At 38.4% G+C, this 55764-nt stretch carries 72 protein-coding genes and 1 pseudogene (1 of these 73 cut by a window edge); 60 read left to right on the top strand and 13 right to left on the bottom strand.

The annotated features are described in order from the left end of the window. Positions 1–1433, bottom strand: the 5' portion of a protein-coding gene (locus AS888_RS13300; RefSeq protein WP_061142633.1) for a molybdopterin oxidoreductase family protein. It extends 613 nt beyond the left edge of the window; the window shows 1433 of its 2046 coding nt (coding positions 1–1433); its start codon is at positions 1431–1433; the stop codon falls past the left edge of the window. Between the two features lie 319 nt (positions 1434–1752). Here AS888_RS13300 and AS888_RS13295 point away from each other — a divergent pair, with 319 nt between their 5' ends. Continuing rightward, positions 1753–3078 (top strand): ATP-binding protein, encoded by a 1326-nt coding sequence (locus AS888_RS13295; RefSeq protein ID WP_061142632.1) that lies wholly within the window; start codon positions 1753–1755, stop codon positions 3076–3078. A gap of 47 nt (positions 3079–3125) precedes the next feature. Further along, on the top strand, positions 3126–4262 hold the full coding sequence (locus AS888_RS13290; RefSeq protein WP_061142631.1) for a DEAD/DEAH box helicase: 1137 nt from the start codon (positions 3126–3128) through the stop codon (positions 4260–4262). Positions 4263–4321: 59 nt separating this feature from the next. On the opposite strand, the gene AS888_RS13285 is transcribed toward AS888_RS13290, so the two are convergent. Next, positions 4322–4774, bottom strand: a complete 453-nt coding sequence (locus AS888_RS13285; RefSeq protein ID WP_061142630.1) for a MarR family winged helix-turn-helix transcriptional regulator — start codon at positions 4772–4774, stop codon at positions 4322–4324. Positions 4775–4899: 125 nt separating this feature from the next. Between AS888_RS13285 and AS888_RS13280 the strand changes: the two genes are divergently transcribed. From AS888_RS13280 to megL, 3 genes are all read left to right on the top strand, one after another. Further along, entirely contained in the window at positions 4900–5340 is a 441-nt protein-coding gene (locus AS888_RS13280) for a GNAT family N-acetyltransferase (protein ID WP_061142629.1), read from the top strand. 11 nt (positions 5341–5351) lie between these two features. After that, entirely contained in the window at positions 5352–5993 is a 642-nt protein-coding gene (locus tag AS888_RS13275; RefSeq protein ID WP_464684208.1) for a YczE/YyaS/YitT family protein, read from the top strand. A gap of 163 nt (positions 5994–6156) precedes the next feature. Then, a complete protein-coding gene (gene megL, locus AS888_RS13270; RefSeq protein WP_061142628.1) occupies positions 6157–7332 on the top strand; it encodes a methionine gamma-lyase in 1176 nt (391 codons plus the stop codon). A gap of 15 nt (positions 7333–7347) precedes the next feature. Here the strand turns inward: megL and AS888_RS13265 are convergent, their stop codons facing one another. The 3 genes from AS888_RS13265 to AS888_RS13255 all read right to left on the bottom strand — a co-directional run bounded on the left by AS888_RS13265 (position 7348) and on the right by AS888_RS13255 (position 9993). Then, complete coding sequence (locus AS888_RS13265) at positions 7348–8079, bottom strand: tryptophan-rich sensory protein (protein ID WP_061142627.1); 732 nt, start codon at positions 8077–8079, stop codon at positions 7348–7350. A 363-nt stretch (positions 8080–8442) separates the two neighbouring features. Then, entirely contained in the window at positions 8443–9558 is a 1116-nt protein-coding gene (locus AS888_RS13260) for a tyrosine-type recombinase/integrase (protein ID WP_061142626.1), read from the bottom strand. Between the two features lie 255 nt (positions 9559–9813). Next, complete coding sequence (locus tag AS888_RS13255) at positions 9814–9993, bottom strand: YjzC family protein (protein ID WP_061142625.1); 180 nt, start codon at positions 9991–9993, stop codon at positions 9814–9816. Between the two features lie 94 nt (positions 9994–10087). Between AS888_RS13255 and AS888_RS13250 the strand changes: the two genes are divergently transcribed. Together AS888_RS13250 and AS888_RS13245 are read left to right on the top strand one after the other, a co-directional pair. Further along, entirely contained in the window at positions 10088–10423 is a 336-nt protein-coding gene (locus tag AS888_RS13250) for a hypothetical protein (protein WP_061142624.1), read from the top strand. Positions 10424–10793: 370 nt separating this feature from the next. Then, complete coding sequence (locus AS888_RS13245) at positions 10794–10985, top strand: hypothetical protein (RefSeq protein ID WP_061142623.1); 192 nt, start codon at positions 10794–10796, stop codon at positions 10983–10985. A gap of 68 nt (positions 10986–11053) precedes the next feature. On the opposite strand, the gene AS888_RS13240 is transcribed toward AS888_RS13245, so the two are convergent. Both AS888_RS13240 and AS888_RS26460 read right to left on the bottom strand, forming a co-directional pair. Continuing rightward, the gene (locus tag AS888_RS13240; RefSeq protein WP_061142622.1) at positions 11054–11311 is read right to left on the bottom strand and encodes a ribbon-helix-helix domain-containing protein; all 258 of its coding nucleotides are present in this window, start codon (positions 11309–11311) and stop codon (positions 11054–11056) included. A 135-nt stretch (positions 11312–11446) separates the two neighbouring features. Continuing rightward, positions 11447–11623, bottom strand: coding sequence for a hypothetical protein (locus AS888_RS26460; RefSeq protein ID WP_260320200.1), 177 nt, complete (start codon positions 11621–11623; stop codon positions 11447–11449). Between the two features lie 435 nt (positions 11624–12058). Between AS888_RS26460 and AS888_RS13235 the strand changes: the two genes are divergently transcribed. The 26 genes from AS888_RS13235 (at position 12059) to hag (ending at position 37745) form a co-directional block, all read left to right on the top strand. Continuing rightward, entirely contained in the window at positions 12059–12400 is a 342-nt protein-coding gene (locus AS888_RS13235) for an HNH endonuclease (RefSeq protein WP_260320199.1), read from the top strand. 2 nt (positions 12401–12402) lie between these two features. After that, positions 12403–12714: a hypothetical protein gene (locus AS888_RS13230; RefSeq protein WP_061142621.1), complete on the top strand. Its 312-nt coding sequence runs from the start codon at positions 12403–12405 to the stop codon at positions 12712–12714. A gap of 73 nt (positions 12715–12787) precedes the next feature. Next, the gene (locus AS888_RS13225; RefSeq protein ID WP_061142620.1) at positions 12788–13171 is read left to right on the top strand and encodes a P27 family phage terminase small subunit; all 384 of its coding nucleotides are present in this window, start codon (positions 12788–12790) and stop codon (positions 13169–13171) included. Next, positions 13122–14840 carry a terminase large subunit gene (locus tag AS888_RS13220; RefSeq protein ID WP_260320202.1) on the top strand — a complete coding sequence of 573 codons (1719 nt, stop codon included), beginning with the start codon at positions 13122–13124 and terminating at the stop codon, positions 14838–14840. The genes AS888_RS13225 and AS888_RS13220 overlap by 50 nt, the downstream gene beginning before the upstream one ends. 42 nt (positions 14841–14882) lie before the next feature. Further along, complete coding sequence (locus tag AS888_RS13215; RefSeq protein WP_185113087.1) at positions 14883–16070, top strand: phage portal protein; 1188 nt, start codon at positions 14883–14885, stop codon at positions 16068–16070. Beyond that, the gene (locus AS888_RS13210) at positions 16051–16818 is read left to right on the top strand and encodes a head maturation protease, ClpP-related (protein ID WP_081092439.1); all 768 of its coding nucleotides are present in this window, start codon (positions 16051–16053) and stop codon (positions 16816–16818) included. The genes AS888_RS13215 and AS888_RS13210 overlap by 20 nt, the downstream gene beginning before the upstream one ends. A gap of 31 nt (positions 16819–16849) precedes the next feature. After that, positions 16850–18064 (top strand): phage major capsid protein, encoded by a 1215-nt coding sequence (locus tag AS888_RS13205; protein WP_061142646.1) that lies wholly within the window; start codon positions 16850–16852, stop codon positions 18062–18064. Positions 18065–18079: 15 nt separating this feature from the next. Next, entirely contained in the window at positions 18080–18334 is a 255-nt protein-coding gene (locus tag AS888_RS13200) for a head-tail connector protein (RefSeq protein WP_061142617.1), read from the top strand. Between the two features lie 12 nt (positions 18335–18346). Next, the gene (locus tag AS888_RS13195; RefSeq protein WP_061142616.1) at positions 18347–18670 is read left to right on the top strand and encodes a hypothetical protein; all 324 of its coding nucleotides are present in this window, start codon (positions 18347–18349) and stop codon (positions 18668–18670) included. Next, positions 18651–18971 (top strand): phage head closure protein, encoded by a 321-nt coding sequence (locus tag AS888_RS13190; protein WP_061142615.1) that lies wholly within the window; start codon positions 18651–18653, stop codon positions 18969–18971. Before AS888_RS13195 ends, AS888_RS13190 begins: the two co-directional genes overlap by 20 nt. Then, positions 18971–19360, top strand: a complete 390-nt coding sequence (locus AS888_RS13185; RefSeq protein ID WP_061142614.1) for an HK97-gp10 family putative phage morphogenesis protein — start codon at positions 18971–18973, stop codon at positions 19358–19360. The genes AS888_RS13190 and AS888_RS13185 overlap by 1 nt, the downstream gene beginning before the upstream one ends. Beyond that, complete coding sequence (locus AS888_RS13180) at positions 19357–19722, top strand: hypothetical protein (protein WP_061142613.1); 366 nt, start codon at positions 19357–19359, stop codon at positions 19720–19722. The genes AS888_RS13185 and AS888_RS13180 overlap by 4 nt, the downstream gene beginning before the upstream one ends. Before the next feature lie 4 nt (positions 19723–19726). Then, positions 19727–20305 carry a major tail protein gene (locus AS888_RS13175; RefSeq protein WP_034305771.1) on the top strand — a complete coding sequence of 193 codons (579 nt, stop codon included), beginning with the start codon at positions 19727–19729 and terminating at the stop codon, positions 20303–20305. A gap of 57 nt (positions 20306–20362) precedes the next feature. Then, the gene (gene gpG, locus AS888_RS13170; protein WP_061142612.1) at positions 20363–20719 is read left to right on the top strand and encodes a phage tail assembly chaperone G; all 357 of its coding nucleotides are present in this window, start codon (positions 20363–20365) and stop codon (positions 20717–20719) included. 220 nt (positions 20720–20939) lie between these two features. After that, a complete protein-coding gene (locus AS888_RS13165; protein ID WP_061142611.1) occupies positions 20940–25073 on the top strand; it encodes a phage tail tape measure protein in 4134 nt (1377 codons plus the stop codon). Further along, positions 25073–25900 carry a phage tail family protein gene (locus AS888_RS13160; protein ID WP_061142610.1) on the top strand — a complete coding sequence of 276 codons (828 nt, stop codon included), beginning with the start codon at positions 25073–25075 and terminating at the stop codon, positions 25898–25900. The genes AS888_RS13165 and AS888_RS13160 overlap by 1 nt, the downstream gene beginning before the upstream one ends. 8 nt (positions 25901–25908) lie before the next feature. Next, the gene (locus AS888_RS13155) at positions 25909–27981 is read left to right on the top strand and encodes a phage tail spike protein (RefSeq protein ID WP_061142609.1); all 2073 of its coding nucleotides are present in this window, start codon (positions 25909–25911) and stop codon (positions 27979–27981) included. A 12-nt stretch (positions 27982–27993) separates the two neighbouring features. Further along, positions 27994–29931: a tail fiber domain-containing protein gene (locus tag AS888_RS13150; RefSeq protein WP_061142608.1), complete on the top strand. Its 1938-nt coding sequence runs from the start codon at positions 27994–27996 to the stop codon at positions 29929–29931. 17 nt (positions 29932–29948) lie between these two features. After that, positions 29949–32348 carry a BppU family phage baseplate upper protein gene (locus tag AS888_RS13145; RefSeq protein ID WP_061142607.1) on the top strand — a complete coding sequence of 800 codons (2400 nt, stop codon included), beginning with the start codon at positions 29949–29951 and terminating at the stop codon, positions 32346–32348. 105 nt (positions 32349–32453) lie between these two features. Further along, a complete protein-coding gene (locus AS888_RS13140) occupies positions 32454–33662 on the top strand; it encodes a hypothetical protein (protein WP_061142606.1) in 1209 nt (402 codons plus the stop codon). A gap of 449 nt (positions 33663–34111) precedes the next feature. Next, on the top strand, positions 34112–34498 hold the full coding sequence (locus AS888_RS13135) for a hypothetical protein (RefSeq protein ID WP_061142605.1): 387 nt from the start codon (positions 34112–34114) through the stop codon (positions 34496–34498). Beyond that, positions 34491–34898: a hypothetical protein gene (locus AS888_RS13130; RefSeq protein WP_061142604.1), complete on the top strand. Its 408-nt coding sequence runs from the start codon at positions 34491–34493 to the stop codon at positions 34896–34898. Before AS888_RS13135 ends, AS888_RS13130 begins: the two co-directional genes overlap by 8 nt. A 16-nt stretch (positions 34899–34914) precedes the next feature. Then, positions 34915–35181 carry a phage holin gene (locus tag AS888_RS13125; RefSeq protein ID WP_061142645.1) on the top strand — a complete coding sequence of 89 codons (267 nt, stop codon included), beginning with the start codon at positions 34915–34917 and terminating at the stop codon, positions 35179–35181. 53 nt (positions 35182–35234) lie between these two features. After that, complete coding sequence (locus tag AS888_RS13120) at positions 35235–36386, top strand: peptidoglycan-binding protein (protein ID WP_061142603.1); 1152 nt, start codon at positions 35235–35237, stop codon at positions 36384–36386. Between the two features lie 198 nt (positions 36387–36584). Continuing rightward, on the top strand, positions 36585–36758 hold the full coding sequence (locus tag AS888_RS25095; RefSeq protein WP_081092436.1) for a carbon storage regulator: 174 nt from the start codon (positions 36585–36587) through the stop codon (positions 36756–36758). Positions 36759–36815: 57 nt separating this feature from the next. After that, positions 36816–37745, top strand: coding sequence for a flagellin Hag (hag, locus tag AS888_RS13115; protein WP_061142602.1), 930 nt, complete (start codon positions 36816–36818; stop codon positions 37743–37745). A 218-nt stretch (positions 37746–37963) separates the two neighbouring features. On the opposite strand, the gene AS888_RS13110 is transcribed toward hag, so the two are convergent. The 4 genes from AS888_RS13110 to AS888_RS13095 form a co-directional block, all read right to left on the bottom strand. After that, a complete protein-coding gene (locus AS888_RS13110) occupies positions 37964–38482 on the bottom strand; it encodes a hypothetical protein (protein WP_061142601.1) in 519 nt (172 codons plus the stop codon). A gap of 184 nt (positions 38483–38666) precedes the next feature. Continuing rightward, on the bottom strand, positions 38667–38915 hold the full coding sequence (locus AS888_RS13105; protein WP_155645483.1) for a hypothetical protein: 249 nt from the start codon (positions 38913–38915) through the stop codon (positions 38667–38669). Positions 38916–38918: 3 nt separating this feature from the next. Next, the gene (locus AS888_RS13100; RefSeq protein WP_061142599.1) at positions 38919–39272 is read right to left on the bottom strand and encodes a DUF4064 domain-containing protein; all 354 of its coding nucleotides are present in this window, start codon (positions 39270–39272) and stop codon (positions 38919–38921) included. A 60-nt stretch (positions 39273–39332) separates the two neighbouring features. Further along, positions 39333–39530, bottom strand: coding sequence for a helix-turn-helix transcriptional regulator (locus AS888_RS13095; RefSeq protein WP_061142598.1), 198 nt, complete (start codon positions 39528–39530; stop codon positions 39333–39335). 151 nt (positions 39531–39681) lie between these two features. Between AS888_RS13095 and AS888_RS13090 the strand changes: the two genes are divergently transcribed. From AS888_RS13090 to AS888_RS13065, 6 genes are all read left to right on the top strand, one after another. Beyond that, entirely contained in the window at positions 39682–39864 is a 183-nt protein-coding gene (locus AS888_RS13090; protein WP_061142597.1) for a hypothetical protein, read from the top strand. A gap of 237 nt (positions 39865–40101) precedes the next feature. Continuing rightward, the gene (locus tag AS888_RS13085) at positions 40102–40464 is read left to right on the top strand and encodes a hypothetical protein (protein WP_061142596.1); all 363 of its coding nucleotides are present in this window, start codon (positions 40102–40104) and stop codon (positions 40462–40464) included. A 63-nt stretch (positions 40465–40527) separates the two neighbouring features. Next, on the top strand, positions 40528–40758 hold the full coding sequence (locus AS888_RS13080) for a hypothetical protein (protein ID WP_061142595.1): 231 nt from the start codon (positions 40528–40530) through the stop codon (positions 40756–40758). Then, positions 40758–41015, top strand: coding sequence for a DUF7678 domain-containing protein (locus AS888_RS13075; protein ID WP_061142594.1), 258 nt, complete (start codon positions 40758–40760; stop codon positions 41013–41015). Before AS888_RS13080 ends, AS888_RS13075 begins: the two co-directional genes overlap by 1 nt. After that, positions 41015–42208 (top strand): FtsK/SpoIIIE domain-containing protein, encoded by a 1194-nt coding sequence (locus AS888_RS13070; RefSeq protein WP_061142593.1) that lies wholly within the window; start codon positions 41015–41017, stop codon positions 42206–42208. The genes AS888_RS13075 and AS888_RS13070 overlap by 1 nt, the downstream gene beginning before the upstream one ends. Continuing rightward, on the top strand, positions 42174–42758 hold the full coding sequence (locus AS888_RS13065) for a hypothetical protein (RefSeq protein WP_061142592.1): 585 nt from the start codon (positions 42174–42176) through the stop codon (positions 42756–42758). Before AS888_RS13070 ends, AS888_RS13065 begins: the two co-directional genes overlap by 35 nt. Positions 42759–42934: 176 nt before the next feature. Here the strand turns inward: AS888_RS13065 and AS888_RS13060 are convergent. Further along, positions 42935–43204, bottom strand: a pseudogene (locus AS888_RS13060) (helix-turn-helix domain-containing protein); the annotation flags it as partial. A gap of 246 nt (positions 43205–43450) precedes the next feature. Continuing rightward, entirely contained in the window at positions 43451–43909 is a 459-nt protein-coding gene (locus AS888_RS13055) for a helix-turn-helix domain-containing protein (RefSeq protein WP_061142590.1), read from the bottom strand. A gap of 278 nt (positions 43910–44187) precedes the next feature. Here AS888_RS13055 and AS888_RS13050 point away from each other — a divergent pair, with 278 nt between their 5' ends. The 21 genes from AS888_RS13050 (at position 44188) to AS888_RS12955 (ending at position 55556) form a co-directional block, all read left to right on the top strand. Then, positions 44188–44451 (top strand): hypothetical protein, encoded by a 264-nt coding sequence (locus AS888_RS13050; protein WP_061142589.1) that lies wholly within the window; start codon positions 44188–44190, stop codon positions 44449–44451. Positions 44452–44571: 120 nt separating this feature from the next. Next, on the top strand, positions 44572–44754 hold the full coding sequence (locus tag AS888_RS13045) for a hypothetical protein (RefSeq protein WP_061142588.1): 183 nt from the start codon (positions 44572–44574) through the stop codon (positions 44752–44754). A 97-nt stretch (positions 44755–44851) separates the two neighbouring features. Beyond that, positions 44852–45076: a hypothetical protein gene (locus tag AS888_RS13040; RefSeq protein ID WP_061142587.1), complete on the top strand. Its 225-nt coding sequence runs from the start codon at positions 44852–44854 to the stop codon at positions 45074–45076. 21 nt (positions 45077–45097) lie between these two features. After that, entirely contained in the window at positions 45098–46591 is a 1494-nt protein-coding gene (locus tag AS888_RS13035; protein ID WP_260320198.1) for an AAA family ATPase, read from the top strand. Then, a complete protein-coding gene (locus AS888_RS26155) occupies positions 46588–46746 on the top strand; it encodes a DUF6906 family protein (RefSeq protein ID WP_185113086.1) in 159 nt (52 codons plus the stop codon). Before AS888_RS13035 ends, AS888_RS26155 begins: the two co-directional genes overlap by 4 nt. Then, entirely contained in the window at positions 46739–46960 is a 222-nt protein-coding gene (locus AS888_RS13030; RefSeq protein ID WP_061142585.1) for a YqaI family protein, read from the top strand. Before AS888_RS26155 ends, AS888_RS13030 begins: the two co-directional genes overlap by 8 nt. Before the next feature lie 28 nt (positions 46961–46988). Next, entirely contained in the window at positions 46989–47441 is a 453-nt protein-coding gene (locus AS888_RS13025; protein WP_061142584.1) for a YopX family protein, read from the top strand. Next, entirely contained in the window at positions 47434–48375 is a 942-nt protein-coding gene (locus tag AS888_RS13020) for a RecT family recombinase (protein WP_155645481.1), read from the top strand. The genes AS888_RS13025 and AS888_RS13020 overlap by 8 nt, the downstream gene beginning before the upstream one ends. A 9-nt stretch (positions 48376–48384) precedes the next feature. Further along, positions 48385–49122, top strand: a complete 738-nt coding sequence (locus tag AS888_RS13015) for an MBL fold metallo-hydrolase (protein WP_061142582.1) — start codon at positions 48385–48387, stop codon at positions 49120–49122. Positions 49123–49155: 33 nt separating this feature from the next. Then, the gene (locus AS888_RS25090; RefSeq protein ID WP_081092434.1) at positions 49156–49926 is read left to right on the top strand and encodes a replication protein; all 771 of its coding nucleotides are present in this window, start codon (positions 49156–49158) and stop codon (positions 49924–49926) included. Continuing rightward, on the top strand, positions 49907–51205 hold the full coding sequence (locus tag AS888_RS13005) for a replicative DNA helicase (RefSeq protein ID WP_061142581.1): 1299 nt from the start codon (positions 49907–49909) through the stop codon (positions 51203–51205). Before AS888_RS25090 ends, AS888_RS13005 begins: the two co-directional genes overlap by 20 nt. Positions 51206–51223: 18 nt before the next feature. Continuing rightward, positions 51224–51550 carry a hypothetical protein gene (locus tag AS888_RS13000; protein WP_061142580.1) on the top strand — a complete coding sequence of 109 codons (327 nt, stop codon included), beginning with the start codon at positions 51224–51226 and terminating at the stop codon, positions 51548–51550. A 330-nt stretch (positions 51551–51880) separates the two neighbouring features. Beyond that, positions 51881–52462, top strand: a complete 582-nt coding sequence (locus AS888_RS12990; RefSeq protein WP_061142578.1) for a RuvC family protein — start codon at positions 51881–51883, stop codon at positions 52460–52462. Beyond that, a complete protein-coding gene (locus AS888_RS25750; RefSeq protein WP_155645480.1) occupies positions 52459–52581 on the top strand; it encodes a DUF3983 domain-containing protein in 123 nt (40 codons plus the stop codon). The genes AS888_RS12990 and AS888_RS25750 overlap by 4 nt, the downstream gene beginning before the upstream one ends. A gap of 6 nt (positions 52582–52587) precedes the next feature. Beyond that, on the top strand, positions 52588–52896 hold the full coding sequence (locus AS888_RS12985; RefSeq protein WP_081092433.1) for a DUF3310 domain-containing protein: 309 nt from the start codon (positions 52588–52590) through the stop codon (positions 52894–52896). Continuing rightward, positions 52874–53401, top strand: coding sequence for a dUTP diphosphatase (locus tag AS888_RS12980; protein WP_061142577.1), 528 nt, complete (start codon positions 52874–52876; stop codon positions 53399–53401). The genes AS888_RS12985 and AS888_RS12980 overlap by 23 nt, the downstream gene beginning before the upstream one ends. Beyond that, positions 53401–53562 (top strand): hypothetical protein, encoded by a 162-nt coding sequence (locus AS888_RS25745; protein ID WP_155645479.1) that lies wholly within the window; start codon positions 53401–53403, stop codon positions 53560–53562. The genes AS888_RS12980 and AS888_RS25745 overlap by 1 nt, the downstream gene beginning before the upstream one ends. Before the next feature lie 327 nt (positions 53563–53889). Beyond that, positions 53890–54198 (top strand): hypothetical protein, encoded by a 309-nt coding sequence (locus AS888_RS12970; protein ID WP_061142575.1) that lies wholly within the window; start codon positions 53890–53892, stop codon positions 54196–54198. Between the two features lie 118 nt (positions 54199–54316). Further along, positions 54317–54850, top strand: coding sequence for a hypothetical protein (locus AS888_RS12965; RefSeq protein WP_311316480.1), 534 nt, complete (start codon positions 54317–54319; stop codon positions 54848–54850). A 56-nt stretch (positions 54851–54906) separates the two neighbouring features. Further along, complete coding sequence (locus AS888_RS12960) at positions 54907–55359, top strand: ArpU family phage packaging/lysis transcriptional regulator (RefSeq protein ID WP_061142574.1); 453 nt, start codon at positions 54907–54909, stop codon at positions 55357–55359. A gap of 2 nt (positions 55360–55361) precedes the next feature. Next, positions 55362–55556: a helix-turn-helix domain-containing protein gene (locus AS888_RS12955; protein ID WP_260320197.1), complete on the top strand. Its 195-nt coding sequence runs from the start codon at positions 55362–55364 to the stop codon at positions 55554–55556. Positions 55557–55764: the final 208 nt, after the last annotated feature.

The raw sequence follows: 55764 nt of genomic DNA, 5'->3' as shown, positions 1-55764 counted from the left end.
TGAAAGCCCATCCCAACAGCCAACAGCTTGAACAATTCAACATTCGATTTCGAATTGCCGTATTTTTTGACTATAGGTTTTTGAATTTGAATGTAATTATGCCAATAGGAATTATAAAAATCCTCCGTTTCATAGGAAGAAGTGGCAGGGAGGACAATATCAGCATACATGGCCGTTTCGGTTAAAAATAAATCATGGACCACTGTGAAAAGATCTTCGCGCTTAAGGCCTTCCTGTACCTTATTGGCATTCGGGGCGACTAGCGCCGGGTTGGAGCCATATACAAACATGGAGCGAATCGGGTTTTCTTTTTCCAAAAGGGCCTGGCCGATTTGGTTCATATTAATCGTCCGCGTCGTTTTATCCTGTAATAAGTCAGGGCGTCTTAAGGCATTTGTATTGAATGCCAGGTATCCTGAATTGCCTTTGGTCGCGCCGCCGCCTTTTTCCATCCATTGGCCGGTAAGTGCAGGAAGGCAGGCGATGGTACGTACTGCCATGCCGCCATTGTCATGGTGCTGCAGGCCATTGCCGATTCGGACGAATGAAGGGGCGGTCGTTCCGTACATCCTCGCTAATTCATATAGATCCTCAATGGGCACACCTGTGATACCCGATACGGTCGCCGGGTCGTATTGACGGACATGTTCGCGCAATTGTTCGGCACCCACTGTATATGCATCGAGAAAAGGCTGGTCGATTAAATTCTCTTCATATAGGATGTGCATTAAACCGAGGGCGAGGGCACTGTCGGTACCAGGGAGGATGGGGATGAACCAGTCAGCCCATTTACCTGTTTGGTTTTTGTGTACATCAATGACGACTATTTTGGCTCCGTTTTTCCTGGCTTGCTGGGCAAGCGTAACTTGGTGCATATTGGTGCTCACCGCATTAATGCCCCACATGATGAAAAGCTTGGTATGGATCGTTTCTTCAGGGTCTATGCCGAAAGATCCGCCCATTGTATAGCTGTAGCCGACGGAACCGGCCGCGTTACATATGGAGCGCTCAAGCATGCTGGAGCCGAGCTTATGGAAAAAACGGCGATCCATCCCCTCGGCGCTGAGGTTCCCCATATTTCCGTAAAAGCTGTAAGGAAGGATGCTTTCGGGACCGTGTTTTTTGATCAATTCCTTCCAATTGGCAGTGATGGTGTCAATCGCTTCTTCCCAGCTGATGGGTGCGAAGTGACCTTCCCCTTTTGGGCCGATGCGCTTTAGTGGCTGCTTTAATCGTTTTGGATCGTATAGGCGCTCGGTCATATTCCTTACTTTATTGCAAATATTCCCTTTCGTGACGGGATGGTCCGGGTCGCCTTGAACCTTGATGATTTTCCCGTCTTTCTTGTGCAGCAATAAACCGCATTGATCCGGACAATCAAGAGAGCAAACTGAGGGAAAGATTCCATCAGGCTGATTGATATAGGATTGCATGGGCAAATACCTCCTAATAATCTAATCTCGTTTCTTCGATTTCAATTCATATCAATCGGAGCATGTTGGTGAAACATCCATACATGCACGAAAGCTGTGTTCGTTGACTTCATTCTAGTACCAGCCAACACAATTGTAAATATTGGTGTTTGGGATCTGCCTACCTTTTTTCAATATGAGCGGTCGTTGCTTTCAGTCGTTCCAAAGCAAGAGAATCTCATGAATAGTTATTTGATTTTTGATGAGATATTCAAAATGTTTACAAAAAATATGGTACAATATCAAAAGGGTCCTTATGTTTAAAACATGAGGGCTTTTTTTGAGCAAAATTGGGAATGATAAACCAAAAACATACAAAGGAAAAGATATGAACCAAACTCATAAAATTGCAGGTAAAGTAGCCCTTATATATATAATCATTGGGGTCTTATGGATTTTTGTCTCGGATTATTTCTCGATGACACAGGCAAAGTCAGATGTTCAGATATATGCGATGTTTCAACACTCCAAAGGATGGGCCTTCATTTTCATAACCGGGATATTCTTATATTTCTTAATCCGGTATTGGACGGGGAAAATGTTAAGGTCGCAGCAGGAATTCAATCTTAAGGATGAACAGTATCAGTCGCTTTTCAAGCATAACCCCGATTGTGTCATTGAATTGAACCTTGAAGGAAATGTCGTTTCCATCAACCCTGAAGCGGAAAAGCTGTTAGGGCAGCATAATGACAGCTTGATGGGGAAGAATTGCAATCACCTCATTAATTGGAATGAAGCGGAAAAGATATCTGCTTTTTTTACACAGTCCCTTCAAGGCGAAGCTGTGAAATTCGAAACGACCTTCCAAAACATGAGAAATGAAAAGCGGATCATCCGTGTCACCTTTTTACCGATCATCGTTCAATCGGAAATGCTAGGTGTATATGCAATCGTCAGGGATATTACCGAAGTGCGGCGAGAAGAAGAATTGATGGTCTTGTCCGAAAAGCTATCGGTCATTGGACATCTGGCAGCTGCCGTCGCCCATGAGATTCGGAATCCACTGACCTCATTAAAAGGGTTCGTCCAATTAATGGATATCACGAAGGAGGTCAATCCCCTGCATTCCGATATCATGTTGAAGGAAATCGACCGTATCAATATCATCTCCAGTGAATTGCTTATTCTTGGAAAGAAACAGGATGTTGCTTTTCGAAGGATCGATCTCGCAGACAGTGTACAGCAGGTGTTCACTTTGATGAACGCGGAAACGAACTTAAACAATATCGAGATGATGCTTAGGATTAAAACCGCTGAGCCGATTTCAATCATGGCCGATTCAATAGAACTCAAACAGCTTTTCATCAATATTGTGAAGAACAGCATTGAAGCGATTGACGAAAATGGCGAAATTGATATATCCTTGCAAATCATCAATGATAACGCTGTGATCAGCATCAGTGATAATGGCAGCGGTATGGAGCCGGAACGCCTTGAACGGATCGGTGAGCCTTTTTATTCGACGAAAGAGAAGGGCACGGGGATCGGCCTGGCAATTTGCCGCAAGATCGTACACCGGCTGGACGGGGAGCTGGATTTTGAAAGTGAGGTCAACAAAGGGACGACCGTTACAATTCGGATTCCGTTGGCTACTGGACAAGAATAAATGGTACTATGGAAGTTAGGAAAAGTTTTTTATTAAAGGAGAACGATATGAGCGAATTACCTGCATTATTGAACGATAGAAAACCATATATCCAAGAGGTATGGAAAAAGTCTGGATTCGGGCAGCTTACACCGATCCAAACGAAAGCGATTCCCGTAATCGTCGAAGGAAAAGACATCATGGCTGAATCACCGACTGGAACAGGAAAAACATTAGCGTATTTATTGCCATTGCTAGAAAAAATAGATCCTGAAAAAAAATCCCCCCAAGCTTTGATTTTGGCATCATCCCGTGAACTGGTCATGCAAATCAATGAAGAAGTGCGGATTTGGTCAGAGGGAAGCGGTATAACCGGCGCAGCATTCATCGGCGGCGCTAACGTAAAAAGGCAGTTGGACAAACTGAAGAAACATCCACAGGTCATTGCCGGGACACCAGGACGGATCTTTGAATTGATTGCCCAAAAGAAATTGAAGATGCATGAAGTTAAGACGATTGTGCTTGATGAGGGCGACCAATTGATTACTGCTGAGCACATGGGCACGATCCAAAATATTATTAAGGCGACGCTAAAGGACCGGCAAATCTTGGTGTTTTCAGCAACATTGCCAGCGGAAACGGAACAAGCGGCTCGTAAATTCATGAATGAACCTGAACTGATAAAGGTCGATAAGCATGAAAAAATGGAATCGAAGGTGGACCATCTTTACTTTGTTGTAGAGAGAAGGGAAAAATCCAAGATTCTTGAAAAAATCACGAGGATCAAAGATGTGAAGGCCCTTGCCTTCCTTAACGATATAGCTGAGCTGAGCGTTTTACATGAAAAGCTGAGTTACAAAGGAATCGAGATGGGAGTCCTTCACGGAGAATCCAATAAAGTCGATCGGGAAAAAGCGTTGCGCAAGCTCCGTTCAGGCAAATCACCTATGCTTATTGCGACGGATGTAGCGGCAAGAGGGCTTGATATTAAAGGTCTGACTGCAGTCGTTCATATTGATATGGCCGATAATATCGACCAATATATCCATAGATCAGGGAGAACCGGACGTGCCGGTGCTGATGGCACCGTCATTTCCATCGTGACGGAAAGGGAGGAGCGCGAGTTGAAAAAAATGGCTCGTGAACTGGATATCCCCCTATCGAGAGTAACCTTCTATGGTGGTAATATCGTGGACGACGAATAGATCTTCGAACAAGCGACGGCCGTTATGGCTGTCGCTTGTTAATTGAACTGAATGGAAGATCAATACTCTCTTTTGTTTCCTTTCTTCACATATTCCCAATCGACCTCAATATTCTTTCTGACCTTGTGAAGAAGATGAAACATCGTTTCAATTTCTTTAGGAGAAAAACCGGCCAAGGCGACCTTGTCGGTATACTCGCCTTCTTTCTTTAAATATACATAAACCCTATCACCCTTATCAGTAGGATATAATTTTTTGATTTTTTTGTTGTGATCATCATTTTTCTTTACAATGAAACCTTGATTCTCGAGCTTTTTGATGGCACGAGCTGCTGTCGTGCGGTCAACCTTTATCATTTCTGCTACCTTTTCTTGAATGATCCCAGGATTTTCACAGATTCGGACAAGATATAAATACTGACCCTTCGTCAGGTCAAAATCTTTGAATTCTATATTGCTTATCGAGTCCAATGCTCTTGCAATCATTCCTATTTCACGAAGTATTTCCTTCATTCGAAAATCCCCATTTCTTTTTTTGTTGTATTTACAACAAAATGAATTTCATTTATACTATTACAAGGTTATGAATGTATTATGACTTGTCTAATGGAATAAATCTAGAAAGGTGATGAAGTTCAGTGGATTCAAAAAAAATAACGATGGCTGACGAATTGGATTTAGCTTTTGCAATCAGAAAAGAAGTATTTGTTGAGGAACAAGGTTTCGGATTGGAAGATGAATTTGACGAATTCGATACACTCGATGGTCAAGCTGACCATATTTTAGTTTTTTATAATGATCAGCCTGTCGGAACTGGGCGGCTAAGGGTCGTCGATGAGTTAGGAAAATTGGAAAGGATCTGTATCCTGGAGGCTTATCGGAAGTTCGGCCTAGGAAAAACGATCATAAAAACATTGGAAGAAATCGCAAGGGAGAAGGGGATAGCGCAGGTTAAATTACATGGGCAAACTCAAGCCGAGGGCTTTTATCAAAAGCTTGGCTACCGGACTTCTTCAGATGTTTTCATGGAAGACGGCGGTCCCCATATTCTCATGATAAAAGAATTGATTAATGAATAAGGCTGTTTAACGTGGGTAAAACGAAGTTCATCCACTATGTAACGGGGATCATGATTTTAACACTAGGCTGTTCCTTGACGATACAATCGGATCTAGGAACATCGCCATTCGATGCCCTTTTGGTCGGACTCTCCATACAAGTCGGCCTGACGGTTGGAAGCTGGGAATTCATCATAGCGGCCATCATGATATTGTTTAATGCCTTATTAAACAGGAAAAGGCCGGAAGTGTTAGGGTTAATAACAGCTTTTATAACAGGCATTGGGATTGATCTATGGCTCTATTTACTGCAAACCTTGATACAACCGGAACATATGCTCACTAAACTTATTTGTGTACTAGTCGGATTAACAGTCATCGGGTTAGGAACGGCTATTTATTTACATGCCAACTTTGCCCCTATTCCTGTAGATCGTTTGATGTTCATCATTCAGGATTTAACTGGCATGAATATATTATTCTCAAAAACATTCATTTATCTTTTCTTCTTGGGAATGGCACTCGCTTTCAACGGGCCGATCGGTATTGGAACGCTCTTAACCGTTTGCTTGGGAGGTCCGGTTCTTAATTACTTTACCCCGCTGATTCGTAATAGATTAAGTTCCTTTAGCTCAACCGCAAATAGTGATAAAGGAAAAAACCATTCGCTGTAGGATGGTTTTTTCGTTCTGTTGCATGAATAAGATGACCGGAAGTTATCAGCAAGGGTGGGACCATATTAGGACGTGAAAATGATGTACACACTTAATGAAAACGCTTCCAATAACATGATTTCTGGCATAAAATAGGAAGAGACATAGGTTGGGAGGAGTCAATATGGCAGATAAGCATAAACAATTCGAAACGTCAGTCATCCATGAAGGATATGACTCGAAGGAGCATTTAGGGAGCTTGACTGCACCCTTATTCCAGACCTCTACTTTCACTTTCGATACGGCGGAGCAAGGGGAACGGCGTTTTGCAGGTTTGGAAGATGGATATATATATTCTCGTCTTGGAAATCCAACGGTACAGGTGCTGGAAGCAAAAATCGCCGCCTTGGAGGGAGCTGAAGTGGGGCTTGCCTTCGGTTCGGGGATGGCTGCGGTCTCGGCTGTGCTATTGGCTTTGACTAAAACGGATGACCACATCCTTTGTTCACAGGGATTATATGGCTGCACGTTCGGTCTTTTGCAGTTAATGAAAAATAAATATCGCATCGATCATGATTTTTGTGCAATGGATACAGAGGAGCAGGTGAGGAGGATGATCCGTCCGCAAACGACCTGCATTTATGTGGAAACCCCGATAAATCCGACGATGAAAATGATTGATTTACAGATGGTGGTGAGAGTTGCGAAGGAGTGCAATGTGACAGTGGTTGTCGATAATACCTTTTCCACCCCCTACTTACAGAGACCGCTTGAATATGGCTGTGACATCGTCCTTCACAGCGCAACGAAATATCTATGCGGACATGGGGACGTCGTTGCCGGGCTTGTCGTAGGCAGCAAAGACTTCATGAATCACGTAGCGGGAACGACACAAAAAGATATTGGCGGGATCATTTCCCCATTCGATGCCTGGTTACTATTGCGGGGATTGAAGACTTTGCCTGTGAGGATGGATCGGCACTCTGCCAATGCAATGGAAATCTTCCGCGAGCTGAAGAAGCATCCAAAGGTGAAACGGGTCTACTATCCAGGGGATGAAACGCATGAGGACCATTATATTATGGAAAAGCAGATGAAACATGGGGGAGGTCTTATTTCTTTTGAATTGCAGGGTACAAAAGAGGATGCCCAGGGATTTCTCAATAAACTGCAATTAATCAAAATTGCCGTCAGCCTAGGGGATGCCGAAACCTTGATCCAGCATCCCGCTACCATGACGCACTCGGCCGTCCCTGAAGATTCGCGCCGGCAAATGGGCATCAGCGATCAGCTCATCCGATTATCGGTTGGACTGGAAGCTTGGCAAGACATCTGGGACGATCTGCAACAAGCCTTTTGAGGCACTTGTATCTATTTATATATTCCTTCGATTCCTGATGAAGATGGTCACGGATATGACCAAGATGACAGCGGCAAGGATATAGGAAATGGTCGTAATGACTGGGTAGTTGGCATCATTGCGGACCCCGATGCCGATGAACGCCCAAACGAATACGAGCGGATAGCCCCAATCCCGGTTTTTGCTTGAAAAGGCAAAAGCCAGGATTGTTGCTACAATCAGCATAGTGATCGTCCAGGTGACCTTTGAAATCCCAAAACCGTCCCATTCAATATAAGTGAGGTAATAAGAAATATCAGCTATGGTCGCAACGCTTACCCAACCTGAATAAATGGAAAATGGAAATAGGTCGAAGCCAGTGTGCGCAACCTTTTTAATACGTGTATAAATGACCAAAAGCGTAGTTAAAAGCGCAAGGATGATGAAAACGGATAACAAAAAGTGTTCGTAATGCCAAGCCAAGAGCCAGGCCCCATTCAGCACACAGCTTAAAGCGAACCACGGGAATGATGCCTCGGCAGCAGGACTGTTCCTGTGCTCACCTGCAAACTGCCTGAATACCCAGATGGCGAGTAGAAGGTAAATGAACCCCCATATGGAAAATACATAACCGGCAGGGGTGAAAAGTACATCCAGTTTATCGGAGACCTCTCCGGATGTTTGGCCGTTGAATGGCAGAAAATTGGCCAAAAAATTCATGGTGACGACGAATAAATAAAAAATCAAGTTAAAGATGACAATAAGCATGGGATTCCTCCTTGAATGTAGTGTGGCTTCTATATCTTATTCCACCATTTTTGCTTGAATAACCTTTTTGGAGCACATCGAACGTTTTTTGAAAAGCCTTAACGGTTCAATTGACAAGGGAGGCCATTTCTGTAACAAATGAACCATTTCCAATCAGATATTTTACATCCGTACTTTAAGGTGATAAACTGTTGAAAGATTCATATTATTAGTCCTTCGGGGTCGTAAGAGATCATATAAAATTAAAAAACCGCCTAAACCTTAATGAATAAGGATTTTAGGCGGTTTTTTCTTATCGTTTTTTTTCGTTTGGTAGGGAGTTTGGTAGGAAATCTGAAATAACAGCAAAATACTAGAAAGGATTTAAGAGTAATTGTTCAGCATTTTTTCAAGAACCTTTGCTGCATCAGCCTGCATGTTTGGCATCATATGAGAATAGGTATCTAAGGTAATTTTGATAGAGGAATGCCCTAATTGTTCCTGGACGATCTTAGGGTGAACATTTGCACTGAATAGCAAGGATGCGCATGTATGCCGCAAATCATGAAAACGGATCTTTCTCATTTCCGTTCGTTCCAACACCCTTTTCCAATCCCTGTCGAAAGTTCCTAAAGCACGCGGGCGGCCATCCACTTGGCAAACCACTAAGTCATAATCTTCATAATCCTCACAGGCTAACTTCTCTTTAAGAACCATCGTCCTGTGCTTCTTAAGCTCGTTTATAACGGTCGGTGCGACAGTAATAGACCTGTAGCCTGAATCTGTCTTAACGCCTTTAATTAGGCCTTGTCGAGCCTTTAATGACTGACTGATTCGTATTTGGGAAGTTTCAAAGTTGATATCCTTCCAACGTAAGCCCAAAAGCTCGCCGCGGCGCATGCCTGTATAAATCGCCAAGATAAACAATATACGGTAACGGCCGTCTATCTTGTCGAGAAATTGCTTTACCTCTTCAGTTGTCCAGTAATCAATTTTAGGTTTACTGGTCCGAGGTTTAGAACCTTTATCTAAAAGATCAAACGGGTTCTTAATGATCAATTCCTTTTTTACTGCTGTTTTAAAGCAAGTATGAATCAAATTGTATATTTTACGGACAGTACCATCAGCCAGTTCTTTATCCTGTAAAGCCTTGATAAGGCGCTCAATGTGAGTCACGCTGACCTTTTGTAAAGGGATGTGACCAAGCTCAGGGATAATATGATTGGATAGGTGGCCGTTGTTTGTATGTCTTGTTTCAGGGGAGATATCTTGTTTATTATCTAACCACTCTTGAATGTATTCACCGAAGGTAATCTTAGAGGGATCTATATAACTGCCTTTTAACCATTCTGTCCGGGCAGCTGCTTCTGCATCTCTTGCTTCTTTCTTTCCAGTGAAACCGCGCTTCTTAATCGTTTTACGTTTGCCTGTTGTGTCCTTCACTTCAAAGGCATAATAGTAGGCAGTTTTCCCATTCTTCTCATACTCATAGATTGGCATGGGTAACCTTCCTCTCACAATATATGTAATTGAATTATAAAATCTAGTAAAAATATTAGCAAATAAAGTACGAGGGAATTAGGGAAAACATTAGAAAAAACTATTGATAATTTGAGGGTACAATGTGTGTTGTTAGGAGAAATACGTGTTAAATTTATATTATCGAGAATAAAGAAAACAGGGCGGCACTCAGATGGTGTCGTCGTTTTTGTAAAAAAAAGATATCAGTCCAGGAAACTGATATCCACAGCATAATTATTTTTTATGTTTAGTTGGATCGACCATTCTGTATCGTTCATTAGGATTTTGTGTAGGAGGAAGCCTGTCTCCCTTAACCGAAGTAATTTCTCGGTTTTTCGATCCGCCTCTTGGACCTACGACTTCATATTGGCCCGACTTTTGTGACTTTTCACCTGGCTTTAGGTATTTACTCATGAATATATCACCTCCTTTTTTTACATTTATTCGTCGATTAAAAAGGAATATCCTGCAAATTGTCGAAATATATAGGACAGAAGGAGTGAGGCGAATGTTAGAAGTTTTTTTAGATGAACACAGGAAATATAAAGAAGAACTACTGGAAGAAATTATTAAGTTAGAAAATGAAGAATCAGATTTAAAGATTAGATATAGAGGGTTGGATATAAGGCAAAGTATTTTAGGTAGTACCAAAGCTTCGATGAATGAGGAAATTTCTGATGAAGACAGGAAGTCTTTCGACTTTCTTTACATTGATAAGATTCAAAGAGAATTAATTGACGTCATACCAGCTATGACAGAAGAAACTCAGTATAAAGAATTTAAAATAAAATATAACAGAAAAATCATTGAACACATTGACCAGGTATTAGAAAAGTTAAAATGATAAATTCAAGCAACCAATAATCTGGTTGCTTTTTTTATTGCTTCAATAAAGCAGCTAATGTCCCAGCCGGAAGGGAGTCGTGCAAAGGGGAACACCTGATAAGTGTTTCTGTCTATGCACCTTTAGCTGTTTTGTTGTGCCAATAATTATACAAACGAATGTTCCGTACTCGGATTGCAGTACGGTGTTCAGCGTACTCTAATTGCAGTACGCCAGAGTACTCGGATTGCAGTACGCTAGAGTACTCGAATCGCAGTACTCTGAAATTTTTTCCTTCATTAGAGCAGAAATCCTAAAGAAAATCTTTAAAGAAAATATATAAAGAAAACCCTCTGAACTGTCTTTTATTAATTTAAGAAGGATGATTAAGATGAAGTTTGCTGACCATTTATCTAAATCGGATATTCAGAAGTTCAATCAACTTAGAAAAGGCAGCAAGCAGAGGAAATCTGAATCCAAGCCTAAGAGGAAAAAGGAATTAAGTTTCAAAGATGTTGAGGAGTTAATGGGCATGAATCGCGATACTTACAGAAGAGTTGGTGGATCTGTCAGGAGGAAATGAATTATGAAACCTGTTGATAATGAAATTGAAAAGAGCACTCTACCTTCAATGGCAAGTGCTTCTTTTATTTAAGGTTCGATTATTTTATCAATAAATTCTCTACCTTTTTTAATGATTTCATTATTTTTTTTAATCGCAAAATCATTGTTCTCCTTGACATGTTCATTAAGAGTATCATGGCTCTCCATATACTCAAGTATTAGCTCTACAGCCTTATCCAAAAGATTTTCAATGGGTATATTTCTTTTATCAGCTAAGTGATGGAGTCTATTATTCAAATCAGGATTGAGCGTAGTATTTATGGGCGTTCTTATTTCAAAATTCATATGCCATTCCTCCTTTGATTTTTATTCTAATTATATGTTAATTAATAAACCTAAACAAAGGCATAAGGACTTAATAAGATTATTACCAAGGAGAAGAGGAAGAGTGAGGGAAATAAAAAATGACCCATCACAGGGTCAGATACTTTTCTTCATGCCACAATTGCGACACTCACGAATATAGACAAAGTCCTTAACGGAACTTTTAAACTGTGCCATATCACAATTGTCACATCGACCACTTTTAATGTCAGGATGTTCATTGTAGTCGTAAATAACGGTTGTGTCATAGCCATTGTATTTTTCTTCAGTCAATGCTGATCACCTTCATAAATGGATTTAACTTTATTATGATACCAGATTAATTAGGAAGAAGGAGATAAGGGTGAAGATTAAAAGCAATAGTTAATAATTTTATTTATAACTCTCATCAAAGTGATACTAAAAGAAAATGTATCAAAATAAAAGAAGAGTGAGATAAAAGAACCGTGTTCTTCGGGATGTAATTGGAAAACACGAATAGAAAAAGCCACTAACTTATAATTTTATTTGTTTTTCGCTTTAGGACAACGCTGTTTCCAGCATTGCCTCCTTCTTTTATCAAAAAAGGAAATGAATCAAAGCGATTACAAAAAGAAGCTCTTGAAAAGTAAGCTTCACAATTATAAGCATGGTGGCCACCTCCGATATTTAGTTGTTTTTAAGATATGCATACAAAGTATAAAAGATACTATCCGAATGAGGGATAATATGAATTCTCAAAAGCACTACAATAAATACAAGCGTGATAAAGAAGCCAAGAAGTTCTATAACTCTGCTGCCTGGAAGAAGTGCCGCGCTATTGTATTGGCAAGAGACAATCATCTTTGCCAGGAATGTTTAAGAAAGAAACGGATCACACCTGCAGACATGGTCCATCACATCATTGAATACAAAGCAGATCAGAGCAAGGCCTTGGACATTGATAACCTGGAGAGTCTTTGCAACCCATGTCATAACGGGGAGCATCCGGACAGAGGGAGTAAGAAGGCAGTCAAGGTCAGCAAGAGGATCAGGGTTGTGACAAGTAAAGCGAATGAGGAGATGTGGTAGGGATGGATAGCCAGTGCGACAGCTGTAAGCTCACCTTCGTGGTTGATCTGCAAGAGAAGAACCATGGCAAAGGGATAAGGGAATCTTTCTTCACTTGTACTCATTGTCAAACAAAGTTTTTTGCATTCATTACGGATGATTACATTAGGCAGCATCAAAATAAATTAAAGAAGATTTACAAAAAGGGCACTGTGAATCATATCGATGATTTTAATCGGATAATTGATGATATTAAAAGGAAAATCGAAACGAGGATGACGGAGCTAAGGGGAAAGTATTCGGATAGCCCCCCTACCCCTGAAATCATTAATTAAAGCAGGAAAAGAACGACGATGGTCCTTCGTTTGCACCGAAACTGGAATTTTTATATATGAGGGGGGGGTGTAGATGTACAAACCTAAGTCAGGAATTACACGACAATTAGCAAAAGACCTATTTAAAACGCTTATTGATGAATTGCGGATTGATAACAATTTGAGTAAAAGAACAATAATCTTGGTTGATAACATGGTCCTGCTCGAACAAATGAAACAAGATTCGATTGCTGATGTGAAAAAGCGGGGGACAGTTGAGCTCTTCAAAAATGGAAGTCAAGAAATGTACCGAGATAATAAATCGGTGGATAAAATCTTAAAAATTATTGAGCAGCAGCGTAAACTTCAGGCAGAGTTAAAGCTCACCCCTGCCTCAGATAGAAAAGTTTCAGATGTGATACCAATTGATGGAGGAGAAGCGGAAGACAGCAAGGGTGATGATTTTGAGCGATTCTAAATTATTAACAACAGAATATGCCAAAGGGGTAACTTCTCATATCATCACAACTTCCAAAAAGGTTTTTCAAGCTTGTCAAAGGCACTTGAAGGACTTGGAAAGACAAGGGACGAAGAAGTTCCCTTATGTTTTCGATGAAGAAAAGGGCCATCGTCCAGTTGAGTACATTCAAAGATTCTGTAAACCATCCCAGGGCGATTACGATCGATTAGAATTGCAACCCTGGCAGCATTTTATTGTAGGGTCGTTGTATGGGTGGGTTCATAAAGATTCGGGTGTAAGGCGCTTCAAGGAGGGCCTTATTTTTGTTGGAAGGAAAAATGGTAAATCAACACTTGTATCTGGTTTATCGCTCTATAGTTCATCAAAGGATGGAGAAAATGGAGCGCGGGTTTATCAGTTGGCCAACTCAAAAGAACAAGCGAAAGAGGTGTTCGATGAGTGTGTGGCCATGGTTAAATCTTCACCAATCTTAAATCGTCATTTTGATCCTACTAATAAAGAGATACGGTTTGGTCGGACCATGTCCAAGATTATTCCTTTGGCAACTGACAGTAAAAAGATGGACGGTAAAAACTGTAGCTTTGGTGTATTTGATGAAATCCATGAGTATAAAAATTACAAGCTAATCAATGTAATCAAGAACAGTACAGGGGCGCGGAAACAACCACTCCTTTTGTATATAACGACTGCAGGGTATCAATTAGACGGTCCACTTGTGGATTATTATGATAAAGCTGCGGACGTTTTAGATGGCGTGATTGATGATGAACGTTGTTTTTATTTTTTAGCGGAATTGGATGAAAAGGATGACCTTGATAATCCGGAAAACTGGATTAAGGCAAATCCTAACTTGGGGACAACTCTTAAATTGGAAACACTTATTGAAGAATGGGAAAGCCGAAAGCACATCCCGGCAGAACGAAGTGACTTTATAACGAAACGTTTGAATCTTTTTGTTAAATCAGATGAGCAATCATTCCTGGACTATTCCGTAATCAAACGCAATGACAAGGTTATTAATATTGAAACATTGAAAAATCGTAATTGCATAGGTTCTTTTGACCTTTCCGAATCCGAGGATTTCACAAGCGCTTGTCTTGAATTCCCTCTTGATACCGGAGAGGTATTTGTTTTGTCTCACTCTTGGATACCAAGAAAAAAGGTGCTGGCAGATAATGAAAAAATACCATATCTAGAGTTCGCTAAAGACGGACTTTTAACAATCGTGGATGAGGATTATATCAAATTGGAACAGGTCTACGATTGGTTTGTTGCGAAGTCGAAAATTTATACGATTGAAAAGATTGCTTATGATCCAGCCAAAGCTTACAGGCTGGTAAAAGATCTTGAAAGTTATGGATTCGTTACCGAAATTGTAAGGCAGGGACCATTAACTTTAACACCTGGTCTTCGTGATTTAGAAACGATGTTCATGGATGGGAAAGTTATTTTTAATAAGAACAGGTTGTTAAGGTGGTATATCAACAACGTGAAGTTAAAGAAAAATGAAAACGGCAGTTGGCTTCCACAAAAACAAAATCGTTATCGTAAAATCGATGGCTTTGCTGCCATGTTGAACTCTCATATTAAAACAATGGAGATATTAACGACACCTCAGGGAAATGGAGATATTGAATTTGTGTCTGTTAGTGATCTATTTGGATAATTGAAAGGTGGTGAGAATTTGAAATGGCCTAATAAATTGAAAATGGCTCTAAAAGGTGCAGCAGCTGGTTGGAAAGGGGCAGGATATGATTTTTCATCCTGGTTTGGACGTAAATTCTGGGGCATAGACAACAGTAAATTAGCTTCAAATGAAACAATTTTCAGCGTCGTGAGCAGATTGGCTAATACTCTTTCATCATTGCCCTTGAAGCTATATAAGGACTACGACACCCTTACAAACAATGTGGCTGACATGATCATAAACAGTCCCAATCAAAACATGACTGGCTTTGATTGGATTAACAAAATGGAAGTTTCGAGAAATGAAACAGGTAACGGATATTCAGCAATTATCAGAGATATCCGAATGCAACCCGAAGCGTTAATACCGATTGATTCAAGCTATGTGACCCCATTCCTCAATACAGATGACAATAGTTTATGGTATGAGGTTCGTGGTGTTAATGGCACGTACTATATTCATAATATGAATATTCTCCATGTTAAACATATTACTGGAGTTTCAAGGTGGCAAGGTATCAGTCCAATAGATGTTCTTAAAAATACATTGGAATACGATAAATCCGTTCAAGAATTTAGCCTGTCTGAAATGCAGAAAAAAGAAAGTTTTATTTTAGAGTATGGGGCTAATGTTGACTTTGATAAACGACAACGTATTATCGATGACTTTAAACGGTTTTATCAAGAAAATGGCGGGATCCTTTTTCAAGAACCAGGTGTTTCCGTTAAAGACATGGAACGTAAATATTTTGCTGCTGACACATTGGCATCTGAAAAAGTTACTCGTTCTCGTGTTGCCAATGTATTTAATGTACCGACATCATTCTTGAATGATATCGAGGGTCTGAATTTTTCTTCAAATGAACAGATGATGATTCAATTTGTGCAGATGACTCTTACTCCTATAGTTAGACAATATGAACAGGAATTTAATAGAAAGTTACTTAATGTAGCGGAAAGAAAGAGCGGATTGTACTTTAAATTCACGCTCGGCGGATTGCTTCGTGGTGACACAGCAGCTAGGACCCAGCTATATCAGGTAATGCTGAGAAGTGGCGGAATGAAGCCGGATGAAGTAAGGCGGCTTGAAGATTACCCACCAATTGGCGGAAAAGCTGATGAACTTTGGATTTCTGGAGACATGTATCCGTTAGAAATGGACCCAAGTCAACGAAAGGGGGTGAAGACAAGTGGAAAAGAAGCTGAATAAATATTGGGAAATGAAAGCATCAGCAGACGAAAAGTCAGCTGATCTTTTTATTTATGGAGCAATTATTAGTGGTTATAAGTGGAATGACGCAGATGTAACGCTCTCGGAATTCAAAGAATCGTTAGAAGCATTACCTATGACTGTAAAAACACTTAACATGTACGTCAATTCCCCAGGTGGTTCTGTTTTTACAACAATAGCAATGATGAACCAGCTCGAGAGAATGAAAAGCAGAATGGTTTTAAATGCATATGTGGATGGGATTGCTGCTAGTGCTGCTTCCATATTAATCATGAAGGCTGACAATATTTATATGTACGAAAATACATTTTTAATGATCCATAAACCTATGATCTCACTTTGGGGTGCGAATGCGGTCGATTGCAGAGAACAGGCTGATTGGTTAGACAAAACGGAAGCAAAAACATGCATTCCTGCTTATTTATCAAAGGGAACCGACACGTTAACTGATGAAAAAGTAAAAGAATTGCTTAATGGAAAAGATAATTGGCTGGATGCAAATGAAGCTGCTGAGTTTTTTGATATCACTGTTTTAGAAGAAACGAAGGATGCCATTGCATGTGCCGATATTGAATTATTAAATCGTTATAAAGATGTTCCTGGTGAATTATTTATAGTTGAACAAAAGAATACAATTTCAGCTGAAGAAATGACATATAGAAAACAAATTGTAGAACAATCAGTAGCTAATCAAGCTTATTTAACAACAATTTTAGGGGGACTTTAGAATGAAAAATGTGAAAAACGCAAACTTACAAATGAATTGGTTTAAACCGGTAACAAGTCTATTAAAACTTGACCTTCAGCACTTCGGCGGCAGCACTCTTTTTGAGCTAAAACAAAACATGGCTACTCTTGGGCAACAACTCCAAAAATATGAAGGAGAACTTTCTCAAAAGGCGATTGACCCAACTGCTACCTTGGAGGATATTAAAGCCCTCCAAAAATCAAAAGAGGACATTAAAGCTCGTTTTGATGTAATTAAAGAGCAACACGATGTATTGGAAGCGGAGCAAAAAGCTAGATTCGCAGAAAACCAAAACATTCAAAATCTTGGAATTGCTGCAGAAAATGACCCGAAGCAAAAAGTCATTAAAGCTAAAGCTGAATTAATTCGTGCGACTATTCGTAATCAGGCTGTGTCAAAGGATGTTATGGCCGTTCTTGGTGATCGTAATAATACCGGAGGAGAGAAATTGTTACCAACAACCATGTCTGATGAAATCCTTATGGAACCATTGGTCAAAAATCCATTACGTAACATTTCCACTTTCACAAATTTAATGAACCTTGAAGTGCCTAAAATCTCGTTTACTTTAGATGACGATGATTTCATCGCGGATACAGAAACTGCAAAAGAATTAAAGGTCACTGGTGATGTAGTTAAATTCACTCGAAATAAATTCAAGGTGTTTGCTCCTGTTTCTGAGACAGTTCTCCGAGGTAGTAACGTAAATCTTGTACAAAGTGTGGAACGTGCCCTTGAGTCCGGTCTTGCTGCCAAAGAAAAGAAAATAGCTTTCGCTAAAACACCAAAAGCTGGAGAAGAGCACATGTCATTCTACCAAACTGGTGCGACAGCCATTAAAACTGTAAACGGTGCTGATATTTACGAAGCTGTTGTAAATGCTCTTGCTGATTTACATGAGGATTACCGTGAGAATGCAAAGGTTGTTATGAACTATGCAGATTATACAAAAGTGGTTAAATTCTTAAATAACGGAAATTCCACTTATTTTGCTGCTCCTCCTGAATCTATTTGGGGGAAAGGTGTTGAGTTTATTGATGCAGCCTCTGAACCGATTGTAGGAGATTTTTCATATTCTCACTTCAACTATGATTTAGATGTATTGTATGAGCGCGACAAAAATGTTCGTACAGGTATTGAAGATTTTGTTTTGACTGCCTATGTGGATCATCAAATTAAGCTTAAATCTGCATTCCGTATCGCTAAAGTTGTCCCGCAAGTTTAATAAGGAGGGCTGTATATGCCCGAATTGAGTGAAGTAAAAGAATATCTACGGATTGATGGTAATGAAGATGATGTTCTTATTAGTTTGCTAATGGAAGCCGCAAAAGAATACTTAACCAATGCAGGGGTGACAGAGCAGAACAGTGCCTTATATAAGGTGGCTGTTATGCTTTATGTTACCCTTCAATATGAAAATCGTGATCCTAGTCAAAAAATAGAGAAGTTTAATATAGCCTTTCAGTCTATTATTCTGCAATTAAAAACATACTAAGAGGTGATTATTATGAAATATGAAGTCGAATCAGCATTTATAGATAAAAATACAAAAGAAGCATACGCCGTTGGTAGCCATTTTGAGACGGATAGCGAAGATCGAGCAGAATTCCTTCAAAAGAAAGGGTTTCTTGGGAGTGAAATTGATTCCGCCGTAGAAACAATCCTTGATAAAAAAGCAACCGACATTATAAAGGAAATTTCCACAGAGACTTCAAAAGAAGAGCTGGAGTCTTTACTTAATCAGGAAGTTTCAGGGAAAAATCGTGTAACTGTTAAAGAACACATTGAAAAACTTTTAAATGGTGAGGACCATGAATCCAGCGAAGCTTGATTGCCGCATTGAAATCGGCCAAAACAAGTCGATTAAAAATCCAGAAACCAAACTGAATGAAATGGTATGGGTTCCCTTTCACAGTTGCTGGGCGGAGCGTTATGAACCCACAGGACGTGCATTATTTGAGGCTGCTGTATCTCATTTGGAAAATGAAGTGTTTTTTAATATCCGACCTAAAGATGGAATAACACCAGGGATGCTTTTGAAATACAAAGGCGAAGAATACACAATTGGTCCTGTGCGATATGGAACACGTAAGAAAAACCTGACCTCATTACAATGTAGGAGGGTTGATTAGTGGTTAAAACTTCTCTAGAAGTCGATGGAATGGAAGAAATCCGGAAAAGAATCATTGAATTGGGCCGTAAAGGGTCAAGGATTCAAAATGCTGCCATAAAGCAAGGCGGCAAGATTCTCGCAGATACAATGTATAAAGAAGTATCTATTTCGGACATTAACCATACTCATATTAGGGATGACATTGTGGTAAGTGAAGTTAAGCGAATTAAAGGGATTCCTCACGTTCAAGTTGGACCGAGTAAGGAAACAGCATGGCGAGCCCATTTCCTTGAATTCGGTACGATTTATATGCCACCTGATCCATTTATGCTTCGTTCTGTACGATTATCAAAAGATAATGTACAAGCAAAACTAAAAAGTGAGCTTAAAAAGGGGCTGGGACTATGATTGATATGGAGGTTCCAGTCATTTCAGTTTTAGAAAATGGTTTATTAGATTCGGTCGGGAATAAAGTTTTTCGTTGGTTTGTACCGAAAGAGAATTCCAATGATTACCCTTATATTCGTGTCGCAGAACTGGATAATACTGATGAAGATTACCGGGATAACAAAGCTGTAGCTTCGGACATTGCCATTCAAGTTGACCTATGGACTAAAGGTGACCCAGACATATTACAAAACAGAATAGATCAAATAATGAAGACACTCCAATTCAAACGAATAGGGGTGACTTCTTTTTATGAAGAAAACACTGGTGCGATGAGAAAAGCACTGCGGTATACATCAAAAGTGAGATTAGAGGAGGAATAAATACATGGCGATTGTAGGTTTACGTAATCTTGTGTATGCACCATTATTAACTGATCCTTCAGAAGGAAAAGCAACATACGGTGCTGTAAAACCATTTGCACCAGCCATAACAGCTGGAGTAGAAACGGCACAAGAATCTGCAACTCAATACGCAGATAATGGTCCAATTGATGTTATGACCCAAATTGGCGAAACAACATTGAGTTTGACTGTGGATGAAATTCCAATGGAAGTATTGGCTGAGATTCTTGGTCAGGAAATTAAAAAAGGAGTCATTGCATATAAACAAAGCGCTGTTGGTCCTTATCTTGCTTTAGGGTTTGCCGGCAATAAGTCAGATGGGAATGAACGTGTTGTTTGGCTAACAAAAGGCCGTTTTTCTATCCCTTCTGATGAGTGGAATACAAAAACTGACTCACCAGAATTCCAAAACCAAGAAATCGAGGGTACATTTATCCGTCGTGATGCAGATGAGGTATTTAAAATTGTTGGAGACACTGCTGTTGCAGAGTTCGCTCCTTATCGAGAAGAATTTTTTGAAGAAGTTTTTGATTATACAAAATTAGATACACCAATCGTGTAATGGTAAGCACTACTTCGGTAGTGCTTTATTTTTGTTTATTAGGAGGAGAAGAATGATATGGAAATCACTTTGATGATAGAAGGACAAGAAAAAACATTCACGCAATCATTTGTATCAGCAAAATATTACCGTAAGTCATTAAAGTTGCTTAAAAATTTAGAAGAGGGTGAATCAGATCAGGAAGCAACTTTGACCGAGCAGTATGAACTTATTGTAGATATTTTTGAAAAACAATTTACAGCTGATCAATTAGAGAATGGATTGGATGCACGAAAAGTTGATGAGGTTCTTTGGGACATTATTCGAAAAGATATCTTAGGTTGGAAGCCTTATTCAAAAATGAAACAAGATATGGAACAGGCGGAAAATAGTTTTTTAGCGGAAGCCCTAGAGAACCTAGGGAAAGCCAAATAAAACAAATTTATAACGATTTACTTAATACTTATGATCACCTTGTAAACAAAAGAGGGTGGCCGTTAAAAGATGTGGATGACATGGATATTCACTTTTATTATGAACTGTTAAATCACTCATTAACAAAGATTAAGGACAGTGGACCTGCCAAAAGAAAAAGAAATAGGTTCAAAGATCAAAAAGTGGTTCCTATTGACGCCGTATTCTAGGAGGTGGAAGTATGGCTGAAGAGATTGGCTCCATGATTGTTCGTGTCGGTCTGGATGGAGCAAATTTTGACAAAGGACAGAAAAACCTTTTACAAAAAATGAATCTCGTAAAAAGTGAAATGAAGGCTTCCCAATCCCAGTTCGGCAAATATGGGAATTCACTTGATGCTCTAAAAAGCAAACAAGTCATATTAGGGAAGCAGTATGCATTACAAGGTCAACAGGTTCAGGCATTAAAGAAAAAGTATGATGAATTAGCGAAGGCACACGGTGCTGAAAGTGAAGCAGCTTTAAAAGCAGGATCTAACTTGAATCGGGCAACTGCTTATTATAATACCCTCGGTCGCAATTTGAATGAAACATCTAAGAAAGTTGATACATTGAATTCTAAATGGCACAAAGCAAGCCAGGGGATGTCCACCTTTTCAAACAATATGTCAAGCACAGGAAATAAAATGGGCGAGTTTGGCAGGACAATGGCTTTGTCCGTTACTGCTCCTATTGCAGGTTTGGCTACAGTAGCTGTAAAAACAGGAATGAAATTTGATAAGGAAATGAGCAAGATTCAGGCCGTTTCGGGAGCTACAGGCGATCAGTTAGGGGCAATGAGGGACCAAGCTATTAAATTAGGCGCAAGTACTACAAAGTCTGCCTCAGAGGTTGCAACGGGCATGTTAGAGATGTCCAAATCTGGTTATGATGCGAATCAGGTGATGGGAGCAATGCCGGGTATTATCGCGGCAAGTGAGGCATCTGGATCCGATATGGCTCAAACTGCTGAAGTCATGTCTTCAGCCTTAAATATTTTCAGTTTAAAGGCGGAGAAAGCATCTGAAGTAGCTGATATTTTAGCGGAAACAGCAAACGCTTCAGCCGCGGATATAACAGACATGCAATATGCGTTGAAATATGCCGGACCTCCTGCTGCAGCACTTGGTGTCAGTTTAGAAGAACTTTCTGGATCTATCGGTATAATGACGAACGCTGGTATGAAAGGTGAACAAGCCGGAACCACTTTACGTTCTGCTTTGCTTTCGCTGTTAAATCCATCAGAAGCAAACAGCAAAATGATGGATACGATGGGGATTGCTATTACAGACGCTGAAGGAAATTTCGTAGGACTTTCAAAACTTGTGGAAAACCTTTCGGATTCTATGGAGGGTCAAACAGAGACCCAGAAAGCAGCAACACTTGCAAGCCTTGTGGGAAAAGAAGCGGTATCTGGAATGCTTTCACTAATGAAAGCTGGTCCTAAAGAAATTGACAAAATGACGGAATCACTTGAAAACTCAAGTGGTGCGTCTGCTAAAGCTTCTAAAATTATGAATGATAATTTCGCTGGAGCAATGGAAGCGTTAATGGGGACGATGGAATCCATTGGTATTCAAGTTTCAGATGTATTGACCCCGAGTGTTCGAGATCTAGCTGAATGGCTAGGTAAAATGGGGGACAAATTCTCTGACTTGAGTCCAGAAGCCAAAAAGACAGTGATTATTCTTGGATTGGTTGCCGCCGGAATAGCACCTATAACACTCGGTATGGCTGCCCTGTTCAAATCCATAGGAATTGTATCGGGTGGATTGGCTACTGGCATAGGTTGGTTAGGAAAGTACCGAACTCAAACAATTCTTACGAGTTCTTCCGTAAATACACTAGGCAACTCTGCAGTTGTAGCTTCCACCAAGATGAATACAGCCAATGCCGCAATGGCGAAATCCACAAAGGGAATGGGTGCAGTACGCGGAGGAGCAACAGCTGCTGGAAGTGCCATGACTATGTTTGGCGGTAAGTGGGGAATGGTTGCAGGAATCGCGACAATGTTCCTGCCGGAAATATTAAAAGGTGGAAAAAGCCTTTTAGGGTACGGTAAAACCGCAATAACAAGCGGAGGTAGTGTTGCAAGCATGGGAGCTAAGGTTTTTGGAGCTGCAAAAACCTTTAAGAACTTGGGTTCCATGTTAGTGCTTGCAAGGGGCGGATTAGCTGCTTTTGGTGGTCCAGTTGGTTTAGCTATTACCGGCGTTACTTTACTTGCCCAAGGTGGATACAAGCTATATAAGCATCTTAAAGAAGAACAGATTCCTACGTTAACTGAGTTTGGTAAGAAGGTTTCTGATTCAACGGCTAAAGCAGTATTAGGATACAAAAAGCTGAATGACGATGCTACTGTTCAATTAAACCTCTTAGCTTATTCAGGAAAAGCAGTATCACAACAGATGGCAGATGATTTGGTAGGTACATTCAGTAAAATGGGCGGCATAATTTCAGCCAACTTAAAAAAGGATTTTGAAGACAGTACTAAACACATTCAAGGTTTATTTCAAGAAAGTAGCTGGCTTAGCAATAGTTACGAACAAGAATTGCTTGGGAAAATGGAAACAACTAACCAAGAGAAACTAGATAAAATTCAAAAGTATGAAGCGAGAGTTAAGGAAATCACGGATAGAGCTGTTGAGCAAAAACGAGAAACATCTCAATTAGAAAAGGCAGAAATTGCAGCAATCAAACAACAAATGATGGATATGGCAGTTAAAACGTTGTCTGAAGGTGAAGTAGAACAATTAGCTATCACGGAAAGATTAAGACTACAATCTGGATCTATTTCAGCAAGGACGGCTGCCAAAACTGTAGCTGAAAGTAAGAAAGCGAAAGATGGGACAATTAAAGAAGCGAATGATAAGTATAACAAAATAGTAGCTGCAGCTATTCGGGAACGTGATGAGACAGGTTCACTTTCTGCTGAAGAAGCAGATGCAATAATCAGGGAAGCAGAACGCAAAAGAGACGAGGCAGTTGGTAAAGCCAAAAGTATGCATAAGGGTGTCGTTAAAGCTTCCAAGGCACAAGCAAAAGATCATATTAGCGATGTGAATTGGGAGACAGGCGAGGTTCTTAATGGTTGGGATAAAATGGTCGGCGGAATTAAAAAAGCTGTTGATTGGATTAAGGGGATATTTGGTGGCGGCAAAACGAAAGCGACTCCAACTTTAAAACCCCATGTACCTAAGAAAAAAACTACTTCTGAATATGCAAAAGGAACCCCTTCAGGAGGGCACCCTGCTGACGGAATGGCCATTGTTTCTGAGAAAGGCCGTGAATTAATCCATGACCCTAAAGTTGGTACGTATCTTTCTGGTTCCAGCGGCCCAGAGTTAAGACACCTATCTAAAGGAACTAGCGTTTTACCAAATAAGAAAACCGAAATGCTTCTAAAAAGTCATGGGTTCAATGGATATGAAAAAGGAACCGGTGATTACTTTGATTGGATGTTCAAAGGGCCCAAACACTTTTTAGGAAAAACATTTGAAAAATTCAATTTGAAAGACTCAGTGATTCCTAGCTGGATGAACAAGTTAACCGGAAACCCAATTAGCTCCATGATGAATATGGGTTCAAATTGGATGAAAGGGCTACTGGGTCAATTCACATTTGGCGGCGGCGGTGAAGGTCCAAATATTTCAGGCGGTGCATCAGCTTGGAGAGGGCAAATCATGAAAGCGGCTGTAGCTATGAAAGAAAGCATAAATAGCTCTGAATTAAATGGTATCATCGCTCAAATTCAAAGGGAATCAGGTGGCAATCAAAAAATTACTCAAAGCTCTGCGGTACGTGATATCAACACCTTGAATGGAAATCCGGCTCGTGGGTTACTTCAGTACATTCCGCAAACGTTCCGTGCTTATTCAATGAGAGGACACAATAATATTTATTCTGGTTACGATCAACTCTTGGCTTTTTTTAATAACAGTACATGGCGAAGAGACTTACCTTATGGCAAGCGAGGATGGGGACCTAGAGGTGCAAGAAAATATGCAACAGGTGGAGAAATTAATCATCACCAATTGGCAGAGTTAGGTGAGAATGGGTGGAAAGAGTGGGTTCTTACTTCTGAACCAAAATATCGAAAAAACAACTTAGGAATGTGGGCAGAGGCAGGTCGGGCTTTGGGAGTACAGCCTCCACAAGGCAATGACAATGACAATGGTTCAATTATTTCCTTTCTAGCTGAACAAGTAAATTTATTAAGGGAAATTGTTAATAAAAACACAGATATCTATTTAGAAAAAAATCTAATAGGTACAGTATTGGATGATCGTGGAACCAAGAAATTAAGCACGAAATCCTTCAATAGGGGGATAAGGTAATGAGGTATGATTTAAAACTTGATTTCGGCGATGGGGAGCAGAGCCTTAATGATTTGCTCCCTAAAGTGCGTTTGTCATCATTTAGTCCAGAAGCTCCAATTGTGGACAGGAAAAGTTTGGCTCTTCCAGGTCGGAATGGTATTATATTGACCAACCAAAGAAAGACGGTTTACAAAGAACGAAAAATCGTCGTAAAGCTCCTTATAAACAGTAGAATTCCAGAGCAGTTCTACTTATGGAGGCATGAAGTATACAAGCTGTTGGTGCGCGATGAACCTTACTATATTTCTAATGAATTTGAGCCCTATAAACGATGGCTAGTTATCTGTGATGGTAACTTTAATATTGATAAAGACTCAAGCAAGAACTTTAAGGAATTCGATGTGGAATTCACTTGTATAACTGGGTTTGCTGAATCTAAATTTATGGCCAGTGAATTCTATAATCTCGGCGGAGAAATGTATGGTGTGGGTATGAATATTCCACAGGAAGATTTAGTATACCGTTTTAACAATAATTATAGTTTTAAAGTGTATAACGGCGGTGATGTTCGACTTTATCCCACTGAGCATGATTATAGCGTTGATTTAGTCTTGTCTGGAACGAATGTGAAAATTAAAAACAACAATACAGGTGAATACCTTACGATAAAAGGAAAATTGACTAATGCGAAAGTGATGATACTCAGACAATATGTAACCGTAAATGGAAAGATAGCCAAAACAGAAGGGCGCTTTCCGTCTTTGATCCCTGGATATAATCAAATAGTAATTACAGGTGCAAATAAAAGTAGCGTTGACTTTATCACGCGTTTTTATTTTAAGTAGGTGAATAAATGATTAAAGGGATAGATGTATCACATTGGCAAGGGACAATAAATTGGAATAGCGTAGCAAATGACGGAGTAGAATTTGCCTTCATTAAAGCGACTGAGGGCACGAGCTATTTTGATCCGGTTTGCACAACCAATGTTGCTAATGCAAAGGCTAATGGAATTAAAGTTGGGGTATATCATTTTGCCAGATTTTCCTCTAATGCAGAAGCACTGGCAGAAGCTCAATATTTCTTAAATCGGATTAACGGCTTAGAACTGGATTTACCACTAGTTCTCGATATCGAAGTTGATCAAGGTGACATTGGGAAATCTGCATTAACAGCTGCGGTTAGAACATTCTTGGACTATCTTAAATCTCAAGATAGAAAAGTAATGATATACACCTATTATTCCTTTTATACGAACGATATCAATGTAACCGGATATCCTTTATGGATAGCCAGATATGGAGTGAATTCTCCAGGTATTAATGATTGGACCATATGGCAATATACGGATAGCGGTAGTGTAAAAGGAATCAACGGAAAAGTCGATGTGAACAAAGCGGTTGACTCCTTTTTATATGGACTAACAGAGGAACCTCCAATTGATCCTGAAACACCAAATTTACAAGTTACAGGAGATACTGCGTATAGTGTCACAAAGGACGTTTTCCTTAACCAAATGTTTATTGAAAATAAACATACGGGGGAACGTGTGGAAATATTAGGTGTAGAACCTATAATCACGGATGGATTGAATGGTAAGAAGGAATTAACTTTTACTATTTCACTTACCAATGAAAATCAAATCGAATATGACATGCTGATCAATGATAACATCCTTGTAATTGATGAAAAACGATTTAAACAGCAGCGTTATATCATTTTAGATGTGGATGCAGACCATATCGATTTTTCCAAAACGATTTCAGCTCAACATACTTATGTGGCAAGGCTTGTAAACAATGATGTATCAGGAACAAAAACAGGTTCGTTAACCTTAGAAGCAGCCCTGAACCACGCCTTGAAAGGTAGTGGTTTTTCTTATGTCTTAGCAAGTGACACCAAAGGTATTAAGCCGTTAGAACAAGAGAACTTTGGTAATCAAAATTCCATATCTTTAATGGACGAGATTATAGAAGACTACAAAGTTGAGTTGGACATAAATAACACAAAAATTTACGTTTATAAAAAAATGGGCAAAAGAGTAAATTATTTGATGGACACTCGTTACAATGTATCAGGATTGAAAATTTCATCATCTACACAAAATAGCACGACAAGAGCATGGGGATATGGAAAGCAGGATGACAAAGGAAAATATCTTTTTGACCCAGTTTTATATATTCATCCTGAAGAAAAAGATTTTCTGATTGACGGGTATCCGAGATGGGCAGAACCCATTCGAGATGATAAGTATACAAAACCCTCCAGTATAAACGATGCATTGGAGAATCTTGTTAATCCATATCCGGAAATTACAGTAAATGCTGATTTGGAATTATTCTATGACCCGAAATTAGAAGAGTTAGAAGAACCATTTTTCAAGGGCGATAGTGTCGGAATGATTGCAGATAAAGGAAATGGTTCTACGTATGAAGATGAGTTGCGGATTGTTCAGTTAAGTTATAATCCACTCGATCAATATAGCAAGCCAGATTTAACCTTCTCCAATTTCAGAAAAGACATTTACGATATGCAAATAGATGACAAAGTAAGGATTAGACGGCAAGAAAAGTATTTCCGCAATATAACAGGAGGCATTAGAAACAATCTGCCTCAACAAGTAAATATGATGCTTACATTCAATGGATCTAATTGGTTCATAAATTCAAGCAATATCTCGACAGGAAGCGTGTCCGTTATAGGAGACGCTATTTTAGTGTCTACAGGTGGATTGGACATTAATGTAACAAGCGCAATAGTCAATGAAGATGTGAAATTAAAAACGGCAGGGTTTGATGCTACAACGGACTTCACATCAACCAACAATACCGTGAAGGTTAACTTGATAAAGGCTGGAGCCATTGCTTCACCGTTAGTTAATGTCCCTGCGAATAGTCAAATATCCTTGTCCGTATTTCAACAGTAAAGGAGTGACAAGATGACGATAAGATTAATTAAAACTCATGATCCCACAAAAAACGCTCGGCTTATTGCACAAATAGATGAGAATGCATCAATAACAGAGCGTGGATTAAACGATAATGAGAAAAAATTAAAAGATCATGAATCGAGTGAAACAGCTCACAGCGCAAAAGCCATCATATATGAAAATCGAAATGTTCATTCTGAGTTAACTCAGATACAGAGTCGAATAAACAATTTAATTTTGAATACATCCGGTAAAGACATTACTGAAGTGGTTGATGCAAGGGTGGATTACACAGGGAAAATATTTACTACATTGAAATCCTTATTAGATAACTATCTTCCTAAAGTAATAGCAAATGAAAAGCAGATAACTGTTCTGCTTCCATCCAAAAGCAAGATTGATCGCTTTTGGTTAGATCCATTGGATTTTGGTGCAAAAGGTGATGGTGTAACAAACGATAGCGCTGCATTTTCTCAAATTGAAGGTGGATATAATAACCAAATTGTAAACCTTAATGATAAGACTTTTGTGGTTACAGCTTTTCCGAACAATAATAAATATGCAAACGGTACATTTAAATTAGCAGATGGCAGCAAAACTTTATCTGCAGATTATTCTTTAGTAGCTCGGACAGGAAATAATTCGAGTGTCTACTTAGGGAGAGATGCAGGCAAGAATTCGCTACTGTACAACTATGAATCTGCATCATTAGGATCATACAATAATGTAGGAATTGGCTATGAAGCCCTTTTGAATAACGTCAAGGGATATAGAAATACAGCTGTCGGATATAGAGCTATGAAAAGCAACGTACAAGGCTATAACAATGTTGCAATTGGTGATTATGCTTTACATGATAATGTTGGGGTCCATACAAATAGTGACGATGATGCTGGAAGCAGAAACACAGCGGTCGGTACAAATGCAGGGAGGTACAACACCACTGGACGAAAAAACGTCTATGTTGGCCGAAACGCAGGCCATGCTAGTACTGTGGGAAGCCATAATACGGCTCTTGGGTACAATGCGTACAGCGGAACAGTGACAGAGGGTGTTGCTCACGATGTGAAAACTGCGAGTTTCAATACTCATGTTGGATATAATGCAGGATTTAATACAAATGCGGACTTCAACCAAACCTTAGGATCCTTTGCTCTTTATGAAAATGAAACAGGAAAAGCAAATGTAGCAATTGGCCATCAATCCAATAGTTCGAATGTCAATGCTAATAACAATGTTGCGATAGGTGTCGATGCCATGAGAAATCACAAAGATGATGATGGTCATGACAATACTGCGGTCGGCACACAGGCCATGCTAAACATTGTGACAGGAGCAAGTAATACGGCAGTTGGTCGTAATGCTCTATCAACAACTATTGCTGGAAATAATGCTAATAATTTTTCAGGATGCGTAGGGCTAGGAGCGAATACTCGTATTTCCGGTGATTATCAAATGCAACTAGGTAATAGTGGAGTAACTGTTTATTCCTATGGAGCCGTTCAAAATAGGTCAGATTTAAGAGATAAAGCTGATATTCAAGATACTACATTAGGGATTGAGTTTATAAATAAATTACGTCCTGTTGACTATAGGTGGGATTACCGAGATGACTATGTAGAATTTTACGAGGAAGAAGACGAATTTGGTCAACTCATTACAAAAACACGGAAACTTGAGAAGGATGGAAGCAAAAAACGTATCCGTTATCACCATGGCTTAATTGCTCAAGAAGTTCGAGCAGTTATGGATGAAATGGGAGTCGATTTTGGCGGGTATCAAGATCACAGTATTAATGGCGGGGATGATGTTTTATCAATTGGCTATGAAGAAATGGTCGCTCCTCTAATTAAAGCAAATCAAGAGATGTTCGCCATGATTCAAAATTTGCAGACTCGGTTAGGTGAATTAGAAAGCAAACAGCCACCAGAGGTACCGGTAGTTTAAAAAAGGGGGAACGGTTAATGGCAGAAAATGAAATATTCAAAAGTGGAAAAATGTCTGTTGATGTTGCTCCAAGGACTGTGGGTATATTAAAGACATCCATTCAATTTAGCACTCAAGATCAAGGAACTGCAAAATTGATTTTTTCTTTATCAAAAGATGGTCTACCCCTACCATTAAGTTCAGCTGCCACAGCAAAAATTTTCTTAAGAATGGCTGATGGTAGTGTGTTTGAAAAAATCGTATCCATTGTGGATCAAATACACGGAAAACTTGAATACGTTTTGGAAGAAGAAATTTCTCATCCTGGATTAGCAAAGGGCGAATTGAATATTAATTACGCAAATGGTCAAGCCTTGTCAGTTTGTAAATTCTCCTTTAACATCGATGCATCATTAATGGACCAGGACATTGTTCCTTTAGCTGAATATTATGTAAAGAACTTCAATACCCTTCAAACGGATATCGAGGAAAGGGCAGCCGTTATAAATGATACTGTTGATGAGTTGCAAGAAAAGGTTGATGGGTTTGAAACAACAGCAATAACCTTAGATCCTAGACTTAAAACAGTTGAAGGAAAAGTAACTACCGTTACCGCACAGTTGGCGGAAACTATGAATTTCTTAAGTGAGCTTGGAATTAACATAAAAACACTTGGGTCTAACAAGGACAAACCCGACAATATAGATTTTATACAAGCGACAATTAACGAAGTTTCAGCTCGAGGGGGTGGAACAGTGTATATACCTCCCGAAGAATTCATAATTGCCCCTACCACAACAAGAAGAATCATTTTAAAAGACAATGTAACGATAACTGGAACAGGAACCGTAAAAGTTAAGGATAACGCTGGTGATTATGAAACAATTTTTGGAGCTGCAACAAATGGAACGCAAGTAAAAAATGTTCATTTTAGAGGGTTTAAAATTGACCAAAATCCTAAAGCAAATATTACTTCTAAAATCACAATAGGTACTGCTAATACATCTCAATTTGCTATTAGCTTTCAAAACTTTAAAAATATAACTGTAAAAGATGTCAAGTTCGATAAATGCAGTGGGGTTAATACAGTTCTTCTAAGTGGTAGAGGTTGTAGAGATGCGAGTGTTAAGGATTGTGAATTTTATTTCGCTAAACCATTAAACCATGCCAATTATGATAATTCAGCGATATATTTTAACTGTGAGCATCATCAGGCTTCTGGGAATAAGTTTTATGCAGATTTAGCGGAAAGCGCAGGCGGAGCAATTGAAACTCATAATGGATTAAGTACAATTACGAACAACACGAGCGAAGGATATTCAACGGTTTGCAATATTGTATCTTCAAGTGTAGGTGAAACTGTTACACGTGATAATTCAGACATGGTTGTTTCGGATAATGTTGCAACAAAATGCAGATATGGCATTCGATTGTGGAGTATCACGGGAAAGAAATTAAGTAATGTCATTATTAGCAACAATGTGATGTCTATTAATAACGCAGATAGAGGACTTGCTTTAACTGGCGGCATTTCTATGGTAAGAGATACAGGACTTGATGGAGACTTCGAAAATATTACAATTTCCGATAATACAATACACTTCCAAAAAGATACCGTTCTAAGAAGTGATATGTCTGAATCAAGCATGTTCGCTATTGGTCTAGCTGTTAGAGGGAAGTTAAATAATGTTTCTGTGAAAGGAAATACCATTAATAACGCACCTGTTAGAGCTATTAAATTAGGATTTACGGATGCTTCAAGTGTATCAAGCGTTGTTGAAATTAAGGATAATATTATTGTTAATGCGGGAATTTATGCGTTAGCTGGTCAATATTATAGATCGGCAATTCAGCTTGAAGGAAATTTGAATCATGTATCAGTGGAAGGTAACAACATTCATGATAACAATGATATTTTTGGCGGATTCCTTAGTATCGATGCTAACTCTGGAACTTTCAAGGGTGTTTCTATTAAAAATAATAAAGTGTCTTCAAAACAAGGTGGTTACTATTACCGTGTTAACAAAAGTCTAGGGATTGATGAAGGGGAAGTTATAAAAACACATTATTCTTCCGTTTTCCCACCTACTTCAAAATTAAATTTAAAAATAGGTGACAAAGTGGAAAACACCGGAACTTTAACGCCTGGCACATCTTATACAGGCTATAGAGTAACAACAGCTGGGACATCAGGGACGCTTACAACTGCTATTACAGGAACCTGCACAAATGGGAGTACCGTCGTTACAGTTAGCGACTCTTCACAGTTAAGCGTTGGCGATATGATATTGATTGCAGGTAGTGGTAAAGCACCATCAATATTACAAATAACAGGAAACACATTATTGATGTCTAGCACATATTCCGCAAGCGTTACAGACGGATCGGTTTCATATTACGCTCCTGTGCTAAAAGGATATGGACAATTACAGGCTTAGTTAAGTGTTGAAGATTAGGGTAATTATGGAAAAAAATAAATAGGTTGTATGAGTTGTGCATTAATGGTAATTTTAATTGTAGTTTAAAAATAAGGGGCCACTCTAATGCAAACAAAAACAACACTGAATCCAAGTTCGAATTATACAAAAAGGGAATGGGTATTAATAGCAATCACTATTCTAACTATAACTTTGTGGACTAGAGTAATAATTAACTTGAGTCCACAAATAGGGTTTGTTATGTTCTTGTTATTTCTATTTCCAATAGTACTTTGTTTTAAAATTGAGAATAAAGCTTTACTTACTATGGGATACATTATTTTTGCAACTGTTAAAATAAATTACCTTTTAACAGTAGAACCAGTAAGGAATCCCGATTCAGTCGCTTATATTAATTATTACGGCATGTTTGGATATGATTATTCACTTTTTTTCGAAAATTTCTTTTATGACATCTCTCATAACTTTATTTTTGCAAATTTATTTAACACATTTGGTTTTTTATATATAACATTTTTCGAGGTTATTGGGGATTATACACCGATTGCAATGAATGTATACAACACCGTGCTTACTATCTTAATTATCTATTTAATTTACGATATAGTTAAGAATCATTTTCCTTATGAAATGGGTAACAAAAAGCTGTTCAATGGTTTATTTCTCAGCTTATGTTTAGTTAGCCCTCAACTGATATATTGGTCGTCAATTGTGCGAAAAGAAACTACAATAATGTTTTTTCTAGTTCTTAGTCTCTGGCTATTACTAAATAAAAGGTACTTTCTTTTGATACTAGTCAGCGCTTTTGCTTTTACGATACGCCAATATACATTTGTTCCGGTAATACTGTATTTTTTAATATTTAAGAAAATGTATAAAACAGCAGTATTCGGAACTATAATATCGATGGTAATCGTATTTTTTAAAAGTGGTATAACTGGATCTATCAACACGTTTTACACCTTGGGGATTTCCTTTTTTTCACCTAACCCATTCCGTTTAGAGAATTGGTCTGAACTTTTTTATAGAACAACAGAGTCAGTTGTTGGGTTAATTGGAATGATTGCTTGTGGAATTGTTTTTCTAACATTTAGAAAAGCAAGGGGATTTTTTGTAATTTCATTTTTATGTATTTTATCCTACACCTGTGTTTTAGAATTAGTTAGTTATGATGCTGCCCTTCATTACGGTATCGATTACGTTGTAGGAGCCGCAGGTGATGATTTATCAAGGAAAAAATTCTTCATTGTTTTTATGGTATACATGATGATTGCTTACGCAATAGCGGTAATGTCAGCAAAAATAAGAAAATAATCATAAAAAAGCATTTTCTGCAAAGTAGGAGCAAACTGTGCGGCGGTTAGGAAATTTCCCTCTCTCAATTATATTTAGGAGAGGGAAGGAATTAAGTGCAATAGAATTACATTATAAATATCTTATTAAATTTATTGCAGCGCGAGCACTTTCCTAAAATAAACCCGGATGGATTTTTTGTCCCCCTGAAGAAGTGCATTTTGTAATTTACTAGATTTCCACAGCGTGTACATGGTTGTTTAGTTTGACGATTAGACATAACATCAAATCCTTTTTTTGTTGTCGGAGGATGCTCCGCAAGGATATCTCAACCATTTGAATTTGATTTGTCAACATGAATTTTATTTTCAATAAATCCAAGTCGTCCCCAAAGGACGGCTTTTTATTATGGATACATCCTGCACTTACAGAGAGACAGAACTTTTTTCATGTTAAAGGGGGAAGCGAACATGAAAAGGAATGATGACATGTTTAGGATACCGATTATAGAAGTAATTCTTTCCATGATTAGCTCTTGGTGGGCAGTTGTATTATTTAATTCGCCTGATTTGTTCAATAGGCTGCCTAACACATATGAGTTTTTTGGAAACATAGCTAAGGAATCTCATTGGGGATTGCTTTTCCTAACAGCTGCAATAGTGAAAATAATGGGGATCGTACTTAAAAACAGGTGGATGCGCAAAATTGGATTATTCCTCTCGGCCCTTGTATACAGTTTAATTGCCGCAGCTTATTTTCTAGGAATGGGGTGGTTTAGTGTAGGGTTCGGTACATTCTCAGCCATCTCTATTATGGCACTCTGGGGAATAAGGGAGGTTGAAATTAGAAATGGCTGAACCACCAGTGGGATATTCTATTTTAGACCTAAGGGTCAAACAACTTGAGGACGAGTTAAAAGAAGTTAAGAAAGAACTAAAGATACAAGCTAGAGAAAACGCTAAAGGCTTTACTGATATTAATGACAGAGTTGATATCTTGACCAACTTTACAACGGAAGTCAAAATAATGCTTTCTAATTTCTCGCAAAACCAAAAAGAAATGAAGGAAGCATCTGCAGAAAATCAAAAAGAGATCAAGAAAACACTTTCTGATACCGTTACAGAATTAAAAAGTGATATTAAAGACATAGCAAGTCTTGCTGGTAAAGATCAAGGATGGAGAGCTTTAATTACAGAGATAATCAAGGTTGTCTTAACAGTAGCTAGTATTATAGGAGGATCCAAACTTTTAGGATAAGGAGATGTTTTTTAAAATGATCAACTGGAAAGTACGTTTTAAAAACCCTATGTTTATAACACAATTATTTTTAGCTGTTTTTGTACCTATTCTCGGATATTTTGGATTAACGGCACAGGATTTAACTACGTGGGGTTCTGTTTATAACTTATTGGTTGATTCACTTTCTAATCCATATGTGGTTGTGATCATGGTGATTAGCTTGTGGAATGCAATTAATGATCCAACTACAAAGGGTGCTAAAGATAGCTCAAGAGCGATGAACTATAACGAACCGAAATAAGCTGCCTGTGGGTGGCTTTTTATTATGAATCAAATTAAAAGGAGACGATGAAAATGAACTTTACAAACCTACCACAATTAGTCGATATGAGAGGTAAATTAAAATCAAATGGTACTTATTCAAAACGTACAAAAGCAATTACTCACCGCGTTTGGCACCATTCTTTAACCAAAAAGAATTTGGCGGGCTCAGATGCTGCAAGCTTCGCGGCGTATCATGTGGGTACACTAGGATGGCCTGGATGTGGATATGCGCTTGTTATTGAGCCTAAGAATATAATTAGTACTCCAAACGGAAAGAGAGCCAGGATTGTATACGCGAATGATTATGATCGTCGAACTTACCATGTTGGAAACAGTAATCAATTCTCGTTAGGCATCTGTGTTGCCGGTGATTATCGATACGACACCATGGATGAAGCTACTCTTGCGAGTATTGCTGAGTTGCACGCTGCACTTGTTAAAGATGGAATTGGGCAATATGATAAAGCTCATAATGAGATGCCTGGTTATAGCTGGAAAGCTTGTTGCGAGTACAATTACAGGGAAGCATTTGATTGGAAAGGTTCAAAAACCCCATCTAAACCTGCTCCTGCACCTGATGTCTACACCATCCAGGAAGGTGATACATTATGGAGTATTGCACATAAAGATGGCGCGGACGGCGTTCAAGTCGAGGATCTGATTAAAGCAAATCCTGGTATCGATCCATCAAAGCTGAAAATCGGCCAAAAAATTAATTTTGGAAATGCTAAAGAAGTTATTGTTCAACCTGATAAAAATAAAGAAGATGCCAAACCATCAGTAAGTGGAGATGAAACAATCAGATCCATTCAGAAAACATTAAATAGCCGTTATGCTACTGGCCTTGTAGTGGATGGAATCAAAGGCTCTAAAACTAAAACGGCACTCATTAAAGCGCTACAAACCGAGCTTAATAAGCAGTTCAATAAGAAGCTTGTTGTAGACGGTAAATGGGGAGCTAAAACTAAGGCAGCCATTGTTACCCTTGAAAAAGGCGCAAAAGGCAATCTTACTTGGATTCTCCAGGCGGCGCTTTACACCGAAGGTTATAACCCTGGATCACTCGATTCCATCTTTGGAAAAGGTACTGAATCAGTATTAGAAAAGTTCCAGAAAGCAAAAAAGATTACTGCAGATAAGAAGGCTGGAAAAGCTTCTTTTGCTGAATTATTTGCTGCATAAAAAAACAATAAAAGGAAAAAGTATAATTATGGTACTAACTCCACAAAGTACCCCCCAATTTAAAAACCCTTACTCAATAGAGTAGGGGTTTTTTGTTTTTCTTCTAAATATACTTTTTTCAGTAATTATTTAATAAAAGGTTAAACAATTATTTTGTATGGTCGATATTTCTTATATAACATCAAGGAGGATGAGCATATGGGATTAGTTGTAACAAGGAAAATGGGACAAAAACTGAATATTTTCAATGAAGAAACAAAGGAAGAGATATGCATAACCCTTTTTAGACATGAGTTAAAAGGTGATATTCGTATGAAGATAGATGCACCGAAGAAATATAACATTCGTCGTGAAGAAATAACCCCTGAATAATTCTTATCATGGTCACAAGGATGTGGCCACCTATTAAAAAACACGGAGGTAACACAAATGATTATCAATCACAATATTTCAGCATTAAACACGCACCGTCAATTATCAAGCGCAACAAATGCTCAATCAAAATCGATGGAGAAACTTGCTTCAGGTATGCGTATCAATAAAGCAGGGGATGATGCTGCAGGTCTAGCGATCTCTGAAAAAATGCGTGGGCAAATTCGCGGGTTAGATCAAGCTTCTCGTAACTCACAAGATGCAATCTCTCTAATCCAAACTGCTGAAGGTGCATTAAACGAAACAACTGATATCCTTCAACGTATGCGTGAACTTGCTACACAAGCAGCAACAGATACAAACACAACAACTGATCGTGGAGAAATCCAAAAAGAAATGAACTCTTTGACATCAGAAATTAACCGTATCGGTAATACGACTGAATTCAATACTCAAAAATTACTGAACGGTGCCAAAGATTCAAATAATCCAGACGGTACTAGCGCAGGTGTTCCAGGAGTTGGTCTTCAATTCCAAATCGGCGCTAACCAAAACCAAAGCTTAACACTTGAAATTAAAGATATGCGTGCCAATGCCCTTAAATTAACAGGCAATGCAGGTGACGCAGGATTTACAGCCACTGCGGGTGTAAGTAACGGTACTGATTCTACTCCTGTTGAGGCTGGTCTAGATGTTTCTACTGCCTCAAGTGCATCAGCTGCTATTACAAAAATTCAAACAGCGATTGATAACGTTTCAGCAGAACGTTCTAAATTAGGAGCAAACCAAAACCGTTTAGAACATACAATCAACAACTTAGGTACTTCTTCTGAAAACCTTACAGCTGCTGAGTCTCGTATTCGGGACACTGACATGGCTAAGACTATGATGGAACAAACTAAAAACTCGATCTTGTCTCAAGCTTCTCAAGCAATGTTAGCTCAAGCAAACCAGGCACCGCAGGGAGTATTACAATTACTTCGTTAATATCTAAAAAGGATCTTCTTTTGAAGGTCCTTTTTTATTTATAGAAAATAGAACAGTAAAAACCCTTCTGAAAACTAAGAAGGGTATAGTCTTACTTATTAAAATCATGATAGAACTAAACAATTGCCAATAAATATTGGTCCTCAACGTAGATAGTGCTTTGTACACCTTTCCCCATCATAGTCACCTCTTTATAAAGAGGTGATGTTTAACCAAAATTATTTAAAATCAACATTTACTTTATGTGTTTCAATTGTCTCATAAGATTCATCGTCAATTACAAGCATTAACATTTCTAAATCCTTCTCAACTGCCGGTAAATCTCCATCATAATTTTCAATGCGTAGTACTGCATCAGCCTTCTTGCCACCAGCTACATCTTGACTCATGTTTAAGATGCTTTCATCTATCATTTTTCCATCACTGGATACTTCTTCAGCTTGGATAACTATAGTTTTATCAGTCTTGTTCTCTACTTCAAACTTTACATCTATATATTCTTCGTCCCATTCTTTGTCAATAACTTTTTCTACACTAACAAAAGTAGCCTTAATGTTAGCTGTATCCGCGACTTCTTTGTTAACATCAATAACATCCGTTTTCTTCTGTGATTCTTCTTCAACTGATGCTGCTTTTTCCGTTGACTCTACATTGCCCACCTTTTTTTCTGTAACTTCTTCTGTACCGCAACCTGCTAATAATAAGGTTGAAAGTCCTGCTACTAGTAATTTCTTCATTCTGTTTTCCTCCTATAAAATATTCAAAAAAATATATACCAATGCAAATTGCTTAAGTATCAATCTTCTTATAATATTTTATCGGACTATTTACCTAATTGTTTAGTTAGTTATAAAGGGAAAGATTAGTTCTTTGCATGTTTAAAGCCCTTCACTTATAATGAAGGGCTTTTGTTTGAAGATTTCATATTATAGGCTTTACCTTCTCAACTAACTCCGTAATTTCTATATCTCCGTTATAAATCACCTGATCAATTCGGAAATCATCACTAGCAGCAAAATTAATTTTAATTTGCTGAATCCATTCGTATGCTGCAACAGCTGCTGTCCAATCCGGTTCCTTTTTAAAATCTGAATTTTTCACAGGGAAGCTGCCACTTTGTAAGAATTTTGTTCCCTTAGAATGTAAGTACACTTTGATATTTATGTTCATCGCTTAAACTGCGACATTTTGGCTTTCGTCTTTTTTAGAAACCATCATGATGCCAGCAATAAGAAGCATTATACCCGGGATAAAATAAACGGATAACGTATAAAGCACACCCATGACTAGAATAAAAATTCCCCATCCACGACTGTTCCTTTTAATTTTAAAAGTGCCAACCCAAATTAATACAAGTAGTGGGATAGTTAGAACCGAGTAAATAACTAAGTAGGTAAACAGGGTATAATCCATTTCATCAACTGGCGCAAGACCTGCAAAGAAAGTGATAATACCAACGATAACCCATCCAATAGTTAAGAATATGGTAGCGATAAGTGACAATGTAAACTCTGTAGATCGATTCATGAAAGAAGTCCCCTTTTTTATTCAATTATACTGTAAGAAATCAGAATATAAGTCATCTTTTCAATTATCTTCCTCCTCATATAAATCATCGACTTTCACGTCTAATAATTTAGCCAATTTAAATGCTTTATCAATCGTTGGATAGTTCCTCATATTTATCCAATTTGAAATTTGTTGTGATGAAACCCCTAACTTTTCGGCTAGATATTTACTTTTCAAACCTCGTTCTTTAATAATTTCTCCTATTAAGCATTTCATCTCATCACCCTACAAAGTTATTCTCCTTTATGTGTGAATATCCCTCTATAAGAAATTCTGTAAAAAAATATAAGTTTTTTTATACAGACAAGCAATTTTATAGGCTGGTGACCATAGAATGAACTATACAACGAAGAGGAGAGTGAACAACATGGATCCATTTACATTCGGAATAGTTGCTGTTGGTGCTACTGGTGCTTCATTGATTGGCATTTCATTGTTAGATGGTGCTGGCTTCAAAATTAATGAAACTGCATTAATTCTTTTCATGGAAACAGCAAAGTATGGAGGGATACTTTTACTTCTAAGGGAACTTAGTAAGCTGTTTTTGTGAAATCCTTTTTGAATAAAACAAACAGAAAGGAGATATGTGAAACATATCTGTTTCATCTTAAAAGAAGTAAAAAAAACTAGCTTCGTCACTGATATAACTTAGCCTTGCATTGTTCAATGAAGAGTACACCTTATGTATTGTGGAATGAAGTCTTCTTTCTATAAATCAATGAAGGATCAGATGGTTAGAAAAGTATCAAAAAATTAACAGTCTACGGACTTTAAACCTGGAGGGCATATGGCCAAATTAATTCATATCCAAAATCAATTCTTGGGTCAAAAATCAGACGGTGACCGGACATATAACGTTTATAAAACCACTATCAAGTACAGCAGTAAACAAATGACTATCCCTTTCGACATGAAATTAGGTCTTTCAAGAGAGCCTGAAGAGGGTGACGTTATCTCTTCTTTAGTTCTGGATATGTGGGCTTATGAATCTGTAGCAGATTTTAAGAACTTTTGCAACGAGCTTGGATATGATACAGATGACCGTAGAGCAGAAGAAATATACAGGGAATGCGGAAGAAACGGCAAGAAGCTAAAGAACCTGCTGGGCGATGACCTAAATATATTTGCTAAGAAATACGAGGACTACTGATTTAACAACTTGATTGGTACCTATTGTTAAGATCACTAAATCTAATATTGGGGGTTTTTAGGTTTGGATATTAAAATACACCGTAGTAAAAAGAAAGCATTCAAGCCATTACAGGAGTTTCTATCTGATTGGAGCAACGATAAAGAGGATATAGATCAAACTTTAAGCCAATACATGTACATGTGCCATGATGAAGAAAAGACCTATTACAAGCATTTTGGAAACCGTAAGTACTTCAACATTTGTTATGACGGTACAACAGAAGGGGAAATTGAGGATTGGAGGAATTGGTAATGAGGAAAATAAAGCTAAACTATTTCCCCAACGATTCTAATTGGGTTGGAGGCACGATTGAGGATCTGGAATTCGAGGCAAAAGTATTTGATGAACCGTCTAAATACGGAATTTATGGAGGGAAAGTAAGCAAGTTGAGCATTGATGGAATAGCTAATTATGATAGGGGTTGGGAGTTCGGAGAAGATGAACCATTTGTAAAAGATGTAGTGGAATTTCTCGAAGATTCTACAAAACGATTTGGAGGTGGTTTTTAATGATTGAATGGTTAGCAATACCTGCGATGGCTTTCGGTGCTGCTCTACTCCCAAAGAAAAAGTTATCAGACGAGAAAAAAATACAAATGATTTTTGAAAATAGAAAAGTCGGTATCAATAAAGGAGACACCTTCTTACACCCTAAACTAATCCGCAAATACAACCACCATACCTACACTACTTATATCTACTCGTTGCCCTTAGGTGTTCCCTCAGAAGCATTTGAAGCATTTATCCCAGTATTAAAAGATGGAATCAATAAAGATGTAGAAGTTGATTTTGATGGAGTATTAAAAATCAATGTATTCGAGCAGGGGCTGCCGAGTAGTTGGAAATACGATGATGATCTTTTAAGGCCGAATAAATGGGAGATACCGATCGGTAAGAACCATAAAGGTACTTTGTATCATGACTTTGAAAAATACCCTCATATCCTTGTTGGTGGGGTTACACGATTCGGAAAAACAGTATTCATTAAAGAAGCCTTCTATTCCTTGCTGATCAATCAGATGAATAATGCAGAATTTTATTTTCTGGATTTAAAAGGGGGTTTAGAATTCGGAAAATATCTTGGGTTGCCACAGGTCAAATCAGTGGCCAGTGATGTATTCGAAGCAGCTGAGGTATTATCCGGAATTGTAGAAAACCTGAAGAAACGCGAGAAATTTTTTAGAGAGAAGGGATATACAAATATCGTGGATACTCCTATCACAAAACGAACATTTGTCATTGTGGATGAAGGAGCAGAACTAAGCCCAAATATTATTGCTGGTGAGGGAAAGAAGTACGCTAAATTCTGTCAGGCTGCCCTTTCTGAAATATCTCGAATAGGTGGTGGACTAGGGATTCGGCTCATTTATTGCACTCAATATCCAACTAAAGAAGCTGTTCCTATGCAAGTTAAAATGAACATTGTTACCAGGATCTCATTTATTGCGGCTGCCCAAATCGCAAGCATGGTTATTCTAGATGAGAAGGGTGCAGAAGACCTGCCAAGTATCCCAGGGCGGGCCATATATAAAATTGAGAAAAACAGGGTTGTTCAGGTCCCTTATATTGATGATGCTTATATGTTAAAAAAAATGGAGGAAAGAGAAAATGACATCATTCAAGCAGCAACGAATCGAAAGCCTGTTAACCACGATAGATCGGATGAGCATGGCGAAAATAAAACACCTTCAGCAAATCCATGATTTAAAAAGCTACCGTAACGCCTGCCGAGTAATTAAGCAGTTGGAGCCGTATATCCATGTGACATTTTTCGGTAAAGAAAAAGTTATTTATCTAAATAAAGCGGGAAGGGAATTGATTGGATCTTCTAAAGAAGTGAAGAGGAATTCTCTTATGGAACATACTCTTTTGTGCAATGAAGCGTATTTACACTTTAACTGCCCGTTAGATTGGAAGACGGAGTTTAGAATTGAATCAAAAGAAGCTGTCCCTACATTCGGCATTCAGTTCATGGGCCTTTCCCCAGCTAAAAAGAAAATAGTAAGTGACGCAGCATTTAACCGTAATGGATATATACACTTGATTGAAATAGATAATACTAGGAGCATGATCGATAATAGAAAAAAGATTGATGCTTATGCAGAAGTGCTGCAGGAACTAAAAAAAAATACGGCACCGATCCTTAACATTTTCACAACTAATATAGAGCGAAAAAGAAAATTCGAACTATGGATTAAAGAAAAGAATATCCATGGCCAGGTAAAAACATTTTCCGAGATTAATATTTCTTGATTTTTGGTAATGTTTAGCGGATGACGTAAATACCATTAATGGGCTATACTTACATTTATAAAATATTCTTAATTAAGAATGTTCTTGTAATAGAACGGTTGTTCGTATATAATTTATGTATCGAACGGATCAGGCAAAAAGAATCACCTTGCCTTTTAGAGGAGACAAAGTGATTCTCATTTAAACTTATATTTAATATCTCTATACAAACTGAGCGATTGCAACATAAACTCAAGCTCATCCTCTTCCATTGCTTCATAAAGAAAAGGAACATCGGTTCTTTGGAATAAGTAATCTAAACTTACTTTATAGTACTCTGCTAATTGGATTAAAGAATTATAATCAAGTTGTCGTTTTCCTTGCTCATACATGTTATAGGCAGTTCGAGTGACCCCCAAAATATTAGCAACTTGTTCTTGAGTTAAGTTCTTTTTAGTCCGTAGTTCCTGGAGTCTCTTTGTTAAAACGTTTTTCGCCCCCCTCTATAATTTACCAATATGATCAATAAGACCATTATAAAAGGTAGAGGGGTTTTTATAATATAATAGTCACAAATTGTTACTATTAATCGCGTTTTTGTTAACGAATTGTGACAAAGGAAGGAGTGTATAAAAATTTGAAAGAGCCTGTAGATCTAGAGGAAGTAGCAAGGAAGTTAGGCATCCACATCAATAATTTTAAGTTAGAACTAACTAGGCTTTATTCTGATTCACAAGACGAAGAGAACGAATATAAGCAATAATTCCTTTAGTTTCATCTTCTGTTAGATCCATACCATCTATTTGAACATTAAACTGTTTTAACAATTCATCATCAGAAAGATCAATATTCTCGATAAAGTCATCTTCTACTGGAGATGGCTTTTTTTGTTCTAAAACATATGAAGCGGAGGATTCTTTTGTTAAAGAAGTATCTTCAAGTAATTCTTCTTCATCCCAGTAACCGCAAGCAACCATTAATTCTACATAAGAAGTGGATGTTAAAAAACGAGCTAATTCTTTTAATGTTTCCATAGAAGGTTTTTGAATTTCTTTTTCAATTCTAGAAATTGTAGCAGCAGTTATTCCAGATTTCTCAGCTAATTGTACTTGTTTAGTAAATCCAGAAGCTATCCTATTTCTCTTTATAAATTCCCCATAACCTTTATTCATCTCAAGTCCTCCATTATTGTTTCTAAATTATTATTTTTATTCTCTATGTTAATTGTTTTATGTTTTTACCATGTGCATTCAAAAGTGTAAGACTTTTGATTGTTATAAAGAAAATATACCAAAATTTTTACGAGCACGCAATAAACTATAAGTAATAAAAATATACGCGTAGGTAATTTTTTTAAAACTTTACGCAATTAATTATTGCGCGCGCGTAATTTTTGGTATATATTGAGTTCAACAGGAAAATATACCAACTTTTTAAAGGGGGTGATGTTATGGAAGATAAATTGGAGAGAGCTGCTTTGCGACTTAATGCTAAAGCACTTAGGATAGCAGCGATCGAACACAACCTGAGAACCGACAAGCAGATTGCAGAAGCTATTGGAGTTTCAAGCACTCAACTCTGGAAAGCAACTTTGCCCATCAATGATCCAAGGCACAATACACCAGGTCCAGCATTTATTGCAGGAGTTTTAAGCGCATTCGGTGAGCCGTTCGAAAGATTCTTTTTTTTAGAAGAAAAACTTACGAGGTCGTAAATGCGGAGGTGAAACTAGAATGATAGATATTTTCCTAATTTACATGATGGTAGTTTTGCTGAGTATCGTTGTTGGTAGTTTTCTTGCAGATGAGAGACTTAAAGGAGGTGAGAATAAAAAATGAGTGAGGTAACTGTTTGGTATATGACCGAAGAAGAACGGTTGGCTTATATAAAGAAACATCCGATCGTACCTTCCGAGGAAAAACCTAATAAAAGTGGAGCTGCCTTTTCAAACATTCACGCCTATGGTGAACGCAAAAGAAAATTGGAGGAGGGGAGAAGAGGTGAAAATCAATTCTAAGAAATGGTTATCAATGTCTAATGTCGATCGTTACATGGAAATTTATCACGCTTATGTCAGAAGTCAAAAATCTCAACAATAAAAGGAGCTGAATAGAATGGGTGAAAAAGTAATCAAATCGTTTGAGGTAGTTGCTGAAGCTACGCATCCTTTTATTTATAAATTCGAGGTTGGTAAGGAATTTGGTGGACAATCTGTGGATGACATTATCGAACATGATGGAGTTTTTAAATTGTTTAATCGAAAGGACGAACTAATCACTGAAATTCAATTACCTGTAGTCGGTGTGAGGTACGAATATCCAGTTAGTGAGGTGATGTAAATGCAGGTGATCTTTAAATCAATGACACTTGTTAATTTTAAATCCCACCGTGATATCACAGTTAACTTTGGCGAGCAAACGGATATCACGGGGGACAACGCCGAGGGAAAATCCACAGTGTGCGAAATCCCCTCATATGTATTTTATGGCACAGATGCACTTGGAAGCAAATTGGACCCTACGCCAATTACTTACGAAGCAGATGAAACTAAGGTTTCACTTTTGTTAGAAATTGATGGAAAAGAATTAATGCTTGGGCGCAGCCTTAAGAAAAATAAGACTACCTATTATGTGAACGATGTTCCTTCTAAAGCTGGGGAATTCAATGAAGTGGTTGAGAAACTTTTCGATAAGGATTTGTTCCTTTCCCTTTACAATCCTAATTATTTTCCGTCCATGCATTGGGAAAAGCAGCGGTCTATGCTTCTACAGTATGTTCCATCACCAGTAAATAAAGATGTACTAAAGCATATGCCGGACGAGCAAAGTAAATGCCTATCAGCACTATTAAAAAAACATAGTTTAGAAGATATCAAAAAAATCCATGCAGAGAATAAAACAAGTATGGATAAAAAATATATTGCTGCCCAGAGCAGAACAAAAACTTTGAGAGAACAGCTGGATCAAATCGCTCCTACTGTTGCACTTGATTCATTAAAGGTCGAAGAAGGCCAGCTACTTAAACAGATAAAAGAAATTGAAAAGATTACGGATTCTGCATGGGACACAAATCAGAAAATAAATACTCTTAACACTCGAATCCGTTCCATGTTATCTGAACGTGAACAAATGAAAGAAGATTTCCAAAGGTTGAAGGATGAAGAAATTCAAGGATCCTGCCGAGTATGTAAACAACCTTTGAAAGATGAATCTTTAGAATCTGCTGAAATGGAAAAGCAGGACCGGATTAAAAAGTTTAAAGAAAATTACAATGCCCAGGTCATTCAACGTAAGGAACTGGAAGAGGAACTTTCCAAACTGGAATACATTGATGTCTCTGAACAAATTGAAAAGGTTAGAGAGCTCGAGCGACAACGTGATCCTTTGCTCCAAGAAATAAGGAATCATGGTCAGTACGAACAGCTTAACAATCAGGTTAATCAAGCCCAAGCTGATGAAAACGAAACACTCCAATCCCTGAATGAGTCCATCTTCATCTTGGATAGTGTGAAGGCATTCAAAGCCAAAGAAGCTGAACTGCAGGGTGAAAAGGTACAAGCTCTTTTCGAAACATTATCTGTCCGTCTCTTTGAAGAACAAAAGAATGGCGATTTGAAGAACACCTTTGAAATCGAGCTTGATAAGAAGCCATATCGCAAGCTTTCAACAGCAGAAGGTATAAGGGCAGGGCTAGAGCTTAGGGATGTTCTTTCTCAGCAGAGCGACCTAATAACACCTGTTTTTGTGGATAACGCTGAATCGATTACAAGCTTTAAGCAGCCTGTTGGCCAGTTGATTGTTTCAAGGGTTGTTGCAGGTCAGAAGTTAAAAATTGAAGGGGTGGATGCTGAATGAAATCAGGTAAAAGACCCACTTTAAACCAACGCAAAGCCATGGAATGGGCAGGGGTTAAAGACACCAATCAGTGGTTAGTCGTAAAGAACCTCCCAGGAGAATTGCACATTGTCCATCGTCTAACAGGTCAAATCAAGGAGTTGCCCAATGGCTGACATAGAACATCCGATTGTTACTGCAGTCAATAAAACCGGCTATGCAAATCTTGTTGCACAGCCGGAGCACTTCGGCACTGATTATTTTGGAAATGAAGTCCTTAAAGGGGATTCAGTTGTACTTGGTCCTAGCAACGGTGAGATGGTTCTGGAAGATAGTTTGGAAGATTATCTAATTGAGGTTAAAGGGTTTCAATTTAAGACTGCTGATTGAACTTTAACTGAAACGGAGGTGTGTGAAGATGAAGGAAATTAGGGTCCGGGCATGGGATAACGTTGAAAACAAAATGTATTATCTGGGAGAAGAGGAAGACATTCATTTTTACTTTGATGGTTCAGGGATTATGGCTGAAAGGCTTATTGATATAGAGGAATGCACCCCGGAAGGCGATCGAGGTATTTATGGAAGTGTAGAAAAGCTGGAGCATCTTAAATACATGCTGTCAACCGGGTTAAAGGATAATGCTCCGGAAGAAGCACAACCAATGGAAATATTCGCAAATGATATTCTTCTCAATCCTGTAAGTAATGAGTATTACATTGTTACTTGGGATGAACATTATGCAAATTTCTTTTTGAAAAATAGGGAAGTAAATGATCCGAGCAAAGAGGATTATGATTTCGTGGATTTTGACGGCGATAGTTTATATGTAGTAGGTAACATTTACGAAAATCCAGAATTACTCATTGGATAAACAAAAGATACTAGGAGGAACTAAAAACATGGCAAACAATAATTCAATCGTTCAATATACACCGGAAATTAATGAAGCATTCAAACCGGAAGTGCTGCAGGTCATTCGTAATTCAATTGCTCCAACAGCCAATGATCAAGAATTTCTTTTATTCGCTCATAAGGCTGCAAGTTATGGCCTTGATCCATTCAAAAATGAAATCTTTTTCATCAAGTACGGCAATACAGCCCGCATCCAATTTGCTGCCGAAGCGTACCTTTCAAAGGCCCGGGAACAAGAAGGGTTCCAGCCACCCGATACTCAAATGGTTTGCGAAAATGATGAATTCAAAGTTGCTAAGAATTCCGAAACCAAAGAACTTGAAGTGGTTACTCATGAAATCGGATTTCCCCGAGGTGAAATTATTGGAGCCTACTCAATATCTTACCGTGAAGGGCAACGTCCGGTAACAGTCATTATGGATCGTGCTGAAATTGAGCATATGTTTAAAGGCCAAAATAAAGATAACTGGGTGAAGTGGACAGCTGATATGTTCGGAAAACATGTGCAGCAGCGGGCGTTAAAAAAGCAGTACGGCTTAGAGTTTGGAGACGAGGATATTCCGCAGCCAACAGGAAATGCAGTCCCTGAATATAAGCCTCAGGAACGTAAGGACATTACTCCTAACCATGAAGTTATCGATAATCCTAAAAAGCCGAGTAAGCCAAAGAATGAAGATTTAAATGCCATCGATGAAGCCAAAACCGAAATGGTAAAGAAATTTGAAAGGCTCGGTATTCCAAAAGGAAAAGCTCGTACTGAGTACATTGAAAAGAATGCTCGGGACATTAAAGGAGAACCTACCTTGCCGCAGCTTCTTGGATTGCTTGAGTTGATGGATATGCATATCGACATGCAGGATACTCTACGTTCTGATGAAGATGAATTGGAATGAGGTAAAAAGATGAAGGTTGATATTTTAGCTAGTGGATCAGGCGGCAACGTAATTGCTGTCCGGTCCTCTGGAAATACCATCTTAGTAGATGTAGGAATCGCTAAAACGAAGATTGAAAAAAGGCTGCTGGAGGTCGGGATTCGTCCCGACTCCATAGATGCCATTTTAATAACACATGCACATTCTGATCACGTCAAAGGCATTACTTTGGCAAATAAATATCAAATACCTGTTTTTGCTTCTAAAGGCGAATGGAAAAGCATTAAGGGAGTAAATGAGGAATTGTGGCATGAAATTGTTGGCAACATGTTAGTAAGTGGTTTTGATGTAACGCCATTTAAAGTTCATCATGATGCTTTTCAGCCTTTAGGATATGCGATTGTGGATAACGTTGGGGATAAAGTTTCTGTTTGCTTGGATACTGGAAAGGTAGATTCTGAAATGATAGAGACTATGAAATATAGCAATTTCTTTATCATAGAGTCGAACCATGAGCCTGCAATGCTAGAACATTCTATTTATCCAAACAGCGTAAAGGCGCGTATTCTTTCCGACATTGGACATTTAAGCAATGCACAAACAGCCGAGGCCCTTACTAAGCTTGTGAAGGGTGTTGGAGAAAAAATTTACCTTACTCACTTATCCAGTAGCAACAACATGACGGAGTTGGCGAAATTAACGACCATAAGAGCTCTAAGCAAGAAAGGATTAAAGGCTGGAACACATTATGAAATTGAGGTGTTTTGACGCTTGAAGATATTAAAGAACGGATGAAGCTAAATGGCAAATCCACAAACTGAAAATGGATACACAAGAATTGCTAATGAATTACTCGAACAGATCATGAAGCTAAGTTTAAATGGTACTCAGTTTAGAATTGTTTTGGCCGTATGGCGCTATACCTACGGTTTTAGACGAACGGCGCACACCATGCCTCTTTCGTACATTGCATCAAAAATTGAAGCCAGTAAAGGCCAAGTGCAAAACGCTTTGGACCAACTCATTAAAAAGAAAATCATTGAAGTAGTGGAAGATTCAAAAGGGGGGAGGAAATTGAGTGTGAACAAAAACTACGATGAATGGGATTCTAAAGAAACGACGACTCCTGCAGCTTCTATCCCTAAGCCGGAAAAACAAAAAAAGGCAGCCATGAAAAAAGTGTACGGAGAAGACGATTCTTATTTCAAAATGGCTGTTTACTTTCATGGTCTTGTTAAAAATGTTGCCAAGGAAGCTGGTATTGAGCATTTAATAGCCAGAGCAAATTTGCAAACATGGGCAGATGATTTTAGGAAGCTGGTGGAGCTTGAAAAGATTGAAAAACGTCTTGCCAAAGACGTTATGGATTGGGTCGTAACTGATAATTTTTGGAGAACAAATATTTTATCAGCTTCCACTTTTAGAAAACAATTTGCAAAATTAGCAATGCAAATGGCCAGTCAAAAGAAACCTTCCCAGCCTAAAAAACAAATCGATTCCCGCGATAAAGATATTGAGTTTCAACAGTGGGTAGCTCGAGGTGGAGATCCAAATGATTTCAACTGGAACTGAAATGGCTCCGGAACAATCCGTTTTAGGTGCAGTCTTCCTGGATCCGGATGTACTTGATGAAATTACTTTTTTGGAAGAACGGGATTTCCTAATTCCAAAGCATAAAGAAATCTATAAAGTAATGAGATTCCTAGAAAAGCGTGGAAAACCTGTGGATATTATAACGGTTACTGAGGCTTACGTTAAATTTGGGAATATCGAAAAAATTGGTGGTGTTCCGTATCTATCTGAATTAGCTGCATCTTGTCCCACCACTGCAAATGTTAAATTCTATGCTGAAATGATCCGTTCAAAGGCTATGGAACGCAGGATTAAAAATACAGCTCAAATCATTGAAGGTATGTCCAGAAGTGATTATGAAACGGATGAAGAATTCTTTTCCTATGTTGAGCAGCTGGTGACCGAATTAAGGCCAGTTGATAATGCAAAGATGCTTAGTTTTTCAGAATCTAGAGAGGAATATTACAAGCATTTGAAAACGCCGGCCGAGTTCATCAAGACAGGATTTTCTGAATATGACAAGTGGGCTCAAGGAATATGGAGAGGTTGGCTATTCATTAGTGCAGGTAGACCGTCGGTTGGAAAAACCGCATTGGCCTTACAAAGAATAAATGGGGTCGCTAAACAAAAAGAAGGTGTCGTGCTTATTTGGAGTCAGGAAATGAAAAGAGATTCTTTAAAAGATCGGATGATATCAGCTGAAACCGGTATCCCTTTCCAAAGAATCAAAATGAAAGACCTGAATCAAAAAGAGCAAAAGCTTGTTGATATGGCTTATGACAATTTCGAATACCTGCCCATCTTTATGCAGGATAGCTCCGGTGTCACGATCGATGAAATCAAGGCTACTGCCAAGCAGTTTAAGAGGAAGCACGGAAAGATTGCCATGATCGTAGTGGACTATTTGCAAATCATGAATATCCCTCAGACAAATGGTGATACCAGGGCCCTCGCGATTGGACGAGTCACAGGTCAAGCAAAACAAATAGCTATGGAACTAAATTGTTGCTTTATGATGCTATCACAAATGACCAGGGATTCTGATAAAGGTGGAATACCAAGAAGGCCTGTGTTAGCGGATTTAAAGGAGTCGAGTTCCATTGAACAGGATGCGGATGTCGTTGAGTTCCTTTGGAGTGAAAACGAAAGGACCTCTCAGGGGAAAATCATTAACCAAACTTTTGCTAAGGGTCGAGATATAGGTGTGAATGAGTTTAAGTTGCTTTTCTTAAACTGGAAGCAAAAATTCACAGAGCTACCTGATCAGATTAAAAAATAGTGAGAGGACGGTAAAACAATGGGCGAAAATGAATTGTTATTTGAAATTGGTGACTGGGTCAGGATACCACATAGAAATAACTCCATTGGATTTATCACAACTATATCTGAGATAAACGGTAACTGTCGTATAAGAACTCAGTTTGAAGGCAAGGAAAATCATCTATGGATAGATCTTGATAAACTTTACGAATGTAAAGAATTAGCCTTAGAGAAAGAAGACTTCGACGAAATCATTCACTTGGCATTACATTATGGTGATCAGCAATGGTTCGATGATTTACATGCAAGGATTCCTATTTTTCTAAAGGACATTTTTTTTAACCAAAAACTTACGAGGTCGTAAAATATGAATTTAAATCAGGCTACTAATCATCAACTCTATCAAATAGCCATGGATAACAATATTAGATTAAAAGTCAGGTATGCAGCAGCTAAAGAATTGCAAGAAAGGAGAAAACGGAATGCACAAATGTGAGTATCCGGAATGCACTGAAAACCGCAAAAAAACGTGGGGACTTGTTCCCCTTTGCGCATTCCATTACCAACTTATTTTAGAAGAAACGCTCATTTATTACAAAGCTCCGAATAAAAAGCTTTATGAGTACAGGCTTCATTATTTAAAAATAGCTCCACAGATTTCATGGAGTCGGGATAATTAGAAAGGGATGGTTACATGAGATTTGTTGGAATTGATCCATCAACTAAAACTGGTTTTGTGGCAATGGACCAGGGCGGTATCGTTTTGAAAGCGAAAGAATTGAAAGGTTTAGGTTCAGTAGATCCAAAACGAATTGTTACCTTAACTGATGAAATCATGGCCCACGTCTTACCTGGTGATGTTATCTGCATTGAAGGTGTCCCGTTCGACACTCAACGTGCAGCACAAGCAGGATGGATACATGGAAGTATTAGAAACGCTTTGTTCAGAAGGAACCTAAGTTATTATGAAGCAGCTCCTAACGCTGTTAAAAAGTTCGTTAATGTCACTGGTTGGGTTGGAGAGGTTGGCCACAAAAAAAGACTAGTAGGTAAAGATAAAAAGCTTGCTGTTATGAAGGCGGTGGAAGAACATTTCGGCTTTGTGCATGCAAGTGACAACGTGGTTGACGCATATATCCTTGCTGAAATAGCTAAATCAATATGGTGGTCAGGAAATATTTCTAATGCTAAACCTAATTACCAACATGAAGTTATAGATGCCATCTTAAATCCAGTTACCAAGCCTAAAAAGAAAAAGAAGGTGGCTAAAGTATGACGGATAAACAAAAACGTCGGATGAAAAAGTCTCTAGCCAAAAGAAAGAAGGATCGCTTGAATCGCGCATTCAGAAACATCTTTGTTCAGTCTGGTGTTCTAGAAGAAAGAAAAGGGTGAATCCACATGGATGATTTAGAGAAAAAGGCATTAAAATCCGGTGATACTCCTCAGACTGCTGAAGATGTTATAAACAAACCAGACCATTATCACAAGAACGGTATTGATGTGATTGGTTTCTGTGAAGCTCAATTCTCTAAAGATGAATTGAGGGGGTTCTATCGGATAAATGTTTTGAAATACGTGACTCGTTATCAGGACAAAAACGGTGTAGAGGATTTGGAAAAGGCGGAATTTTACCTCCAGAAATTAATTGAACTTGAAAAGGATTTAATGATGGGAGTCGTGTTATATGAATCTAACAAAATTATTTGAAGCTCAAAAGGTGGTTCGCAAGAAAATTATCGAGACTAATGCTTTGGAAGGTCAGGATCTTATCCAAAATTTAATTTTAGCATTACGGGTTGAGTTGGGTGAATTGGCCAATGAACAACGCTCTTGGAAGCATTGGAGTAAGGACAGAACGCCAAGAATAACTAAACTTCTTGAAGAGTATGCAGATTGCATTTCGTTTACTCTAGAACTTGCCTTGGAGCTTGGAATTGAATCTGAGGCAAAAGTCGAAGAAATATTGATTCCGTATAGAGCAAGGAAGAACATCACCAAAATGCTCAACCAGGTTTTTCTTTCAATCAGCGATCTCGAAGTAAATATTAATTACCATTACGCCAGGAAAAACGCAGTCCTTTCAGAATACAACGGTTTACTTACCAATCTGATAACTCTTGGAATACTCCTTGGATTGGATTATGAACAAATCGAAGCTGCTTATTTTAAGAAAAATGCGATCAACTTGAAACGTCAGGAAGAAGGATATTAATGGCCAGAGAATTCCGGCCGGTTGTTGTCCGGCGGCGCAATAAAGTTGAGGCCGAGGAAGCGATAAAGGATTTGGAGAAAAGGGGTTTTAAACTCCTGCATCCACTTACCATGTTTCCAAACGGCTGCTGGTTCGCTAAGATGCAAAAAGCCGCAGTGTAGACACAAACGGTGCGATAGAAAGGAGACGGAAATGGATATATACAAACATAAAGGACACACAGTTTACAAGTTAGCTAAAAAGATTTTATTCTTTAAGCAACATGAAAAAGTAATGTTTTGGCATGAGGGTAAAGTTGTCAAGAATCATAGGTTTAGCATTAGACCTAATAGAAAATGGTGTTATTTTCACTGGTTTATTCGACAACCGTATTTCTATTTTGAAAGGAATAATGGTGGTCTATATATCGGAACTCCAAACAAATATTTTCATATTCAAAAAAGATACCGTTAAGGAACAGTACGAATAAACAGGGAAGGAGCCATCTCATGAAAGAACTAGCCGAGCTTCGCAGAATTGTGGAAAACCAAAAGACAGTTTCAACAAAACGATTAAAACCTTTGCTGGATGAGATTCAAAGATCGTATATCCAAACGGCGAATAAAGTGAAAAGCCAGAAGGAAACCATTAAGAAAATCAATTCTAATTACAGTGTAGCAAATTCCAAGGCGGCCAGGTTGTCGGTGCATGTTCAGACACATGAGGAACTTAAAAAGGCTCATACAGATTTAAAGGCTAAGCACAAAACAGCCATGAAAGAGCTTCATCATTTTAAATACAATAAAAATCGCATTTAAATGTCCATAGAAGGGTTTTGTCTTCTTGGAGGGTAAAAGTACGTGAAAATTATTACGACCTCGTAAAACATCTATACGGGGGCGTAAAATGATATTAAAATTAAAAGGAGAATGATTTATGACTAAAACTACATTGAATGTTCTATTTAAGAAAATGCAAAAGGATGACAAAAAGGAAGTGCTGGAGTTTCATGTTCAAGGTAATGAGCTGCCAAACACTCAGGAGCTTGTCGGTTTAGCTGGATCAATCGTTATCCTTAATGTTGAGGAAAGCAAAGCAGGTACTTTCAATGCTGAATTTGTATCTGTTCAAAAGGATTCCAAGAAAACCACCCTCAAGTTTAATATCAAAGGTGATTCTGATGACAAGGTAATCAAGCTTTACCCGCACGCTGGAAGAAGCGTTACCTTGCTTATGGAGCCGTCTCAAATGTCTGTAGATGATTTCTATGATGAAGATGATCATGAAGGAGTCGAATACAAGATTGAGAAAGACGGTACCGCGAGTGTTTCCCCAAATCAGATGACTTTGGATGATGTGGCCCAGGATGAAGAGATTGATAATCAGGATGACTCTGACAAAAGCGAAGATGAGGAAAATGATGATCCGTTTGCTCAGGTTACCCTTAGTGATGACGATTCTTTAGAATAATTAGTTTGGCCCTGGGCTCCAGTCCAGGGAACCTCTTTGGAAAATGGGGGAAGAAGATGAGCTTTGAATTGCCGGAATTAGACAGAAAAGAAACCCAGAAAGCTGTTGAAGAAACGCTGGAGAAATATAGATTGTTTAAATACTTAACTTTTGAAGAAAGAGAAGCATCAATCACCGCAAGCGCAGAAGTAAGATATCACGGACCTACTAATCAGACTGGAGATCAAACGGGTTCTATTGCGATTTACAATGCTGAACAGCAGGCATACAGAAAAAGCTTCTGTGAACGATTGGAACGCGCGGTAAGCCGCCTCCCTAAGTTGGAAAAGTTCCTGATTGAAGAAAGATACATGCAAGAAGATTCGGATTATCTAACCGATTACAATACGTACTGCTTTAAATTTCAACCAAGCATTTCAGAAGGAACATATACAAAAATCCGTTGGAAAGCTTTTTATAAGCTCGCGCTCAATCTGAATATAGCCGTAATAACTAGAAGGGAGGGATGAGGATGGCAGCATTAGACAGGGATAGCCTACCGGAAGCACTTGAGCCAAAACACGTACAAGAGATTTTAGGGATAGGACGAAGCCAGACTTATGAATTATTCAATAAACCTCCCTTTCACGTAGTCAAAATCGGAAGGATATACAAGGTATCTAAAATTACTTTTTTTAAATGGTTAGATGGAGAACAGGGGAATTAGTTCCTTGTTCTTTTTATTTTGACATGATAGTATTGCATTAATTAAAAGTCAGTAACGTGGTAGGTTTTTGGTAGGATACTTGGTAGGAATGAGCAATATTCAACATAACTAGAAAACATTCTGATAATTATCTAATCGTTGGAAACCCTATAACAAAGGCTTTTAAATAACAACATAATACTAGAAAGCACAGCAATGTGTTGATAGT

It is taken from the genome of Peribacillus simplex, assembly GCF_001542915.1.
GTDB lineage: Bacteria > Bacillota > Bacilli > Bacillales > DSM-1321 > Peribacillus > Peribacillus simplex_B.
This window is presented reverse-complemented; position numbering and strand designations above follow the sequence as displayed.

What these genes read in the sequence shown, in the direction of transcription:
- AS888_RS13290 (WP_061142631.1), top strand. Translation starts at nt 3,126, where the DNA reads ATGAGCGAATTACCTGCATTATTGAACGATAGAAAACCATATATCCAA.
- AS888_RS13285 (WP_061142630.1), bottom strand. Translation starts at nt 4,774, where the DNA reads ATGAAGGAAATACTTCGTGAAATAGGAATGATTGCAAGAGCATTGGAC.
- megL (WP_061142628.1), top strand. Translation starts at nt 6,157, where the DNA reads ATGGCAGATAAGCATAAACAATTCGAAACGTCAGTCATCCATGAAGGA.
- AS888_RS13265 (WP_061142627.1), bottom strand. Translation starts at nt 8,079, where the DNA reads ATGCTTATTGTCATCTTTAACTTGATTTTTTATTTATTCGTCGTCACC.
- AS888_RS13260 (WP_061142626.1), bottom strand. Translation starts at nt 9,558, where the DNA reads ATGCCAATCTATGAGTATGAGAAGAATGGGAAAACTGCCTACTATTAT.
- AS888_RS13255 (WP_061142625.1), bottom strand. Translation starts at nt 9,993, where the DNA reads ATGAGTAAATACCTAAAGCCAGGTGAAAAGTCACAAAAGTCGGGCCAA.
- AS888_RS13250 (WP_061142624.1), top strand. Translation starts at nt 10,088, where the DNA reads ATGTTAGAAGTTTTTTTAGATGAACACAGGAAATATAAAGAAGAACTA.
- AS888_RS13245 (WP_061142623.1), top strand. Translation starts at nt 10,794, where the DNA reads ATGAAGTTTGCTGACCATTTATCTAAATCGGATATTCAGAAGTTCAAT.
- AS888_RS13240 (WP_061142622.1), bottom strand. Translation starts at nt 11,311, where the DNA reads ATGAATTTTGAAATAAGAACGCCCATAAATACTACGCTCAATCCTGAT.
- AS888_RS13235 (WP_260320199.1), top strand. Translation starts at nt 12,059, where the DNA reads ATGAATTCTCAAAAGCACTACAATAAATACAAGCGTGATAAAGAAGCC.
- AS888_RS13230 (WP_061142621.1), top strand. Translation starts at nt 12,403, where the DNA reads ATGGATAGCCAGTGCGACAGCTGTAAGCTCACCTTCGTGGTTGATCTG.
- AS888_RS13225 (WP_061142620.1), top strand. Translation starts at nt 12,788, where the DNA reads ATGTACAAACCTAAGTCAGGAATTACACGACAATTAGCAAAAGACCTA.
- AS888_RS13220 (WP_260320202.1), top strand. Translation starts at nt 13,122, where the DNA reads ATGGAGGAGAAGCGGAAGACAGCAAGGGTGATGATTTTGAGCGATTCT.
- AS888_RS13215 (WP_185113087.1), top strand. Translation starts at nt 14,883, where the DNA reads ATGGCTCTAAAAGGTGCAGCAGCTGGTTGGAAAGGGGCAGGATATGAT.
- AS888_RS13205 (WP_061142646.1), top strand. Translation starts at nt 16,850, where the DNA reads ATGAATTGGTTTAAACCGGTAACAAGTCTATTAAAACTTGACCTTCAG.
- AS888_RS13200 (WP_061142617.1), top strand. Translation starts at nt 18,080, where the DNA reads ATGCCCGAATTGAGTGAAGTAAAAGAATATCTACGGATTGATGGTAAT.
- AS888_RS13195 (WP_061142616.1), top strand. Translation starts at nt 18,347, where the DNA reads ATGAAATATGAAGTCGAATCAGCATTTATAGATAAAAATACAAAAGAA.
- AS888_RS13190 (WP_061142615.1), top strand. Translation starts at nt 18,651, where the DNA reads ATGAATCCAGCGAAGCTTGATTGCCGCATTGAAATCGGCCAAAACAAG.
- AS888_RS13180 (WP_061142613.1), top strand. Translation starts at nt 19,357, where the DNA reads ATGATTGATATGGAGGTTCCAGTCATTTCAGTTTTAGAAAATGGTTTA.
- AS888_RS13175 (WP_034305771.1), top strand. Translation starts at nt 19,727, where the DNA reads ATGGCGATTGTAGGTTTACGTAATCTTGTGTATGCACCATTATTAACT.
- gpG (WP_061142612.1), top strand. Translation starts at nt 20,363, where the DNA reads ATGGAAATCACTTTGATGATAGAAGGACAAGAAAAAACATTCACGCAA.
- AS888_RS13165 (WP_061142611.1), top strand. Translation starts at nt 20,940, where the DNA reads ATGGCTGAAGAGATTGGCTCCATGATTGTTCGTGTCGGTCTGGATGGA.
- AS888_RS13160 (WP_061142610.1), top strand. Translation starts at nt 25,073, where the DNA reads ATGAGGTATGATTTAAAACTTGATTTCGGCGATGGGGAGCAGAGCCTT.
- AS888_RS13155 (WP_061142609.1), top strand. Translation starts at nt 25,909, where the DNA reads ATGATTAAAGGGATAGATGTATCACATTGGCAAGGGACAATAAATTGG.
- AS888_RS13150 (WP_061142608.1), top strand. Translation starts at nt 27,994, where the DNA reads ATGACGATAAGATTAATTAAAACTCATGATCCCACAAAAAACGCTCGG.
- AS888_RS13145 (WP_061142607.1), top strand. Translation starts at nt 29,949, where the DNA reads ATGGCAGAAAATGAAATATTCAAAAGTGGAAAAATGTCTGTTGATGTT.
- AS888_RS13140 (WP_061142606.1), top strand. Translation starts at nt 32,454, where the DNA reads ATGCAAACAAAAACAACACTGAATCCAAGTTCGAATTATACAAAAAGG.
- AS888_RS13135 (WP_061142605.1), top strand. Translation starts at nt 34,112, where the DNA reads ATGAAAAGGAATGATGACATGTTTAGGATACCGATTATAGAAGTAATT.
- AS888_RS13130 (WP_061142604.1), top strand. Translation starts at nt 34,491, where the DNA reads ATGGCTGAACCACCAGTGGGATATTCTATTTTAGACCTAAGGGTCAAA.
- AS888_RS13125 (WP_061142645.1), top strand. Translation starts at nt 34,915, where the DNA reads ATGATCAACTGGAAAGTACGTTTTAAAAACCCTATGTTTATAACACAA.
- AS888_RS13120 (WP_061142603.1), top strand. Translation starts at nt 35,235, where the DNA reads ATGAACTTTACAAACCTACCACAATTAGTCGATATGAGAGGTAAATTA.
- AS888_RS25095 (WP_081092436.1), top strand. Translation starts at nt 36,585, where the DNA reads ATGGGATTAGTTGTAACAAGGAAAATGGGACAAAAACTGAATATTTTC.
- hag (WP_061142602.1), top strand. Translation starts at nt 36,816, where the DNA reads ATGATTATCAATCACAATATTTCAGCATTAAACACGCACCGTCAATTA.
- AS888_RS13110 (WP_061142601.1), bottom strand. Translation starts at nt 38,482, where the DNA reads ATGAAGAAATTACTAGTAGCAGGACTTTCAACCTTATTATTAGCAGGT.
- AS888_RS13105 (WP_155645483.1), bottom strand. Translation starts at nt 38,915, where the DNA reads ATGAACATAAATATCAAAGTGTACTTACATTCTAAGGGAACAAAATTC.
- AS888_RS13100 (WP_061142599.1), bottom strand. Translation starts at nt 39,272, where the DNA reads ATGAATCGATCTACAGAGTTTACATTGTCACTTATCGCTACCATATTC.
- AS888_RS13095 (WP_061142598.1), bottom strand. Translation starts at nt 39,530, where the DNA reads ATGAAATGCTTAATAGGAGAAATTATTAAAGAACGAGGTTTGAAAAGT.
- AS888_RS13090 (WP_061142597.1), top strand. Translation starts at nt 39,682, where the DNA reads ATGGATCCATTTACATTCGGAATAGTTGCTGTTGGTGCTACTGGTGCT.
- AS888_RS13085 (WP_061142596.1), top strand. Translation starts at nt 40,102, where the DNA reads ATGGCCAAATTAATTCATATCCAAAATCAATTCTTGGGTCAAAAATCA.
- AS888_RS13075 (WP_061142594.1), top strand. Translation starts at nt 40,758, where the DNA reads ATGAGGAAAATAAAGCTAAACTATTTCCCCAACGATTCTAATTGGGTT.
- AS888_RS13070 (WP_061142593.1), top strand. Translation starts at nt 41,015, where the DNA reads ATGATTGAATGGTTAGCAATACCTGCGATGGCTTTCGGTGCTGCTCTA.
- AS888_RS13065 (WP_061142592.1), top strand. Translation starts at nt 42,174, where the DNA reads ATGGCGAAAATAAAACACCTTCAGCAAATCCATGATTTAAAAAGCTAC.
- AS888_RS13055 (WP_061142590.1), bottom strand. Translation starts at nt 43,909, where the DNA reads ATGAATAAAGGTTATGGGGAATTTATAAAGAGAAATAGGATAGCTTCT.
- AS888_RS13050 (WP_061142589.1), top strand. Translation starts at nt 44,188, where the DNA reads ATGGAAGATAAATTGGAGAGAGCTGCTTTGCGACTTAATGCTAAAGCA.
- AS888_RS13045 (WP_061142588.1), top strand. Translation starts at nt 44,572, where the DNA reads ATGAGTGAGGTAACTGTTTGGTATATGACCGAAGAAGAACGGTTGGCT.
- AS888_RS13040 (WP_061142587.1), top strand. Translation starts at nt 44,852, where the DNA reads ATGGGTGAAAAAGTAATCAAATCGTTTGAGGTAGTTGCTGAAGCTACG.
- AS888_RS13035 (WP_260320198.1), top strand. Translation starts at nt 45,098, where the DNA reads ATGACACTTGTTAATTTTAAATCCCACCGTGATATCACAGTTAACTTT.
- AS888_RS26155 (WP_185113086.1), top strand. Translation starts at nt 46,588, where the DNA reads ATGAAATCAGGTAAAAGACCCACTTTAAACCAACGCAAAGCCATGGAA.
- AS888_RS13030 (WP_061142585.1), top strand. Translation starts at nt 46,739, where the DNA reads ATGGCTGACATAGAACATCCGATTGTTACTGCAGTCAATAAAACCGGC.
- AS888_RS13025 (WP_061142584.1), top strand. Translation starts at nt 46,989, where the DNA reads ATGAAGGAAATTAGGGTCCGGGCATGGGATAACGTTGAAAACAAAATG.
- AS888_RS13015 (WP_061142582.1), top strand. Translation starts at nt 48,385, where the DNA reads ATGAAGGTTGATATTTTAGCTAGTGGATCAGGCGGCAACGTAATTGCT.
- AS888_RS25090 (WP_081092434.1), top strand. Translation starts at nt 49,156, where the DNA reads ATGGCAAATCCACAAACTGAAAATGGATACACAAGAATTGCTAATGAA.
- AS888_RS13005 (WP_061142581.1), top strand. Translation starts at nt 49,907, where the DNA reads ATGATTTCAACTGGAACTGAAATGGCTCCGGAACAATCCGTTTTAGGT.
- AS888_RS13000 (WP_061142580.1), top strand. Translation starts at nt 51,224, where the DNA reads ATGGGCGAAAATGAATTGTTATTTGAAATTGGTGACTGGGTCAGGATA.
- AS888_RS12990 (WP_061142578.1), top strand. Translation starts at nt 51,881, where the DNA reads ATGAGATTTGTTGGAATTGATCCATCAACTAAAACTGGTTTTGTGGCA.
- AS888_RS25750 (WP_155645480.1), top strand. Translation starts at nt 52,459, where the DNA reads ATGACGGATAAACAAAAACGTCGGATGAAAAAGTCTCTAGCCAAAAGA.
- AS888_RS12985 (WP_081092433.1), top strand. Translation starts at nt 52,588, where the DNA reads ATGGATGATTTAGAGAAAAAGGCATTAAAATCCGGTGATACTCCTCAG.
- AS888_RS12980 (WP_061142577.1), top strand. Translation starts at nt 52,874, where the DNA reads ATGAATCTAACAAAATTATTTGAAGCTCAAAAGGTGGTTCGCAAGAAA.
- AS888_RS25745 (WP_155645479.1), top strand. Translation starts at nt 53,401, where the DNA reads ATGGCCAGAGAATTCCGGCCGGTTGTTGTCCGGCGGCGCAATAAAGTT.
- AS888_RS12970 (WP_061142575.1), top strand. Translation starts at nt 53,890, where the DNA reads ATGAAAGAACTAGCCGAGCTTCGCAGAATTGTGGAAAACCAAAAGACA.
- AS888_RS12965 (WP_311316480.1), top strand. Translation starts at nt 54,317, where the DNA reads ATGACTAAAACTACATTGAATGTTCTATTTAAGAAAATGCAAAAGGAT.
- AS888_RS12960 (WP_061142574.1), top strand. Translation starts at nt 54,907, where the DNA reads ATGAGCTTTGAATTGCCGGAATTAGACAGAAAAGAAACCCAGAAAGCT.
- AS888_RS12955 (WP_260320197.1), top strand. Translation starts at nt 55,362, where the DNA reads ATGGCAGCATTAGACAGGGATAGCCTACCGGAAGCACTTGAGCCAAAA.